This is a genomic window from Paenarthrobacter sp. NPDC089714 (assembly GCF_044748905.1).
Taxonomy (GTDB): Bacteria; Actinomycetota; Actinomycetes; order Actinomycetales; family Micrococcaceae; genus Arthrobacter.
The window spans coordinates 168,673-218,766 of sequence record NZ_JBIVGX010000007.1; the positions used below are offsets into that span (position 1 = coordinate 168,673).

Sequence of the window (50,094 nt, forward strand, 5' to 3'; positions counted from 1 at the left end):
GACGGCGGTGAGGGGGACCCTGCTCGTGGCGTCACTGTCGCCGCCTGCCAAAGGAACCGTGGACATTTCCTTCGCTAAAACACGGTTCAGTCCTAGCATTATCCGCAGGTGCACAGACGGGGGAGTGTGTAAATGGGGCCTTTGGAGTCCGCTCAGACTGATACGGGCGTGGTTAGGCGCACAGGTTCGCGTGAGGTAGAGCGCTCGGGCAGGCGGAAGCGACCGTGGCGGCTGAGGAAGCTGGATCTCGCCATCGTTGTGGTGCTCATTGTGCTGCTTGCCCTCTCAGCTACTCCGTGGCCGTCGGCGATGGTGATTCGCAGTGTTTTTGAACGCGGCGCCAAGGACACCGTTGATGAAATGCTGCCCTACGTTCCGGATACGCCGCTGCAGACAAACCAGGGTGTGGAATACAAGCCCGGACTCTCGTTCGACACCTTCAGCCCCCAGGGCACTACCGAAGCGCTCCCTGCCATCGTGTGGATTCACGGTGGCGCCTGGATTTCCGGTGCTCAGTCCAACGTGGAGCCGTACCTCCGGATCCTTGCTGCTGAGGGCTACACCACCATCGGCGTGGGCTACACGATCGCACCCGAGGCGACGTACCCCACGGCTGTCCGGGAGCTCAACGATGCCTTGGCCTATATCAAGGCCCACGCCGCCGAGCTGAGGTTGGATCCAGGCAGGATCGTCCTCGCGGGTGACTCCGCGGGGGCGCAACTCGCCAGCCAGATGGCCACGTTGACGGTGAATCCGGCCTACGCGAACCTCCTGGGGATCGAGCCGGCGCTGCGCAAAGAAGATCTTGCCGCCACTATCCTGCATTGCGGGGTCTATGACCTGCGCGCCATGGCTGATCTGAATGGCTTGGTCGCCTGGGGGTTCAAGACCTCCCTGTGGGCCTACACGGGCACTAAGGACTGGTCCTCCACCTATGCCGGCGGAACCATGTCCACCCTTGAGTTCGTCACCGCTGACTTGCCGCCTACGTTCATCAGCGGAGGCAACGGGGATGGCCTGACGTGGCTGCAATCCGTTCCCTACAGCAACCGCCTGAAGGCCGCCGGCGTTCCGGTGACTGAACTCTTCTGGCCTGCGGACCATCAACCAGCGCTGCCGCACGAGTACCAGTTCCACTTGAATTTCGTTGAGGCACGTGACGCCAAGCAGCGAACGCTCGATTTCCTGTCCACTCACGTGTCGCGGAACTGACCACTGCGGTAAAAAGTATCTCCATGATGGAACTATTATTGGACCATGCCTGTCACTAAAGCGTCGACCAGCCGTGCTCCGCTGCTCGTATGGATCTCCATTGTTTGCGCCTCGGTGCTGATCGTGGTTCCGGCCGCCATGCTGCTCGGCAACCCGGCCGTCCTGCGCGGCCACCCGGCGCTTCCGGTGCTGTTACTGGTTGCCGCCGCTGGAGGCCTCCTGTGGGGGTTCCTGCTGTGGCGGGGTCGGGGGTCGCGGCCCAAGCGCTCCATGCTGCGGTCCATTGGCGCATGGGTGGGCCGATTGCTTGCGTTGTCAGCCGTGGCGGCTCTCGCTTGGCTGAACCCGTTCGCGCACCAACCTGCTGGTCCCCAGCCTGCACGGAACGTTGCGATCGTGGAGTCTCCAACGGACATTGCCATGGCTCCAGTGAACTCCACTCCCAGCAAAGGCCTGGTCTTCTACCCTGGAGCCCGCGTCGAAGCGAAGGCGTACGAAGATGTCCTTGGGCCCGTAGCCAACGCGGGTTATCTGGTGGTCATCCTGAAGGAACCCCTTGGGCTCAGCCTCCTCGACGGCAGCCAGGCACGAGCAGCCATGTCTGCCCACCCCGAAGTTCACTCGTGGGCTGTGGGTGGCCATTCCCTGGGCGGGGTGAGCGCAAGTTCCTTCGCCTTGGACAACCCCGATGTGAAAGGACTTGTCCTTTTCGCCTCCTATCCGCTGGACTCGTTGCGGGACCGGGCGGGTTTGTCGGTCTTGTCGGTCTCCGGGACCGCGGACGGCCTGAGCACTCCGGCCAAGATTGACCTTTCCCGTGAACTGCTTCCGCTCGACACCACCTTCGTCACTGTCCAGGGAGGCAATCATGCCTACTTCGGCAGCTACGGTGCCCAGCCGGGCGATGGGGAGGCTTCCATCGATCGAACGGCCGCCCAGGAGCAGATTTCGACAGCGACCGTCACCTCCATGGGTCAACTCGCCGGAGGCTAGGCGCCGGGAATACATTCACTCACCGCCCTGTTCAGATATTTAGATGCATATGCATGTATGATGGGATAGATCGAGCAACAGGAGAATGCCATGGAAACCCGCCGCATCACCGTCCTTTCCGCCGGGCTCGGCGTGCCGTCGTCGAGCCGCCTCCTGGCCGACCAGCTGGCCGCCTCAGCCGAGCGGCAGTTGCGGTCGGCCGGCTATGAGGTGAGGATTGACGTCGTCGAACTGCGCGACCTCGCGGTGGACATCGCCAACAACTTCGTCACCGGCTATGCCGCGCCGCGGCTTGCCGAGGTGATTGCCGGCGTCGAGAACTCAGACGGCATCATCGCCGTCAGCCCCGTCTTCAGTGCCTCCTACAGCGGTCTGTTCAAGTCGTTCATTGACGTCCTGGACCCCAAATCTTTGGACGGCAAGGCTGTGCTGCTGGGTGCCACCGGTGGTACCGACCGTCACCAGATGGTCCTGGACCATGCCATGCGCCCGCTCTTCAGCTACCTGCGCACCAGGATGACTGCCACCGGCGTCTTCGCCGGACCCCAGGACTGGGGAACGGACGACGGCGGATCGCCCCTTTCGGTGCGGGTGGGCAGGGCCGCCGGTGAACTCGTGCAACTGCTGAGCGGCCCCCAGCCGGGGCATAAGGCACCGGTTCTGGAGTCGTTGCCGTTCGAGCAGTTGCTCGCGGGCATTTCGGCGGGTCACTAGGGCGAACCATTTGGGCTCCCGGGTCGTTGAGGCAGACATGAAGTGTCCTGTTGATTTTGTTGACCTGGTGATGAGCGAACGCAGCGGCGTGGAGATCGACTACTGCCCCACATGCCGCGGAGTGTGGCTGGATCGCGGCGAATTGGACAAGATCATTGATCGTGTCAACGGTGAAACCGGATCGCTGCCGCCGCGGTCGGCTGCAGCGCCCGCGCAACCTCCCATCGCGCCGCCTCCCATCTACAACCCCTTTGAGTCACGGCCCCGGTATGACGATCGGGAGCGCCGTGACTACGACAGGCGCGATGACGACAGGCGCTATGGATCCAACCGCGACCAGTACGGGCGGAAGCGCAAGAAAAAGGAAGGGTTCCTGGGCGATCTCTTCGACTTCTAGTCGTCCAGGAGTTCAATGAACTCCCGGGCCTGCTTGATGGTGATGTCCGAGTGGCGGGTCAGCGCCAACGCTGCGCCTTCCACATCGCCGCTCTTGGCCAGTGTGCGGATGCGTCCGTAGATTTCGTCGTTGAGCATGTTGCTGCTGACCTCGCGGGTCACATCGCCTTTGCTGACGATTGCGCGGTACCTGTAGGGGAAGCGTTCCGGTTCATCGTCGTCGTCCGCCAGCAGGTCCTTTGCGGGTGCCTCCGGACGGAACGGCTGGGGGTGCGCGGCCAGGGCGCCCACGGCGTCCCGCGATGCCCGGAGGCCTTCGCCCGTGGCCTGCAGGTAAAGCTTGATGGCGGCCATACCCTGGCCTTGCGCGATCAGTGAGTACAGGCGGCGGTGCTGCTCTTCATTCAGCTTTGCTGCCGACTCCCTGGCAAGCTGTACCGGATCCTTGGGTGCCTTGGCGGCAGTCGTGTTGGCCTTGTTCTCGGCAGAACGCTTGGTGAAAGAGCGAATCAGGAGCAGTACGCCCACGATGACCAGGATGAGGATCACGAGGGGGATAAGGAGCGAATCCATGGCGTTTTGTCAGAGCCGATCTACGTAGTTCTTGGCGGTCATGAGGTCTGAGTGGGTCGCTTGTCGCAGCACCTTGATGGCTTGGATCTTTTGCCCGCTGCGGACCAGGTTTTGGATTTCAAAGGCCAACTGCGGGTTCAGCTGGCCGTTGGGAAGGACAGCCGCCTGGCTGCGGGTGGCGGGGCTGCCCGTTCCGTGCTGGGTGGTCTGTGCCCGGTTCTGGCTCGGTTGCGTGGAGGCTTCGATCCGCGCCCGCGACGCTAGTGCCGCCTGGACTTGGGACGCCTGGTGTGCGGCCGAGCGGGCCGCCAGTTCGCGTTGGTACCGTTCGGCGTCGGAGATGCCTGTGTCGCGGGGTCTGAGGGCCGCCGAGACGGCCCAGAGGAGACCGACCAGAACTACCAAAGGAAGGGCTGTCAGCAGCAGGTCGCCAAGGTTATTCCCCATGCCTAGAGCTTATGCCAGATCGCTGGTTATCCACAGCACATTCCGCACTTGGCATAGGCTTCCGAGAGGAAAGTGTCAAATTAAGGTGGGGCATGTAAGGCGCATCACATTTGAGGTATGTTTTTCGCCGTATTGCACCCTGTGGGGGCGGGCTAGGGCTGGGCGGCTGTGGATGGTTATCCACTAAAAGTTTCTTTCTTCCACAGCTTGTGATGAGTGTTTTCGCAGGTCAGATGCCATTTACTGCGAAAAGAATTTCTCTATCCACAGGGTAACGCACAGACTGTGCACAACGAGCGCGGCTTATTCCACAGGTTATCCACAACCACGCTGGATAACCGGCTTTGTGCTTACGCAGAGCACCGCTAACGTGGCTGGGGTACCTCTTTCAGGATGGAATCGGTCCTCCCGGCAGCCCCCAGGCAGCGGCGCGCAAAACCGCTTGGGGATACTTCTGTGGATAAGTTGTGGAATTGCTGTGGGCCAAAAATGTCGGCCCCAGCCGATACAACAGGAGCACTCGGCTGGTCCGCAAGGCTCGGGCAAAACCATCCCAGGTCCACTTGCGCTTTACGCACCACTGAGGGACCCACATCTCTACAGCGGTACACATATGGAGGACGGCTTTGTCAGTAACGCATTTGGACTCAATCGAGGGCTCCCGCTCTTCCGAAGCGAGCCGCAAACCTCCCCAGGACATCGCAGCCGAACAGTCTGTTCTTGGCGGCATGATGCTGTCCAAGGATGCCATCGCCGATGTGGTGGAAATCGTTCGTGGGCACGACTTCTACCGTCCTGCACACGAGACCATCTATGAGTCGATCATCGATCTTTACGGCCGCGGCGAGCCTGCCGACGCCGTCACTGTCTCGGATGAGTTGACCAAGCGTGGTGAAATCAACCGGATCGGTGGTCCCGCCTACCTGCACGAGCTCATCCAGACAGTCCCCACCGCCGCCAACGCCGGGTACTACGCCGAAATCGTGGCGGAGCGCGCGGTGCTGCGCCGCTTGGTCAACGCCGGCACCAAGATCGTGCAGATGGGCTACGGCCAGGACGGCGAGGTTGAGGACCTGGTCAACCAGGCCCAGGCCGAGGTCTACGCCGTTGCCGAAAAGCGTACGGCTGAAGACTACGTGGCTTTGAAGGACGTTTTGGAGTCCACGGTGGACGAGATCGAGGCGTCCGGGCACCGCGGCGAAGGCATGGTGGGCGTCCCCACTGGTTTCTACGAGCTCGACGAGCTCACCCACGGCCTCCACCCCGGCCAGATGATCGTTATCGCGGCACGTCCGGCCGTTGGTAAGTCCACTTTTGCTTTGGACTTCGCCCGCTCCGCCGCAATCAAGAACAACATGGCCACCGTCATGTTCTCCTTGGAAATGGGCCGGAACGAGATCGCCATGCGTCTCCTGTCTGCCGAAGCCACCATCAGCCTCCAGGATCTCCGCAAGGGAACCATCAAGGACGAGCAGTGGTCCAAGATCGCCACCACCATGGGCCGGATGAATGACGCCCCGCTGTTCATTGACGACAGCCCCAACATGTCCCTCATGGAGATCCGCGCCAAGTGCCGGCGGCTCAAGCAGCAGCACGACCTGAAGCTGGTTGTCCTCGACTACCTGCAGCTCATGAGCTCGGGCAAGAAAGTGGAGTCCCGCCAGCAGGAAGTCTCGGAGTTCTCCCGTGCGCTCAAGCTGCTTGCCAAGGAACTCCAGGTGCCCGTCATTGCGCTGTCGCAGCTGAACCGTGGTTCCGAGCAACGCCAGGACAAGCGGCCCATGGTGTCCGACCTCCGTGAATCCGGCTCGATCGAGCAGGACGCGGACATGGTCATCCTGCTGCACCGCGAGGACGTCTATGACAAGGAATCTCCGCGTGCTGGTGAAGCGGACATCCTGATCGCCAAGCACCGTAACGGTCCCACCAAGGACATCGTGGTGGCCTTCCAGGGCCACTACTCACGCTTCGCCAACATGGCCGGCGATTCGGGCGGTGGAGGCGGGTTCTAAGGGGCGGAGAGCCGCACAGATGGCAACGGCCCGAAATACCGTCCCCGCCCAGAGGGGCGCCCATGTCTTCGTCGACGAATCCAAATCGAAGGCGTATTACGTTGCCGCGACCGTGGTTGCCCCGGCAGACCTTGGGTCGGCGCGACGCGCGATTAGCGCCTTGCGGCGCCCCGGCCAGCGTCGTGTTCATTTCAAGAGCGAAAGCGATGCGTCACGGAATGCGTTCCTGAGCGGCGCTGCCGATGCCGGCCTGTCAACGTACCTGTACGTTGCTCGAGGTGTGCCGGATAAATTGGCCCGGCCGCAGTGCTTGGGTCATCAGGAAGTCGGCCCCTTTGGTACAGCGCGTTGTCGACTGCACGCCTTAAACAACGCGGGTCCGGCTCGTCATACCATCCGGAAGACTGCCAGACCCACTTCTCAGGGCTAATGCCCGTTGCAAGCTCTATCCTACCCCAGCTGCCTCCGCAGCAGGCAGAACTCGTTCCCCTCGGGGTCCTGCAGCACGTGCCAGTGTTCGTCGCCGGTCTGCCCGACGTCGGCGGGCCGGGCTCCGAGGGCCAGCAAGCGTTCCAGCTCGGCTGCCTGGTCCCGGTCCACAGGGTTGACGTCGATGTGGAGGGGCAGCCTCCCCGTGCGCGGGTTATTGCTCGGGCTCAGGATGATGGTGGGCTGAAGTCCACCGAAGCCCGCCTCCGGTGGGCCGATTTCGATGGCGCCGTCCTCACGGTCGAGTTCGACGTATCCAAGGACGTCGCTCCAGAACCTGGCAAGGAGTTCCGGATCGTGGCAGTTCAGGACCAGTTCACTGATTCGGCAGGACATGGAAGCCAGTGTAGCCACACGGGCTCCATGCCCTGCCGCCGTGTCACGGGAACAGCGGAATCTGCACTTCCTTGATCCATTCGCTGCGCCGGTAGTCGCGGGCCCTCACCACAACGCAGTCGTTGTACACCTCAACCTGAAGGCCACTGGCCTCGCGGCCGTCGAGGGCCCGCTCCCCACCCGTACCGTTGTCCTCCCACAGCGTCTGGATGGCGCCGGTGTTGATGACTTGGAAGCCCTGGAGGTTGCCGGTGCCGGGGACCGTGCGGCGAACCTCCCAGTCAGCCAGCTGCAGCGCCCAGTGGGTGTGGGCCGTGAAGACGAACACGTTCTTGTACTTGCCCAGGATTCCCAGGAGCCGATCTGCCTGCAGGTAGTCCTTCTTGTACAGGTTGTTTCGGGTGCCGGAGACAGTATCGGGGAAGGGGTGGTGGGTGAACACCATGACGGGTTGTCCACGGCGGGCCCAGAAGTCGAGGCGCTCTTCGATCCAGGCAATCTGCTCCTCGCTGAGCCACACCTCATCCCACAGCTTTGCGTCGTGATAGTGCATATACTTTTCGGTGCCCAGGATCAGCCCGGGCACACCCCCGAGGTCGATCTCCGTGTAGACCTTGTCGCGGCCGGTGAACCGGTAGAAGCTCTGGAAGAGCGAGGCTTCCGTGGTGCCGTTGGGCCACGTTGCTTGGGCCAGTGTGTTGGGGTTGGAGTACTTGGGAACATAGAACTCGTGGTTGCCGATTGACCAATGGACATTGGGGGCGTGTGCATTGGAGTCCAGCACCTTGCGTACGGCGTCGTACTCGAAGTCGTAGCCTCGCGGCGTGATGTCACCGTTGACTACCAAGCCGGCGCTTTGGCTGCGTGGGTTGGTGGCCTCGATGTCCTTGAGGGCGAGTTCGAAGTCGCCCAGGTCGCCTTGGATATCACTGATGACGGTAAAAATGCGGGCTTTGCCGGATGGGCGGTTGCTGCCGTGTCCCTGTCCGGTGGCTTGGGCCGGAGATGCGACGGCGGCGGTGGCGCCGAGGGTCGCGAGGCCGGCGAGCGATGCGGTGATTGCGGAGCGGCGGCTGGGGGAGGCCATGGGGAGCCTTTCATTGGGTTCGGTCAGTTGACTCTCTGAAGCTAGGGAGAGCAGGTGAATCCCAAAGGAATGCCGGATGGCCGGGTTGTGTAGACAAGTTGATGGATCATCGCTGATTGTGAGCAGTTTTGTTCAGCCCATTGCTAAAAGTGGTGTGAGTCTTGTATAGACAGCCGTCGTCGAAGAAGTGCGATTCAGTGCCGCTTCGGGCCGGCTACAGGGCCTGTGCTCAGCGGAGCAGCACATAGAACACGATTGCGAGCCCGGGAATCAGCGCCTGTCCGATGGCGCTTGTGAGCAAACTCTTCTCCGTGACCCACAGCCAAAAGCCAAGGAACACGTGGCTTGCGCAGCAGAACAGGACGATTGACGTTCCACCGGCTGTGCTGCCCGAGTTCACCATCCACAAGCCGACAGCCAAACCGACTCCGAACACGATGTTGTAGGCACCCACGTTCATGGCCCACATCCGAACGGCCCGGACATCCTCCGGTTTGATCAGGAAGATCCGGTGGAAGCGTTGATCGCCGTGAAAGAAGACCTCAAGTACTCCGACGCCAATCAGCGTCAGGGCGGTAACTCCGGCAAGAATCTGACTCACGAGGTTCATGAGCGTCCTCCAGGCCATGTCCGATCCGGCTGTTTCCGTGAAGGATACGCCCGCAGGGAATGGCCCTCAAGAACCCGGGAAAAGAGAAGGCCAGGCCCCACGCATCGCGCGGGGCCTGGCCTTCGGAACGGGGAACTAGCAGCCCTCGAAGTCGCTCAGCACTTTCACCTTGGCGGCGGACCCGGACGTGGGGTCGAACGCGTACCCGATCCATTCCTTGGCCAGGCGGCGTGCCAGTTCGACGCCTACAACGCGCTGGCCCATGGTGAGCACCTGGCAGTCGTTGGACAGGATGGAGCGTTCCACAGAGAACGAGTCGTGCGCCGCGGTGGCGCGGATGCCCGGGACCTTATTGGCGGCGATGGCAACGCCGATTCCGGTGCCGCAGAAGAGGATGGCGCGGTCGGCCTTGCCGTCGCGGATCATTTCACCTGCAGCGATGCCCACGTAGGGGTAGGGCTTGGTGAAGTCTTCATCGTCACGGTGGACTCCGATGTCGATCACTTCGGTGATCCGTGAATCGGCCTGGAGGTCCGCGAGGATCCGGTCCTTGTAGTCAACGCCAGCTTCGTCGGCGCCCACGATGATGCGCATGGTCATACTCCTAGTTGATGGCGGCAGTTGCGTGAACTGCGGTGAAGTGGGGTCCGACGGCGGCAAACACCATGGCGAGCGATGTCGCCCCGGGGTCCGGCGTGCCGATGCTCTTCTCGGCGAGGGGACGGGCGCGGCCCTTGAGCGGCCGAAGGTCGGCGGTTGCGGCGGCCGCGTCGGCTGAGGCGGCCGCAGCTGTTGCCCAGGCTTGGGAAACAGGTGATCCCGAGGCCACGGCGGATGTCAGGGAGGAAGTGAAGGGCAGCAATGAGTCCACCATGGTCTTGTCCCCGATCTCCGCCTTTCCGAGTCCCGTGATCCGGTCAGCGAAGGCCTGAACCGCTTGGGCGAGGTCGTCCGGCGTCGGGCTTTGCTCATTGCCCAGTCGCTCGCCAAAGGCGCGCAGCCCGGCACCCCAGAGGACACCCGATGTTCCGCCGGCCTTGTCGGCCCACGCGTCGCCGCCGGCGATCAGCACGGAACCAGCACCGGCGCCTGCAGCAAAGGCCGTGGCTGCGGCCTCAAGGGCGGCAGCAGATCCGCGGACCATGCCACGTCCGTGGTCGCCGTCGCCCGCGATGGCGTCCATGTCGCCCAGCATCGACTCGGAGTCGCGGAGCAAGCCCGCGGTGGTCTCCAGCGCCGCGAGGCACTGGCCTGCGTAGGCGCGTGATTCCTCTGTGGAGGAGTAGTCGGCTGTGTCCACAGCAGCAGCTTCGTCCACAGCGTCTTCGGCAGCAGTGACGTCAAACCCGACGGAGCCGCGACGGTACGCCGGGGTCAGGGCCGGAGCCGTCCAGTACTCTTCAAGCTCTTCGTCCAGCCAGGTCAGCGTCAGCGAAACCCCGGCCATGTCCAAAGACGTCACCAGTTCGCCAACTTCGGGCATCACCAGCGTGTACCCGGCTTCGCGGAGCAGCGGAGCTACCGTGCGCCACAGGACAAAGAGTTCCTCGTTCTTGGTGGAGCCGAGTCCATTGAGGATCACGGCGACGCGGCCCGGCGCGCCAGCGGGGGCTTCGGCCAGTACGCGGCGCACCAGTTCGTTGCCGAGTTCGACGGCGGTGGGCAGCTCGGTGTCGAACAGTCCCGGTTCGCCGTGGATGCCCAGGCCCAGGCCCATGTGTCCCTCGGGAAGACTGAAGAGCGGCCGGTCAGCACCCGGGAAGGTGCAGCCACTGAAGGCGGTCCCGATGGTGCGGGTGTGATCGTTAGCTTTCCGTCCCAGCCGGACCACTGATTCCAGGTCCTGCCCGGCTTCGGCAGCGGCACCCATGACCTTGAAGACCACGAAGTCACCGGCAATGCCGCGGCGCTTCTCGATCTCGGACAAGGGAGCGCTGGCAATGTCGTCCGTGACCAGCACGTTCTCCGCACGGATTCCCTCGGCATTCAACCTTTCGCTGGCCATGCCGAAGTTCAGGACATCTCCGGCGTAGTTGCCGTAAGTGAAGACGACGCCTGCGCCGGAGTCGGCTGCCTTGGCCACGGAGTACGCCTGCTGGGTAGAGGGGGAGGTGAAGATGTTTCCCACCACGGCACCGTCAGCGAAGCCCGGGCCGATGATTCCGGCGAATGCGGGGTAGTGGCCGGAACCGCCGCCGGTGATGACGGCGACCTTCGGCGTGGAGGGCCTGTTGCGGCGGACCGCGCCGCCCTCAACCTGGCGGACAAGGTCCGAGTGGGCGTCGCAGAAACCAGCGAGGGCTTCGTCGGCGAAGTCGGCGGGATCGTTGAAGATTCTGGTCATGGTGGGTCCTGGTTCTGGAGTCCGGGCGAGGGGAGTGCGGACTAGTGGATGTGGCTGCCGCCGTTGATGTCGATGGTGGTGCCAGTGAGGTAAGCGGAGTCTTCGGAGGAGAGGAAGGTGATGACTGCGGCAACTTCTTCGGTGGTGGCGTTGCGGCCCAGCGGGATGCCTGCGTTGATGGCGTCTTCCTGCTCCTGGGTGCTGCCGACCCGGATGTTGGTGTCCACGGCGCCGGGGGTGATGGCGTTGACGGTCACGCCGGTTTCGCCGATTTCACGGGCCAGGGCCTTGGTGAAGCCGAGGATCGCGGCCTTGGCTGCGGAGTAGGGAACCTTGCCGAAGACGCCGCCGCCACGCTGGGCCGAGACGGAGGACATGTTGACGATGCGGCCCCAGCCGTTGGCGATCATGTCCGGCAGGAAGGCCTTGGTGACCAGGTACGTGCCGGTGGCGTTGACGTCCATGACCTTGTGCCACAGCTCAAGCGTGGTTTCCAGGAACGGGACGGGGGAGGTGATGCCGGCGATGTTCGCCAGGGCGCCCACAACCGGCAGGTTTCCGGCGGCAACTTCAGCGGCAACGGCGGCCTGTGCCTTGGTGACAGAAGCTTCGTCGGCCACGTTGATCTCGTAGCCGAAGGCGGGGACGTTGAACTCGTTGGCGATCTCGGCGGCAACCTTGGCGGACTTCTCGCCGTCGAGGTCCAGGATGGCGATGCCCCAGCCCTGGGCTGCGTAGCGGCGGGCGGTGGTGAGGCCGATGCCGCGCTCGGAGGTTGCTCCGGTGAGGACGGCGGTGCGCTGGATGGTGGACATGATGCTCCTTGGGTGGTTTGAAGGGGTACTAGATGAGGTCTGAGATGAAGCTGCCGGCCTTGGCGGTGGCAGCCGGGCGCTCGTCGTGCGTGACGTCGCGGGTTTCAAGCTCCAGCGAGAAGTGGCCGGTGTAGCCGGCATCCCGGAGCTTGGAGAGGCCGCCGGCGAAGTCCGCCTGGCCGTTGCCGATGCTGAGGTTGATGTTCCCGGGCCCGGTTTCGGTTGCGGGAACGGCGTCCCGCAGGTGGACGTGTTTGATGCGCCCGCCGAACCGGTCAACGAAGTCAACGGGATCGCCGCCGGAGGCAACGATGTGGCTGAAGTCCATGACGATTCCGACGTCGGAACCGGCCAGGCGGTCTGCGAGCAGCTGCGCACGTTCGGTGTTCCAGCAAAGCCGGTAGTAGTGGAGGGACTCCGTCCACAACTCCACTCCAAATTCCGCAGCCCGGTCGGCCGCATGGATCAACTGCGCAGCGACGGTTTCGATGTCTTCCTCGAGGCTCTTGACGGGCTCGTGGTCGATCGCACCGCAGGGGAGAACCAACGCTTTCGCGCCGGTCTTTGCCGCGAGGCTGAGCAGCATCTCGAGGTGACGTTCGCGCTTTCGCGAGGCGTCGGCGTCGAGCGTTGCGTTCAGGTCCCCGACGTCGCCGTTGACCGAGCGGACGCGCATTCCCGAGTTATTGACGACGGCGGCAACCGCCTCGACAGCCTCGGCGTCCAGGACGTAGGGAACATGGTCGCAGACGCCGGGGAGTGCCCCGAGGTCAATTTCCTCAAACCCCAGGCCGCCCATGGTCTCCAAGGCTGTTGCCAAGTCCTGGTGGCGGAAGCTGATCGAAGAACAGCCAAGTCGGTGATGGAACATCGTCGTTGATCCTCAAGTCGTGCGGTCCTCGCCGGAGAGGGCCTGTAGTGATGCAAACCACGTTACAGTCGTTAACTGTCAACAGTCAACCTTTGGAGTTGACTGTTGACAATGCTGGTGGTGTCGGTCACAGTTGACGTATTATGTTGACTGTCGACAGTGAGGTTGCGGAGAAGCGCCCCACTCTTCGAAAGGGAAATAAGCAATGAGCAATGAAGCTCTGACCATGCGTGGTCCGGTTCATGGAACCAAAGAAGCTAAGCGCGTCGCCGTAGGATCCGGCGTTGGCGCAGTCATTGAAACCTACGACTTCATCGGTTTCGGCACCGCTGCCGCCCTGTACTTCGGTACGGCGTTCTTCCCGGGTGCCGACCCGGTGACTGGTACGTTGGCCTCGTTCGCGACCCTCGGCGTCGGCTTCGCTGCCCGCCCGCTCGGCGGCATCATCGGCGGCCACCTTGGCGACAAGCTCGGCCGCAAGCCCGTCCTGGTTGCCTCCCTGATCCTCATGGGCCTGGCGACGTTCGCCATCGGCCTGCTTCCCACCTACCAGCAGGTGGGCCTCCTGGCACCGGCACTCCTGGTGATCGTCCGCGTTATCCAGGGTCTGGCTTTCGGTGCGGAGTGGGGCGGCGCGATCCTCATGAGCTACGAACACGCACCGTGGCGCAAGAAGGGGCAATTCACTGGCATTGTGCAGGCCGGCTTCCCCGTGGGACTGCTGCTTGCCAACCTCGTCTTCCTGAGCAGCGTCGGCCTGGGCAGCGAGTGGGCGTGGCGCGTTCCGTTCCTGGCCAGCATTGTCCTGGTGGCCGTTGGCCTGATCATCCGCTCCAAGGTGCCTGAATCCCCGGTGTTCGAGGACGTCAAGACCAAGGGTGACATCGTCAAGTCCCCGATCGTCGAAGTCATCAAGACCGACTGGCGCAACATCGTCCGCGGCATCGGCCTCCGCATCGCCGAAACCGCCGGCTACGCAGTCTCCGTGACGTACATGATTTCCTACCTGCACAGCACCAAGCTCGCTGACAAGACCCAGACCCTGGTTGCCCTCTGCATCGCCGCCGCCATTGGTATCTTCGCCACCTACGCCTGGGGCAAGCTGACGGACAAGGTAGGCCGCCGTCCGGTCTACATCTGGTCCACCGCCTTCGCAGTGGTCTTCGGCATCCCGATGTTCCTCCTGGTCAACACCGGCCTGTTCATCTTCATCATCGCCACCATCGTGATCGCCTACGCTGTGTGCCAGAACTCCCTCGCCGGCGCCCAGGGTGCTTGGTTCCCGGAGCTGTTCCAGGCCAAGACCCGGTCCTCGGGAGCCTCGCTGGCCTACCAGATCTCCGCCATGGTTTCCGGCTTCACGCCGTTCATCACCACCCTGCTGTTCGTCAGCTTCGGATGGGTGGGCCCGGCCGCCCTGTTCAGCATCTACGGTGCGATCGGCCTCTGGGCTGCTGTCGTCACCAAGGAAACCTGGGGCAAGCGCGAGCGTCAGCTCGCCGAAGAAGCTGCCAACAACACGCCCCATTCGGTATCTGCCTAAGCACCCACACGACGTCGGGCGCGCTCTCCCCATCGGACCGCGCCCGTCTCCGGAAGGAAACCAGTGACTCTCACTTCAGTCGAAACGGCCGCCCCCGCTGCGGAACGCGTGGACCGCATCAGCGCCGCCGCCTACCGAATCCGCCACCACGCCTTGAACATGGGCGAGGTGCAGGGCCAGGGATACGTCGGCCAGGCCTTGGGCGCAGCGGACATGCTCGCCTCCGTCTACGCAGACCAGCTCAGCTTCCGGGCCGAGGACCCGCATTGGGAAGGCCGGGACCGGTTCCTGCTCTCTACGGGCCACTACGCGATCGGCCACTACGCGGCGTTGGCCGAGGCCGGCATTGTGCCAGTGGCCGAGCTTGAGACCTACGGCTCGGATGATTCCCGCCTTCCGATGTCCGGCATGTCCACCTACACCCCGGGCATGGAAATTTCCGGCGGTTCGCTGGGCCACGGCCTGACTATTGCGGTCGGAATGGCTCTCGGGTTGCGGGCGCAGGGTTCCGCTTCGCGGGTCATCAACTTCCTCTCCGACGGTGAACTCGACGAAGGTTCCACGTGGGAGGCAGCCATGGGCGCGCACCACCACCAGCTCGGAAACCTGACGGCGATGGTGGACATCAACGCCCTCCAGGCCGACGGCGCCACGAACACGGTGCTGCGCACCGAACCTGTGACGGAGAAGTGGGAATCGTTCGGCTGGTACACCCAGCGTGTGGACGGGAACGACGTCGGTGCGTTGCTGGCTGCGTTCGACAACATCGCCGGGCGCCGGGCTGCTTCGGGCGCTTCCGGCCAGCCGTCGGTGATCCTGTGCGACACGAAAGTGGGACGCGGGGTGCCGTTGCTGGAGGCCCGCGAGAAAGCGCACTTCATGCGCATCGAAGAACACGAATGGCAGATCTGCCGTGAGCAGCTGACCGCTGGATACGAAGGGACGGCCACGGCATGAGCTCAGTGACAACAACCACGACGGCGGCAGGCCCGGCCGCGGGCGGTTTGGCTTCGGCTGGGAAGCCAAAGCTGAAGACCTCCGCGATGATCGCCTCGTTCGCGGATCCCGGCCAGAAGACCACCTCCGCACCGTTCGGACACGCCTTGGTGGCCGCGGCCGAGGCCAATCCCAAGATCGTTGGCTTGACCGCGGACCTGGGTAAGTACACGGACATGCATATCTTTGCCAAGGCCTTCCCGGAACGGTTCTTCCAGATGGGCATGGCCGAGCAACTGCTCTTCGGTGCTGCTGCCGGCATGGCCGAGACCGGCTTGGTCCCGTTCGCCTCCACCTACTCCGTGTTCGCCGCTCGACGTGCCTACGACTTCCTGTGCCTGGACATCGCCGAGCCGAACCTGAACGTCAACATCGTGGGCGGACTGCCCGGTCTCACCACCGGCTACGGCCCCAGCCACCAGGCCACCGAGGACATGGCGATCTTCCGCGGCATGCCTAACCTGACCATCGTGGACCCCTGTGACTCCGTGGACATTGAGCAGGCCGTTCCCCAGCTGGCCGCATCCGATGGACCCACGTACCTGCGCTTGCTGCGTGGGAACGTGCCTACGGTACTGGACGAGTACGACTACACGTTCGAACTCGGCAAAGCCAAAGTCCTGCGCGGCGGCAACGACGTGGTGTTTGTCTCCTCCGGGCTGATGACCATGCGCGCCCTGCAGGCGGCAGACGCCTTGGCCAAGCACAACGTGGACGTGGCCGTGGTGCACACCCCGACCATCAAGCCCTTCGACTCCGCCACCGTGCTGGCCGAACTCAACACCGACCGGCTCGCCGTCACCCTGGAGAACCACACCGTAGTTGGCGGTCTGTTCGAAACTGTTGCCTCCGCCGTCGTAAGCGCCGGCCTCGGCAAGCGCGTGGTACCCATCGCGCTCCCGGACCAGTTCCTCGACGCCGGTGCGCTGCCCACACTCCATGAACGTTACGGTCTCTCCGTGGACCGCATCGTCGCCAAGGTCCTGGCAGAACTCGCCTGACCACGAAAGTCACAAGCACGGGGCGCGGAACCGGCGATACTGCCGGGACCGCGCCCCTGCCCGTAGTATCGACAGTTAACACCGGACTGTCGGCTGTTGCCCGAAGATATTGAGGAAAGATCATGGCCCTTGGCGCATCCCTCCTGGGACTGGAGAAGAAGAGCCTTCGCGAGCAGGCACTCATCGCTCTAAGGGGTGCCATTACCAGCGGCGAGCTGGAACCCGGGCGGCATCTTGTGGAGACCGAGCTGTCCGACATGCTCCAGATCAGCCGGGGAACACTTCGCGAAGCCCTCCGCCAGCTTGAACAGGAAGGCCTGGTTTCCGCCGGAGCACGCGGACGCCTTTCCGTCCGCCACTTGGACGTGAAGGAGATCCGGGACATCTTTTCCGTCCGGGGGGTCCTCGAATCGCTGGCCGCCCGCACGCTCAGTGACATGCCTGACAAGGAAGCGGCCCTCAGGGAACTGCGAGAGGCCGTGGAGGCCATGGGCAAGGCGAGTGAATCCTCCCTGGAGGAGCAGATCGAGGCCGACCTTGAATTCCACCGCACGCTGTGCCGCCTCTCCGGCAACGAGACCCTGCTGCACCAGTGGGAGTCTTTGGAAGGCTCCATCCGCATGTCCATCATGTTCGCCGGGGTGGAACGAGCCACGGGGAACATGAGTGTTGGCAGGCACTACGACATCGTTGCGGCGATCGAGACGGGCAACGCTGCGAAGGCACGCGAAACGATCATCTCGCACATGGACGGTGCTGCAGAAAACCTGGTGGGCTAGCCTGGCCGAACTGTTGGCCCACCACTGAGAGAGTGCGCTAACCGCCACTGAGGAGCGTTGAGGCGAAGGCTAGTTTGTCCGGGTGCCAGTTCAACGCCCACCTTCCCCCATCGCCGAAAACCCGTCCTCTGACTCACCTTCACCGGGACCCGACGCAGAGCCGGCCGAGCGTCCCGACGTCGACTTTGTCCACAGAAATCCCATCCTGGCCGGCGCAGTTGCCTGGGAGTGGAAGAGGCGTGCCACCACCGTCACGTTGGGCGGAATCCACACATCCTGGTCCTCGCTGCTCCTGCAGGATCCCCTCGAAGCCGCCCTGTGGGTGGTCCTGGACGCGTATGCGGATGACCTCGTTCCGCTGCCGCTCAAAGTGCGGTCCCTGACTGCTGCCGGACGCCGCTGCGTGGTACTTGGCCAGGTGACCCCCTCCCAGCGGGCAGCGCTGTCCGCTGAAGGAGCCGTCGCCATCCTTGACCCGGACAGTACGGCGGCGGAGATTCCCCGCTTGATTGAAGCCGTGGTCCTTGGATCAACCCGACCCCTGGTTCCCCAGCCAAGCGTCGGCAAGGAACTGACGGACAGGGAAATCCAAGTACTGGAGCTCTATGCCCGCCGACGTGCGCTCACCGCATCGGCCTTGGCCCAAGCCCTGGGTCTCAGGACCACCACGGTGCGCGGACATCTGGCACGTGGACGGAAGAAGCTGACGGAGGCCGGTCTGCGTTGCGTCACCAGGGGAGAGCTAGCCAAGGCCCTCCAAGACATTGGCTACAGCATCACGGACAACCAGTGGCACGCCGTTGGACGGTGGTAGCGGGCTGGGGCATGGCACCACTGAGGAGGTTGGCAGTAAACACTGAGCCGGGATGCCTTGGCCACGGAGAAAACCGGTGCCGGTGCCGGGCAATTGCTTCAAGCCGCGTGCTCACCGCAGGGTGGCGCGGTACCGGCGGCTCACCGCAGGGTGGCGCGGTACCGCCTGCTCACCGCTGCCCGGCTGGTCCGCGGGCCTATCCCCAACTTGCGTCGAACCGATGCGAGGTGGTTCCGCAGCGTGGCATCGGCGATGCCCAGCCGTCTTGCCACCTCCATGCGCGGGAGCTCCTGGGCGTCCAGAAGGTAGGCGTCCGCGGCAATTTCCTCAGCCGCCGTCAAAGCGATGCATTCACGTCCGGAGTCGGGGTCGAACGGCAGGTGCGTGCCGTCGTCGGAAATGCTTTTGACCGCACTGAGCAGCACCTGGAGCGTTGCCGTCTCGGGCACGTAGCCGCGCACGCCCAGATTCATGAGGCCCAAGACGCGTGAACTGTGCAGGACGCCGCCGTAAACGAGCACCCGTTTGCCGGCCTGCACTAAATCGCTGACGCTTCCTTCCAGGTCCGGCATGGCGCCGTCTGCTACCACCACGCTTCCCGGCATCCTGGACTGCAGCGAGACCGTGGCCCAATGCACCAGCGACGTGAACTGACGGTTATTGCTGATGACCCGAAGGCGCGAGCCCTGGGTGGCCTTGCTCAGTTTCTGGGAACGGAAATTCGCCCAGTGGGATTCAACAGGGTTTGTCATGGCTGTCCTTAACCTTCCAGTACGGCGTTGAGCCGGTTTGTCTCTTGATCCGGGAAACCTCCCACAGCACCCACACGGGACTCCTCCGGCATCCCCTGAACCAGGTCTGCGAGTTGCTTCCGTGTTGTGGAGTCCGTTTTGCGTAAAGCATTGGAGATGTGGCTTTCCACCGTGCGGATGCTGATCCCCAAGTGCTCGGCGATGTCCTGGTTGCTTTGCTGGCCCGCGACCATCGCCACCTCGATCTCCCGCACTGTGAGGGAAGAACCGGGTGCTTCGGAGCTGAAGTCGAAGAGGGTACCGGTTGGCCGGAACCGGGCGCTGAAATCCTTGGCGGCCCGGGCGAGCTCGCGTGCCATATCCGGTTCTCCGCTCAGCTGCCACCGTTGACTGGCCCCGCGCAGAAGCATGCAGATGTGGTACGTGTCTGCATCCGGCACGTAGGTGTCCAGCACGTGCCGGAGCCGCGCCACCTCGCCTTCAATGGCAGCATCTGCGGCGGCAAGGAGTTGGTCATGGACGGCCAGTCCCCGTTCTCGCAGGATGCCCTTGAGCAGGTCCCGGACCCGGGGGCCGGCCAGCAGCCCCAAGGCGAAAATGCCGGTGTGCACGGCTTCGAAGACGAACCCGCGGGCCAAGGCCTTCGACACGACACGACTGGCCAGCTGGTCGAAGGACTTTGCGCTGACGGGACGGCTGGCGGCCAGGTCCAGCAGGCCCGTACCCACTCCGGGGAGGGGGCCGACGTCGGGGGCTTTTGCCGGGGTGCCCTCGGTGCCGCCGCCATCCCCAGCGCGTAAGGAGGACAAACGCAGCATGGCGCCGTGCAAGGAATTCAGGAGGGGGCTGGGTGTGCCGAAGGAAAAGGACCGCCCCATCAGATACTCGGCTTCGTCGAACAAGCCGTAGTTCTGCAGGGACAGGGCAGCGAGGTAGCTCTGGCTCACCAGGGTGAATTGGTCGATCTCCTGCATCGCCTTCTGTCGCGAGGCAAGCGCCAGGATCAGGGACTCCTCGACGCGTCCGCTCGCGAACAGGGCCAACCCGCGGATGAAGGTTTCGAAGCGTTGGAGTTCGTACGGCATGTCGCCCGCAGCGATGCTGGTCAGGGCTGCCTCAGGTTTGAGGCTGTATAGCTCCAGGATTCCTTTGATGATGGCAAAGGCGCCCCCTGGCAGTCCTGGTTCCGGATCGGGGATGGTCACCTTGCCGTCTGCGGCGCACGATGCCTCAAGGAAGCTGATGAATGCTTCGGCTTCCGGGCGCAGGCGGGGCTCCCTGGACGCCGTGGTGCGGAGAAGTGCTACGCCTCCTTTGAGGTCGCCCCTCGCGGTGTACATCAACCAGGCCTGGGTCATGGTGAAGAAAAACAGCTCCCCCGCCGTGCCGGACTCCGTGTCAGTCCGGCTGAAGACTTCCTGGATCCGTTCGGGATCCGCCCGCGCTCCCCAGTAGCAGGCCAGAAGCGGCACCGCGTTGGACAGGTTCCGTTGGTGCTCCCATGCCGAGAAGTGGTCTCTCTCCATGGCCTCGGAGCGCTGCTGGAAATAGCGGTTCGTGGCCGCATGGTTACCGTCCATTTCCGCGCGGATGGCGGCCACTGCGGCGGGCAGGCGGTTAGTGGGTGCCTCGGCAAGGGCGTGGCTGCCAACTCTTCCCGTCAGGGTGCTTTGAAGAACCCTCCTGGACCCAACGGCGCGTGCTGCGAGGTAGTCGTCCAGCAGGGGCGGGAAGACTGTGGCCACAGGAGTGCCGTCCGGGCCGCTGACCACCGAAATCAGTCCGCCAACCTCCAGATCGTCCAAGGCATCTTCGCCCACCGTTGCTACGAGTTGGCTGACGGGTGTGGGTCCGAGCAACGACATCTTGTGGAGTGCGCGGAGCTGGTGGGTCCGCAGGCCCTGAAGCAGGGCTTCGAGCGCGCCGTACAGGTGTTCATTCATCAAACCGGCACCGGGCATGGACCAGCGGCCGTTCTTGAGCAACAGGCCTCCACTGAGGACGGAGCTTTCTACGAGACGAACGGCCAGGCGCAAATTGCCGCCCGACTTGGTGAGGACATGGGCCGCGACATCCACCTCGGCCGGAGCCCCGAGAATCTTCGCGATGAGCTTGTTGATCTGTCCAAATCCGAGCGCGGGGAGAGCCACTGCTGCTTCGGGAAGACAGGCCAACAGGCCGGCAGGTGCTGTGGGATGGAGAGGATTGTCATTCACGGTGATGACCAGCGGCACGTTGGCGCGGGACCGCAGAATGTTCACGACGGCCAGTGATTCCCGGTCAAGGTTGCCGACGTCGTCGATCACCATCACACGGGCCCCGGTCCGGGCAAACTGGGCCGAAAGGTAGTCCGAGACACCGAGGATTCCGATGGTCCGGGAATTGAAGTCGAGTCCCAGGGACAAGACGCCGGCGAAGGGCACGGCGGCCAGCGCGGGCGTGCCGAACATGGCGAAGACTTCAACACCGTCTTCCTCAAGCCGGGCAACCAGGGACCTTACGAGAGTGGACTTGCCGCTCCCGGGGGCGCCCACGATCCTGACACCCAAGCCCTTGGCCACGTATCCCAGGACACGTTCGATTGTGTGGTTATGCAATGCCCGCTCTCCGACTGCATGGTGCTGCTTTCCTGCATAGTCAATGTGGAGCGCATGCGCGGATCGTGTTGGAGAACTGGGAAGATTTCCGGCAAAGCCGGCAGGATCAGTGGCCGGCGGCCTTCAACAGGTGGTCTGGCAGCCTGTTTCCAGGTGCGCGTCCGCGAATCTCAAGGAGCTCCCGGGCGTGCGCGTGAAGCTGCTTGTCCTCATCGGACACCGGCACCCAGGCAGGGATGGGAACCGCCGTCCCGGTCTCGTCACGGGCAACCATTACGGTGAGGCAGTAGGTGGTCAGGTTCATTTCACGCGTTTTCGGGTCGCCGGACCGGACATGTACGGCGATGTGCATACCTTTGGCACCCGTATAGACGAGGCGGGCTTCCACCTCCACCACGTGGCCGATCAGTAGAGGCCGGTAGAAGCGGACACCGCCGGAGAACACTGCCACTGTGTCCTTGCCGCAATAGCGGGAGGCGCAGACGTAGGCCGCTTCATCGATCCACTTCATCACGATGCCGCCGTGGACCTTGCCGCCCCAGTTGACGTCCGTGGGGGACGCCATGAAACGCAGCGTGACGCGCTCGGCGGTGCCGGCGTCGGTATATTCCTGAGCGTTCATGGCGTTGACGATCTGCTCGCGCACTTCAATGCGCGCGAGTGCATGTTCACGGGCCTCCACCTCTTCCGGAGTGGCGGGCTCGAATTGGGGAACAGGGATGGGCTTCCCGTCCGATCCGACAGCTACGAAGATCACCATGCATTGGCTGTGCATGGTCTCCGGCCCACCCTTGGGGTCGCGGGAACTCACCACTGTATGGATGTGCATCGATGAACGGCCCGTGTAGACGATGGTGGAGGTGACCTCAACCATGTCTCCGCTGTTCACGGGATCCGCGAAATGGATATTGCCCACGTATGCCGTGACGCAGTAGGACTTTGCCCAGCCCACAGCCGCGGCGTAAGCGGCTTTGTCCACCCATTCCAGTACCGTGCCGGCATCGACGGAGCCGCTGTGGCCCACGTCCATGGGGGCTGCGAGGAAGCGGAGGGTCACTGAATTCGCGGGGGACTCGCTCATGCTGGCAGTTTACTGGCGCCATGTTTCTGTTACGTGCGTAAGTCGCTGCCCTGTTGTCGCGTGGGCCAGACGCGCCAATCCGCCGATTCGCTGGCTCATCTCTTGTGTCGGGCGTCTTCCACCGGTGAGTGGCAGCCGTCGACTGTGACAGCTCAATTTGCCCTCTAAATGAGAATCAATATCATTTAAGCCATGTCACAAAAAGCACCCTCATTTTCCCTGTCCTCGCGGAGCCCCCGCCGGCCCACCCGGGCGCTTGCCGCCGTCGGGCTTTCCGCCCTTTTGCTGAGCGCGTGCGCCGCGCCCGGAAACCAGGTCGCGTCCAACCCGTCGCCGAATACGGCTTCCACCAAGGAAGCCGGCGAGCCAACGCCCCGCCTCGTGTACACGTACGACGGCGGCCTGGCAGCCCTTGACGCGAAGACGCTTGAGCCCGTTGGGGCCGGGACTCGGCTTGATGGCTTCAACCGGGTCAATCCGGCGGGGGATGGTCGCCACGTGCTCGTGTCCACGGGCGATGCCTTCCGCGTCTTCGACGTCGGCGCGTGGACCGAACCGCATGGGGACCATAGCCACTCGTATACGGCCGATCCCCGGTTGACTGAGCTTGCCTTTGAGGCCAACAAGGCCGGGCACGTGGTCCGGCATGCAGGCAAAACCGTCCTGTTCAGCGACGGTTCCGGCAAGGTGGAAAGCTTCGCCTCCACCGATCTCGCCAAGGCCAATGCGCTCCCCGCCACCGACGTTTACACCACGCCGGAAGCCCATCATGGGGTGGCCGTGGAACTTGAGGACGGCAAGCTGCTCGTGACCCTGGGCAACGAGGAAAGCCGCACGGGAATCGCCGTGCTTTCTGCGGGGAAGGGGCAGGACCGGCAGGAAGTGGTCCGCAACGAAGACTGCCCGGGCGTGCATGGTGAGGCCGTGGCTGCCGGTGAGGCGGTGGTGGTGGGTTGCACCAATGGAATGCTGATCTACAAGGATGGGGCCATCGCCAAGGTTGCCAGCCCGGATGCCTATGGACGCATGGGGAACCAGGCGGGCTCGGAGAAATCGCCCGTGATCCTGGGTGACTACAAGGTGGACAAGGCCGCCAAGCTGGAGCGTCCCACGCGGATTTCGCTCGTCAACACGGAGACGGCCAAGCTGCAGTTGGTGGACCTTGGAACCAGCTATTCGTTCCGGTCTTTGGGTCGTGGTCCCTCGGGTGAAGCCCTGGTCTTGGGGACAGACGGCAGCCTCCGCATCATTGATCCGCTGACGGGCGTGGTGGAGAAGGCCATACCTGTGGTGTCCGCTTGGGAGGAGTCGGAGACATGGCAGGACCCGCGGCCCACGCTCTTCGTGCAGGGTTCGACGGCGTTCGTCACCGAGCCTGCAACCCGCACCATTCATGCGGTGGACCTGAAAACGGGTGAGGTGGGGAAGTCGGTGCAGCTTGAGCACGTGCCGAACGAACTGACCGGCGTCGAAGGCTAACCCAACGCTCTCTCACGTACCGCCCCTTAAATCCCCACGCTCTCTCACCTATGGACCCCAATTTCCCGATGCTCTGTCACTCCCTTCAAGAAAGCGAGAGAGCGTTGGGCGTTGGGGGGGGTGTTTGGTGAGAGAGCGTTGGGTGTTTTGGGGGTGTTTGGTGAGAGAGCGTTGGGGGGTTTAGGCGAGGACGCGGAGTTTGGATCCCTCGCGTGCGAAGAGCGCGTTGTCCGCGGAGATCCGGCCGGCGCCGGCCAAAGCCAGGGCCAGTGCGGCGCCTGCGAAGAGGAGAACGAGCTCGTATCCGCCGTTGGCCGCGAATATGCCTGCCGGAGCATGTACCAGGAACAGGGCGCCGAGCATGTCGACGGCAAGGAGGGCGCCGAATACACGCGTCAGCAGGCCCAGGATGAGGGCGATTCCGCCCACGAGTTCGAGTGTGGCGACGATCGGGGCGACGACGGACGCGCCCGGGACTCCCATCTGGGCGAACGAGGCTTGCGTACCGGCAATGGTGAATTCGTTGAACTTCTGCCAACCGTGCGCGGCGAAGAGGAATCCTGCAATGACGCGCAGGATGGTCAGGGCTGTGGTGGTTAAGGTGGACTTGTTCATGCTTCAACCCTTCCGAAGATAAGTTGAAGAGTCAACTAATCGCGACGATTCGTGACGTTTCTCTCGGTGCCGCCAAAGCGCCCAGCGGTAGGTTACGGTTACCGCCGTCGTGGTTTTGCTTGCAACCAAGGCTGCAGGAGCCGGGTGGTGATCGGCAGGAAGACGTACGTCATGAGTGGCGTCAGGATCACGATGTTCAGAAGAACCTGCAGCACCAGCGGCCACTCCTGCGTCAACGGATGCAGCAGGAAGTTGGCCAAGAGGCTCAAAGGGAAGAAGGGCAGGAAGATGCTGATGGCCTGCTTCCAGCGAGGCGGCACAACGGTTTCCGGAACCACAACCGAAACGTCGCCCGGCTGCGAAAACCAGCCTTCGATGCCGGTATGCCGTTCCACGCGGGTGGTCTCCATCATGTCCCTGGCGCTGTCGATCCACCACCGGCGCTCCTCCGATTGTTCCCAGCCCCGGAGCGACTCGGCATCCGCGAAACGGTAAAGCATGTGCCATTCGTGGGAACCGGCGCCATTGCGGACCCACCCGGAGCCCAGGTAGCCCGGCCATTCGCGGGCGAGTTCCTGGCCGGCATGGGCCCAGGCATTGGCCTGCCGGATGTACCCGGGGAGGATGGTGCGGGCAACGGAAACTGTGATGGGTTGCTCGTGTGACACGGCCCCAAACATACCCCGCAAGTAGTCGGACTACCCTTGTTTAGTGCCTGAAACCACAACCGCCCCCGCCCGTTCGAACGCTCGCGAGATTCTGCGGCTCGCCGTGCCCGCCTTCGGTGCGCTCATTGCCGAACCACTGTTCCTGCTGGCCGACTCGGCGATCGTGGGGCACCTTGGCGTGGACCAGCTCGCTGGCGTGGGGCTCGCGTCAACCGTCCTGCACACCGCAGTTGGGTTGATGGTCTTCCTGGCATACTCGACGACGCCGGCAGTCGCCCGCGCCATCGGCGACGGCAAACTTGGCAAGGCTTTGGCAGCAGGGCGCGACGGCGTGTGGCTGGCTCTTCTGTTGGGCGTGGTCCTCGCCGTCCTTGGCTTTGTCTTCGCCGAGCCGCTGGTTGGCTTCATGGGCGCAAGCGGTGATGTGCAGGGCTTCGCCGTGGATTACCTCCGTTGGTCCATGCCCGGGTTGGCCGCGATGCTTTTGATCTTTGCCGGCACGGGAGTCCTCAGGGGCCTGCAGGATACCCGGACCCCGTTGCTGGTGGCCACCGCAGGATTTGCCCTCAACATCGCCCTGAACTGGTTCCTTGTGTACGGCTTGCACTTGTCCGTGGCCGGTTCAGCGATCGGTACCAGCATTGCGCAATGGGCCATGGCCGCCGTGTATCTGGTGATGGTCAGCCGCAATGCGCGGAGCCATGGCGTTTCGCTCAAGCCGGACTGGCACGGAATCCGGGCCATGACCAAGGTGGGTTCGTGGCTCATGCTCAGGACACTCAGCCTGCGGTTGGCCATCCTGGCGACCGTTGTGGTGGTCACGGCACAAGGCGCCGTGAACCTGGCTGCACACCAGTTGGCCATGACCATCTTCTCTTTCCTCGCCTTCGCCTTGGATGCGCTGGCCATTGCGGCCCAGGCTTTGATCGGTAAGGAGCTCGGTGCCAGGAATGCGGGGCGGGCCCGCGAACTGACCCGCACCATGGTCCGGTGGGGCCTGGGGTTTGGCGTCATCACAGGAGTCCTCCTCGCCGTGGCGGCTCCGTGGGCCGGCTACATTTTCACGTCTGACACCGGTGTGCACCATGCACTGACCGTCGCCCTCTGGGTGTTGGCGGTCGGCCAGCCGCTGGCCGGTTACGTATTCGTCCTGGACGGAGTCCTCATCGGCGCCGGCGACGCACGCTACTTGGCGATCGCCGGCGTCGTAAATCTTGCTGTCTACCTGCCGCTTTTGGCGGCCGTCCACGTGGTCAGGCCCGACGGCGCGGCGGGGCTGGTGTGGTTGTGGCTCGCGTTTGCGCTGGGCTACATGCTGGCGCGCGGGGTGACGCTGGGGCTGCGCGCCCGAACCGATCGGTGGATGGTGCTGGGTTCGCACTAAACTGTATGCGTGACTCTCCCAGCTGATTCCGCCCAGACTCCTTCTGCCGCCGTGGCCGATCCCTGGAAACCCGTGCTGATCCGTGCTGCTGTGGCGCTCGTGTTCGGGGTGGTCACGGCATTCTGGAGCAGCCCCTCGGTTGAGGTTCTTGCCTGGGCCGCGGGCCTCTATCTCGTTGCGACCGCTGCGGCCGTGTGGATGTGGCGCGCGCTGCCTGTGTTTGTTCCGGTGGTGATCGCGCTGGCAGGAGTTGCCGCGCTGGTGACCCAATCGGACGCCGGAGTGGCGCTCTCGGCGATTGTGGCATTGCTCGTCCTGGGCGCTTCCGAACTGACCCGCGGTGTGATGAAGCGGGACGGGCTCGCCCGGGATTGGCTCATTTCCGGGGTGATCGCTGTGGGTACGGCGATCGCGCTGCCGTTCTTCATTTCGCTTGGCGCGCACGCCCTGCTGGGCGTTGCCGGCGGCGGGGCCATCATTACCGGAGTGTTGTGGATCCTGTCCGGCCTGACCTTGCGCCACGATGCCCGGACCGCTTCCCCGGGGTCTGTGCCGGGCGCTTCGCCCGAGGCCGTAAACTAGTAGTTGGACGTTCTACTCGTTGTAGAACTTTTGCAACCGGCGGGGAGCCGAACAGGCCCGCCATCATTGGAGGAATGACCGTGGCAGACCAGACACCAGGAGAACCGCGCAAGATGCGGACCTCGGTCAAGGGACCGCTCGTTTTCTCCGCATTCTTTGCTGTCCTGGCCTTTATTGCCGTGCTGATTTTCGCTTCCGGCGGCAGCGCGCACACGCCCCGCTTCGATCTCGCTTTCACCGGCGCGGGCATCGCGTTCATCGTGAGCCTCGTGGTCGCGGCCATGCTGTCCATGAGCTACAAGGAAAATGCCGAACACCTCGGAAAGGGCTCCGGCGTCAACCTCAGTTCCAAGCGTCCGCACGGAGGACACGCGTCGCCGGACTCGCCTGACGAGCCTGAAAAGCACGACGGCGGCCACTAACTTCCAGCGCTTCTCCACCTGGGAGGGGGAGCGCTTTTTGTTTGTGATCAGCCACGGTGCGGGGTGGGCCCGGGGTAGTGTGGTCCGAACCGTGGTGTCTACTTTGGGGGAATAATGGCTTCTTGGCGGGATTCGGTATCGCAGGCGGCGCAGGACGATCTGGACCAATTGCTCAATTTGGCTCTGCCATTCGCGGAGCAATGCCTGACCAAGTACGGCGAGTTCTTTCCCTTCAGCATTGCGATTGGCGTTGATGGTGAGCCGATATTCATCGCGACCGAGTCGAGCATGGAGGAGCACCCGCAATCCAACGATGTCATCGCAGAAAGCTATGAGGCGCTGGCAGCCCAGCGAAACAGCATTCGTGCGGCGGTGGTGGTTTCCGACGTGCGGCTGCGGGAGCAAGACTCCGACGCTGTGTACATCGCTACTGAGCACGCCGAGGGGCTTGGCTTGGGACTCTATCAGCCGTATACGCTCGTGCCCGGCGGGGATGTTGAGCTAGGGGACATGTCTTTGGTTGCCGGGGAGCGGGTCATCTGGCCGGAAGGTTAGTGGGGGCGACTGCCTACTCGCCTTCGGCGGCTTTCCTGGCCCGGTACGCTGCCACGTGCGCACGGTTGGCACAGTTGCCGGTGTCGCAATAGAGCTTGGAGCGGTTGCGGCTGAGGTCCAGGACCACGGCGTCGCAGTCTTCCGCGGCACACACGCGCATCCGGTCCATTTCCTTGCTGCGGATCACGTCGATGATGGCCATGGCGGCTTCCGTGCCCATGCGGTCGGCCAGCGGAGCTTCGGGCGTGGTGGCGTGGAGGTGCCAATCCCATTGGTCGTGCTTGGCCAGTTGGGGGAGTGCCTTGGCGTCGGCGAGGAGCTTGTTCACGGACTTCGCAGCGGTGTCCTCATCGGCGGTCCACAAGGCGGCCAGTTCGCTGCGCAGCCGTTTGACGCTGCGCAGTTCTGCGGCGGTCTTGGTCCGCGAGCCTGAAAATCCCTCGGTGTCGAGGAAAGCGTCGAGCTCGTCCATGGTTGCCAACGATTCGTCGCCATTGGCCGCGGTGTTGATCAGATTGACGACGCTGCGGAGCGCCACCTCGGTGTCAGGCGCAAAAAGCACTTTGACTCCTTACATCATTCGGGGGTACTGTCATGACCATAAGCCCACTTTACTCCTGACAGGAGGCTGCTGTGTCAGCAACAAAGACGATGGCTGATGCAAAAGGATTCCTGGCATCGGGACTCGGCATCGCCGTGATTTCCTCGGCAGTCTTCGGTACTTCCGGCGCGTTTGCGAAGTCGATGCTCGAAACCGGATGGTCACCGGGTGCAGCGGTTGCCGTGCGCCTGACTGGTGCCGCGCTCATCTTGGCGATTCCCGCCGTCGTGGTTCTTCGCGGGCGCTGGCACCAACTTAAGGACAACTGGCTCACTATCCTGCTCTTCGGCCTCATTGGCGTAGCCGGCTGCCAGCTCTTCTACTTCAACGCGGTGGCGCGGTTGTCCGTGGGTGTCGCGTTGCTGCTGGAGTACCTGGCGCCGGTGATGATCGTGTTGTGGCTGTGGATCTCAAGCCGCCGCAGGCCGCGGGCACTGACTTCCCTTGGCGCTTTGCTGTCGTTGGGCGGTCTGGTGCTGGTTCTGGACCTGACTGGCTCAGTCAAAGTGGACTTCATCGGCGTGCTCTGGGGAATGGCTGCGGCCGTGTGCTTGGTGATCTACTTTTTCATTACGGCCAAAGAGAACGACACCCTCCCGCCACTCGTCCTCGCCTCCGGTGGCTTGGTGGTTGGCGCAGCCGTCATGTGGTTGGTTGGCGCCATAGGCCTGTTGCCGATGACGTTCAGCACGGCCAACACGTCGCTGGGGCCATGGACAACGCCGTGGTGGGTTTCGGCTGCCGGACTGATCATCCTGGCGACGGTCCTCGCCTATGTCTCGGGAATCATGGCCGCGCGAAGCCTCGGGTCCAAGGTGGCCTCGTTCGTTTCGCTGACCGAAGTGTTGTTCGCCGTCCTGTGGGCCTGGCTGCTGCTCGGAGAGTTGCCCGGCCCGATCCAGCTGATGGGTGGCGTGCTGATCGTCGGGGGCGTGGTCCTGGTGCGCGTCGACGAACTGCGCGGCGACCGGCGAAGTGCGGTTGCCGCTGCCGCCCGGGTTTTGGATCACGCGAACGACGTCGAACCAGTCCCTTCGGGGCCGGTCGCTGAGGTGCCGGTCGCTGAGGTGCGCCCCAACTGACACGTTGTGGGGCCCTCTCTGCGTTCCATTCTTGGGGGATGGGACGCAAAGCGGGCCCCACAGCGGAGTTAAAGGCGAAAGGCCCGGACGCCGTAGCGTCCGGGCCTTTCCCAACTGTCTTAGTTGGATGCCTGCTGCTGCTGCTCAGCGTTCTTCGTAGCGCGTGAACCGGCGTCGCGAAGAGCGTCAGCAACCTTCTTGAGGCTGGAAGCGTGGTGGCTGTCCCACTCGCTGCGGAACTTGTCAGCGTCCGGGCCCTTCCAGTCGGTGCCGTCCAGGGCACCCTTCAGCTGAGAGCGCTGCTGCTCGATGGTCTCGGCGCCGGCCTTCAGCTTGTTACCGAGCTGGCGAAGCTGATCAACGTCTGCACCCCAAATAGCCATGAGATATCTCCTTCTTTTTTCGGACCCGAGCTCTTCGGCATCCCCAGCGGCCTCCGGCTCATCCGGAAGATCCATGACTAAAACCTATCCCGGGAATCCAAGGACCGTCGATGGGCACCCCTCCCCATGGAGGACTGCCCATAGTTAGCATGGGGTTATGTGCCGCAATATCAGGACCCTTCATAACTTCGAACCCCGTGCCACGTCCGCCGAAGTGGAGGCCGCCGCGCTGCAGTACGTGCGCAAGATCAGCGGAGCCACCAAGCCATCCAAGGCCAATGAGGAAGCTTTCGCGGAGGCGGTCCACGAGATCGCCCACATCACGCAACACTTGCTGGATTCGCTGGTGAGCCATGCTCCGGCGAAGAACCGTGAAGAGGAAGCCGCCAAGGCCCGGGCAAGGTCGGCCGTGCGGTTCGGAACGGCCTAGTTCAAGCCTCGGTATCTCCAAGTAGCTGGCAGTTGTTGTTGTTCTGAGGCTCAGAACAACAACAACTGACAGTAAGTTGGCGTTACTTGCCGAAGGACCGGAGCCTCAGCGAGTTGGCGACAACCAGCACCGAGCTCGCAGCCATCGCCGCGCCCGCGATCATCGGGTTCAGGAGTCCCAGTGCGGCCACCGGGATTCCGATCGCGTTGTAGAAGAAGGCCCAGAACAAGTTGGTCTTGATGGTGGACAGCGTCTTGCGCGACAGCTCGATCGCTTGGACCAGTTGGTTCAAGTCGCTACCCATCACGGTCAGGTCCGAGGCTTCGATGGCTACGTCCGTGCCCGACCCCATGGCAATCCCGAGATCGGATTGCGCCAGGGCAGCTGCGTCATTGACGCCATCGCCCGCCATGGCAACAGTCGCGCCTTTCTCCTGCAGCTTCCGTACCGCGTCAACCTTGCCTTCGGGCAAGACTCCGGCGAAGACGTCCTCAGATGAAATTCCGACGGCGGCAGCCACTTGGGCGGCGACGGCGGCATTGTCTCCCGTCAGGAGCATGGGGCGAATGCCGAGTTCCTTCAGCTTCCTGATGGCATCGGTCGAACCGGGCTTGATAGTGTCGCGCAAGCTGACGATTCCAGCAGGCCGTCCGTCAACGGCAACCCAGATGGCTGTCGCTCCGCCATTTTCCTGTTCCCTGAGGGTAGCCCTGTGCGAGGCCTCCAGGGTTACCCCGTTTTCCTCAAGCCAACCGGAACGACCCACCACGACGGTCATGACTGTGCCGTGCAGCGCGACCGTACCCCGGACTCCGCCGCCCGGTGCCGAGCTGAAGTTGGCCACGGATGGCAGGTTGCCGACGTCGGGCAATGCATCCATCGCCGCCCCCGCAATGGCGTGGGCGATGGGGTGCTCAGACGCAGCCTCGACGGCGCCGGCAAGAGTGAGGACATCCTGTGAGTCATGTCCGTTGAGTGCCGCCGTGTGGTCCACGGCGAGTTTGCCGCTGGTGACCGTGCCGGTCTTGTCCAAGAGGATGGTATCGACGTGCCGTGTGTCCTCGAGGACCTGCGGACCCTTGATCAGGATGCCGAGCTGCGCGCCGCGACCGGTGCCCGTGAGCAGTCCCACGGGTGTGGCCAGGCCGAGCGCACAGGGGCAGGCGATCACCAGAACGGCCACTGCTGCCGTGAAGGATGCATTGAGGTCGCCGGAGAAGAACAGCCACAGCACGAAGGTGATGAACGCGATGAGCAGGACGATGGGCACGAAGACCGCGCTGATCCGGTCAGCCAGCCGGGCGATGGGTGCCTTGCCGGTCTGGGCTTGGCTGACCAAGCGACCCATCTGGGCCAGCGTGGTGTCTGCGCCAACACGGGTGGCGCGTACGAGCAGGCGGCCGGAGGTGTTGATGGTTGCGCCGGTTACTTGGCTGCCGGGGCCCACCTCCACAGGTACTGACTCCCCAGTGACAAGGGAAGCATCGACGGCGGAGGCGCCGTCCGTGACCATGCCGTCGGTGGCGATCTTCTCCCCCGGGCGGACGATAAAGACGTCGTCAACCAACAGTTGGTCGGCAGGTATCTTCTGCTCCCGTCCGTCCACCAGGACAGTGGCGTCCTTCGCGCCGAGGTTCAGCAGGGCCTTCAGGGCGTTCCCGGCCTTCGCCTTCGCATTCGCCTCGAGGTAGCGACCCAAGAGAAGGAACGTGGTGACCACAGCGGCGACTTCGAAGTAGAGCCCGCCGGACATGCCTTCCATGCCGGGATGCTCGGTCATCCGTGGATCTGCCACCAACTGCCAGGCAGAGTAGGCGTAGGCCGCGATCACGCCGATGGAGACCAGCGTGTCCATGGTGGACGCGACATGCCGTGCATTGATGGCTGCTGCTTTATGGAACGGCCACGCAGCCCAGCTCACCACCGGCAACGCCAGCGCGGCGGCCACCCAGCCCCAGTTGGGGAACTGGAGGGCGGGAATCATCGAGATGGCGAAAACGGGGACCGTAAGGATGGCTGCCAAGTACAGGCGCGGCCGCAGAATCGAGGCGGCAGGCCCATGGTCCATGTGGTTCTCGTGTTCGGCATGGGTTTCGTGTTCGGCGTGCGAGGACTCGCTGGCGCCGTCATCCGGGTGCCCGGTGTGGTGATGGGCGTGCGGGGCAGGGGGTTGGCGGACGGTGGCCTTGTAGCCCGTGGCGTTGACAGTGTCTACGAGTTGTTGATCCGTGACGGTCGACGGGACGGTGACATGGGCTGATTCCAGGGGAAGGTTGACGGTGGCCTCGACGCCTTCAAGCTTGCCGAGTTTCCGTTCCACTCGATTGACACATGAGGCACAGGTCATGCCCTCGATGTCGAGTTCAACCACCCGGGTTTCGGGCTGGTTGAAGATCTCCTGGTTGGTCAAAGGAACTCCTAGGCTTCGTTGGCTACCACCACGTAGCCGGCTTCTGCGACAGCTTCGCCAATTTCAGACGGCGAGAGTTCGCTGGTGGAGGTGATGGTCACGGTGGACAGGCCACCGGGGTTGAGGTCTACCGAGACCTCTTCGACGCCGCTGAGGGCCTCCAGTTCTTCACTCACGCTGGAGATGCAATGCCCGCACGTCATGCCCGAAACGTTGACGTTGGTGGTGATGGTTTGGCTCATGATGCGCTCCTTGGTGGTGAGTTGAATGGCGTGGTGTGTGCTTGAGGGGTTACCGCAACAGGCGCCCGATGGCATCGGTGGCCTCCTTCACTTTGGCGTCGATCTGTTCGGCGCGTGCATCCGGATCCGGCTCGGAGGCGGCACCGACGACGCAGTGGCCGATGTGCTCTTCGACGAGGCCCAGGCTCACGGCGTGCAGCGCCTTGGTGGCAGCAGCCACCTGCGTGAGGATGTCGATGCAGTACTTGTCCTCCTCGACCATCCGGGCAATGCCACGGACTTGGCCTTCAATCCGTTTGAGGCGGCGGAGGTAGGCGTCTTTGTTGCTGGTATAGCCGTGCGGAGTTGCCGTCTCCAGCTCAACCTCGACGGTCGGCAGGTTCGGGTTCCCGTGGTTCAGGTCTACCGTGCTCATGAACCCAAGCTATACCCATAGGGGGTATATTGCAAGTACCCCCAGGGGGTATCTTCGGAATGCAAAGGCACGTCATTCGCCTCAACGGGAATGACGTGCCTTTGAGCAGTCCAAGGGTGTGCCGTGCCGCGACTGCTAGAACACCGCGGTGAAGCCGCCCCAGCCCCAGCCCACCACTGATTGGCCCTTCCAGAAGCCGCAATCGGGGCCGCAGCCGTTGATTCCTGCGCCGTTGCCCCAATACATGGTCATGGTCCCACCGGGGCTGATTCCAAAGACGTCCGGGCTTCCGTCGCCGTTGAAGTCGCCCGGTCCGCCCACAGTGACAACACTGTTCCAGCCCGAGCCGACGGTGGTTCGCAAGTCAAAGAAGCCGGTGTCGATCCCTGCCCACAGTTTGAGCTCGCCGGATGTGGTCTGACCCAGGATGTTCGATTCGTGGTAGCCGGTCCACCAGCCCGGAGTGATAAGCCTCGAGTAGCCACCCCAGCCCCAACCGACGGTGACGGGGGATTTCCACCCTCCACGGCCGTCGCCCGGGTAAAGAATCAAGCGGTCCGCGCTGTCCCTGGCAAGGAGATCTTGGGAGCCGTCCCGGTTGAAGTCGCCAGGGGCCACAATCTCCTTGAAGCCCTGCCATCCCTGCCCGATCTGGCGGCTGCCCTTCCAGCCGCCGTACCCATTTCCGGAGTAGAGGAACAGCCGGCCCGAACGGTCCCGGCCGATCACGTCCGTGGCGCCGTCGCCGTCGAAGTCGCCTGGGGCAAGCAGGACATCGAAAATGCCCCAGCCTCGACCGATGGTTTGCGCAGGTAGCCAGCCGCCCTTGCCGTCGCCGGGATACAGGAGCAGATCTCCGGAGGCCGTCCGCGCAAAGATGTCCGCAGTGCCGTCAGCGTTAAATCCGAGGCCACGTTGTCTGTGCGGAATCGGGACGTCGGCCGTCAACGTCTTTTGCGTCAGGGGTTCGTACATGATGTTGAGTTCGACGGTGAGCGTACGCCCCATGTCGGCTGCCGTCACGGTGTGAATGGCATTGACCTCGCCTGGAATCACCGCGCCGTCGCGTTTCCACACATAGGTGTACGTGGGCGTTCCGCCTTCGGGAAGGACCCATGGCGGCGCGGCCCATGTGGGGTAGACCTGGCCGCCGAGGACTGCATTTCCTGTTACCCACATGAAGTGGGTGTTGAGGCGGCGCGGCATTGGTCCGATTGCTTCCGACGTAACAGTGGTGGGCACATGGCCGGTGGCGTGCGCGGTAACCTGCACCTTCAACGTTTTTCCGCCGATGTCTGCCTGGAGGATGCGGTCGATGGCTCCCTCGAGGGGGGAGCCATTCATGAACCACTGGTATTCGAGCCGCGCATCGGAGGGCGTCATAGCCCCAACGTCGGCGACCGGCAACGTCTCCAGGCCGTAGTCGGTAGCGATCTTTACGCCGGAAGGGAACACGACCGGCTTGAGGATCGCCTGGAGGTTGCGCACTGAGAAGTCGCCTTCTTCCAGCGGTGCGCGATCGCCAGTGTGCGGGTCCAAGAGCCCTTCGTAGGTGCCGTTGCGATGGTAAACGGCCGTCATCCCGCCGAGATAGGTAATTGTTGCCCGGTCCAGCTTGTAGCGGCCGTCGTAGGCGGCCGGAGTAATGGGTGCCGTCGCGACGCCGGAAGCGCGTTGTGCGGTAACAGGACCCGTCCACGTGAGCGACAAGCCCGTAATGCCGGACTCATCCAGATACTCAAGCTCCACTCGCTGGGCGGGAAGCCCGAGCGAGAATTTTACGGCTGCGGATTGTCCGGGTTCGGCGGGGGACAGCGGTTCCTGGAAGGACGTGAAGGTGGGGGCCAGCCGGGGCAGCGCGGGATTCTCAACGTGGACGTCCTGCTCGTGGAAGGGCCCCAAGGCAACAGCCGGGCCGCTGAAGGAGCCATCGCGCCGGAAGGACACCGGATCCGATCCGTGCACCCCCACCCGGATGGTCTGAATCTGAACACCTCCGTCCGGCCACGTGTCCACCGGAGTGTTCAGGATGACGGAGCCGGACGTCGATGGTGTCTGCGATGTCCATGCGGCCGTCGCGGTCCGCGTCTCCCTGAGCCACAAGGAAACTTCCATCTCCACGCGGTCAACCGGCTTGGATGCGGTGAAGTCGAAAATTACGGGTTGCCCTGCTTGGACGGTGAACGGCGAGGCACGCGTGAAAGTAAAGACGAGCGGGTCCGCGGCCACGGCCGACGGGCTGGGCGCAACCAGCAGCAGCGCCGCCGTTGCAAGGGATAGAACGACGGCGATGAGGCGCCTGAAGTGCGCGCGCGAAGCACGCGGATGTGCAGAATCCACAGAGTCCCCCAAAGAGGCTGATGGGTAACAGCCAGTACAAGTGATGGCTCACTCTACCAAGCGCTCATCCGGTGGAGGGGCGGGAACAAAATGACCGGCAATTGGTCTGGACCAAGCCACCAAACTATGACACTGGTATAGACCAAAATCAGCAAAACACGGTTTCTTGTTTTGCAATGCAAACCTTTCGGTAATTGTGCTTCCGCCCACATGCCGCCGTTCATAGTGTTTGGTTCCATACCCGCGCAGGGGGAAGCCCGCGGGATCCCACTTTTCTCCTTGGAGGACACTTTGAAACTCGCACGCACCGCCGCGGCAGTGGCGCTCGCAGCTCTGGCACTCTCCGCCTGCGCCCCGCCCACCGCAAACAACGCAGCATCAACCTCCGATGAGCAGACCGGGACTGTCCGCGTTTGGCTCTTCTCCGAGGTCAACCAAGACCCCAAATCCGCTGTGGTCAAGGAAGCAGTCAAGGAATTCGAAGGAGCACACAGCGGTGCCACCATCGACGTTCAGTACATTCCGGTAGACAGTCGGGCAGAGCGGTTCAAGGCCGCGTTCAACGATCCGTCGAGCGCTCCGGACGTTGCAGAGTTCGGCAACACCGACCTTGCCAGCTACGTGGCTTCCGGAGGCTTGGCCGACGTCACCGAGGACATCCAGGGCTGGGATGAAGCCAAGGACCTGGACGGGAAGATCCTGGACACCACCGAGATCGACGGCAAGAACTATGGCGTTCCTTGGTTCGTGGGCGTCCGTGCCTTGTATTACCGGACGGATCTCCTGCAGCAGCTTGGCCTGGAGGTTCCCAAGACGCTGGACGAGGTGGAAACGGTTGCGCGCGCTGTTCGTGCGGCCAACCCGGACATGCTGGGCATTTCCGTGGGCGGCGCTGCCCAGTTCTCGGCCATGCCGTACCTGTGGGCAAACGGTGGCGCCATCGCCAAGAAGGAGGGAGATGCGTTTGTCTCCGGCCTCGATTCCACAGAGTCCCGTGAAGGTGTTGCGGCCTACACCCGCCTGCTGAAGGACGACATCTGCCCTGCCCAGACCTGCGCGGAGTTCGGCGGCAACGCCAGCGTCCAGCAGTTCATCGCCGGGAAATCGGCCATGACGATCGGCGGCGATTTCAACTACAAGGCCGTCGCAGCCAGCGCCATCAAGGACAAGTTCGCCGTGGTGCCCGTCCCGGGCAAGACCGCCGACTCCATCGCCCCGGCCTTCGCCGGTGGAAACAACCTGGGCGTCTTCAACAGCAGCAAGCACCACACGCTCGCCGCTGATTTCGTGAAGCTGCTGGCCAGCAAGAAGTACCAGCAGAAGATGTTCGACTCCATGGGCAACCTCCCCACGTTCAGCGACGTGCAGAAGTCCGTTGCGGACAACAACAAGCAGGTTGAACCCTTCATCAATACCCTCCGTGCGGGCACCGACTTTGTTCCCGTCACGGAAATCTGGTCCACCATCGACGCCCAGGGTGTCTTCACCGGCATGTACCAGAAGGTGGTCACGGGTAAGGCCGACGTCAACACCGCCACCAGCGAGGCAGCAGCAGCCATGAACAAGGCATTCGGGTCCAAGTAATGAGGCAAACCCAGTTCACAACAGGGGACCGGAAATGACGGCACTCGCTCCCGCCGCGCAGAAGCCGTCGCACGGCACCCCAGCGAAAGGACGCCCGACGGCGGCACGCACGTTCCGCCGTCGGGGGCGGCTTGAACCTTGGCTCTATCTGGCGCCGGCATTCATAGTCCTGATCGCATTGCTCGGCTACCCGATCTTCCAGTTGGTCAACGTCTCGCTTTACGACTACCGGCAGGCGCAGGTCAGCGGTAAGGCACCCCTGAAGTTCACGGGCCTGGAGAATTACCAGAAGCTCTTCGCCGATCCGCAGTTCTGGACCGTGCTGGGCAATACGGTGCTGTTCGCGGCTGTGTGCGTCGTCTTCACGCTGCTGGTGGGAAGCTCGCTCGCCGTGCTGGCCACCCGCCTGCGCCCGTGGGTGCGGTCCATGCTGTTCGTTGTATCGCTTGGCGCGTGGGCAACCCCTGCCGTCACGGGCAGTGCTGTGTGGCTGTTTCTGTTCGATCCCACGCTGGGCCTGGTGAACAAGACGCTGGTGGGGATCGGCTTGACGCAGTTCCAGGGTTACTCGTGGACGTACGACAAGTGGTCCGGGTTCGGCCTGGTGGCCAGCGAAGTGGTGTGGTGCTCGTTCCCGTTCGTGCTGGTCACGGTCTACGCGGGCATCCAGGCGATCCCCACGGAGGTGATCGAGGCCGCGAGGATCGATGGGGCGTCCATGCCCCGGATTGCCCGCAGCATCATGCTGCCCATGCTTCGGCCCATCGTGATCGTGGTGACCATCCAGTCGATCATCTGGAACTTCAAGATCTTCTCGCAGATCTACATCATGACCAATGGCGGCGGCATCGCGGGCCAAAACCTGGTGCTGAACGTCTACGGGTACCAGCAAGCGTTCGCCGCCAGCCTCTACGGGCTTGGATCGGCGCTGGGAGTCATCATGACGGCCCTGCTCATGGTCATCACGCTCGTCTACCTCCGCATCCTCAAGCGAACAGGAGAAGCCCTGTGACCGCCGTCGACGTTTCACCCCGCAAGCACGCTGCGATGACGCAGCAGCGGGAGCAGAAGTTCCGCAAGCAGGGCAGGCGCCGCTTCGGCGCCGACGCTGCCGCGATCGTCATCGCCTTGATCGTGGCGTTCCCGCTCTTCTGGATGGTGCTGTCCGCGCTCAAACCGAAAACAGCCCTCGACGCCGGTGATGCGGCGCCGTTCACGCTGGAACCGTCGCTGGACTCGTTCGGGCGGGTTCTGGGCGTGAACAACTTTGGTCAGTACTTCCTCAACAGCGTGATTGTGGCGCTGGTTGTGGTGGTGCTTTCGACAATCCTGGCGTTTTTGGCTGCCGTCGCGCTCACCCGCTACAACTTCAAGATGCGGACCAAGCTGCTGATCATCATCCTGGTCTCGCAGATGGTGCCCGTTGAAGCGCTCACCATTCCGCTGTTCTTTCTGCTGCGGAACGCCGGGGAAGCCATCCCGTTGGTGGGCTTGAACCAGCTGGGTTCGCTGGTGCTGGTGCATGTTGGCTTCAGCATCCCGTTCGCGATCTGGATGCTCCGTGGTTTCGTGGCCGCTGTTCCCCTGGAAGTCGAAGAGGCCGCCCGTCTGGATGGGGCCAGCAGCTTCCGCTTTGTGCGCTCCATCCTGTTCCCGTTGGTGGCACCGGGTGTTGTGGCGTGTTCGGTGTTCTCCTTCATCTCCACGTGGAATGACTTCCTCTTCGCCAAGACGTTCATCATCTCGGCCCAGGAGAACCAGACGTTGCCCATGGCGCTGCTGACGTTCTTTAAGCCCGACCAGAACGACTGGGGCGCCATCATGGCAGGCTCCGTCATCATGACCATTCCGGTGCTGATTTTCTTCATCGCCGTCCAACGCAAGCTCGTGTCCGGCCTGGCCGGCGCGGTGAAAGGCTGACTTTCCGTGCATAACCTGGTTCCAGCGCCGTGGTCTTACTCGGCCCAGTCCGGTTCGTTAACGCTCGACGCCGGTACAACCCTGGGTGCCGATCCAACGCTGGGTGCTACGCGGCGGTGGCTCGCCCGGGCTCTCGGTGCCGCGACGGGTTGGGACCTGTTTCCTGCCCCGGCTGCCGAGGCAACGATCCGTCTCCTGCTCGACCCGGAGCTCGACGCCGACGCCTACCGCCTGGAGGTGGGTGACGCCGTCGTGATGTCAGCCGGTGGTGACTCCGGCGCCTTCCATGCCGCGCAGACGCTCCTGCAACTGATGGGCCCGAATGCGTTGCGGCAGGCGCGGGTTGGCGGGGAATGGTCGCTGCCGCGGGTGGTTGTGGAGGACAGGCCCCGGTTCGCGTACCGGGGAACCATGCTGGACGTGGCGCGGCACTTCATGCCCAAGGACAATGTGCTCCGGTTCATCGAGGTCATGGCCATGCACAAGCTCAACGTCCTGCATCTCCACCTGACCGACGATCAAGGCTGGCGGATCCAGATCGACCGCTATCCGAAGCTCACGGAAGTCGGTGCGTGGCGACGCGAATCGTCACGCGGTTCCTGGCGTGCGGGGGAGTACGACGGCCTTCCGCACGGTGGCTTCTATACCAAGGACGACCTCCGGGAGATCGTGGCGTTCGCCGCTGAGCGCCACATCACCGTGATCCCGGAGATCGACGTTCCCGGTCACAGCCAGGCGGCGATCGCGGCGTATCCGGAGCTTGGAGCCAGCGACGGGCCTGTGGAGGTGTGGACGCGTTGGGGCATCAATGAAACGGTCCTGGACGTGTCCGGGACCTCGCTCGAGTTCTATCGGAACGTGCTTGATGAAGTGGTGGAGATCTTCCCCTCCCCGTGGATAAGCCTGGGTGGGGACGAAGTTCCACTGACCCAATGGCAAGCCAGCGATGCTGCCCGGGCGAAGGCTGCGGAACTGGGCCTGCCCGACGTTTCAGGGCTGCACAGTTGGTTTGTGGGGCAGCTTGCCCAGCATCTGGCCGACCTCGGCCGTACCACGTCCGTGTGGGACGAAATTGGCGACGGCGGTCTTCCGGACGGTGCGCTGGTGGCCTCCTGGCGGGGGTACGAAGGCGGGATCGATGCGCTGCGCAAGGGCTATGACGTGGTGATGTGCCCCGAACACAAGCTGTACCTCGACCACAGGCAGGGCGATGGCGACGACGAGCCTGTTCCGGTGGGATTCCTGACCACACTGGAAGACGTCTACGGGTTCGACCCCCTGCCTGGGCTGGTTGCGGAGGACTTCCCGGGCCGCTTGCTCGGGGCACAGGCCAACATCTGGGCCGAACACCTGGACTCACTCCGCCGTGTGCACTTCGCAGCGTTCCCCCGTTTGAGTGCGGCTGCCGAGGTCTTCTGGTCCCGTCCCGAGGACCGGGACTACGATGATTTCCTGGCCCGCCTTACTGGTGGGCACCTCGCACGGTTGGCGGCGATGGGCGTGGAATACCGCCCGTTGGCCGGTCCCGCTCCCTGGCAGCAGCGCCCGGGCGTCCAAGGCTGGAAACGCGACTACGAGGCCGAGCAACGCGCCACGGTGGGATAGGAACTGCATTGATGACAGAAGGCAAGGACGCCCGGAATTCATCGTCATCGCTGCGGAAGGCGCTGGCCTTGCTGTCCGTAGTCGCGGAGGAGCCGGGCAACGGCGATGGCTTGGCCCTCGTGGAGCTGACCCGGCTCTCCGGACTGAACAAAAGCACCCTGCTGCGACTGGCCGCGCCCTTGCTGGAGGAGAACCTCCTGGAGCGGGACCACGAAACGGGGAAGTTCCGGTTGGGACACGGCTGCCTCCGCCTCGGCCAGTCCTACCTTGACCGGGTGGACCTCCGAAGCGTCGCCAACCCGGAGCTGCGGGCACTCATGCGCGCCACGGAATCAACGTGCCATCTGGTGGTGCTCTCCGGAACGGACGTGGTGTACCTGGACAAAGTGGAAGACGAAGCCACCGTTCGGATGGCATCGCGCGTGGGCGCCACCATGCCCGCATACTGCACTGCAGTGGGCAAGGCCATGCTCGCGTTCAGTCCGGAGGAAGTGGTGGCGCCGATCCTGCGCGGGAACCTTGTGCCGCTGACGGACAAGACAATCACGGACCCATCGTTGCTGCGTGCTGACTTCGAAGCCATCCGCCGGCGCGGATACTCCATAGACGACCGCGAAAACGAGCCTGAAGTGCGATGCGTTGCCGCACCGATCTTCGGGCACGACGACCACGTGGTGGCTGCCCTTTCCGTGTCATCCCTTTCGTCGCGGATGACGGCCAAACGGGTCCGTGAAGTTGGACCCATGGCGGCGGAGACGAGCCTGCGGATCTCCGCCAAGCTGGGCTCGCGTCGGGCTGCGGCCAATTTGGCGAGGCTGGCATGAGCGCTGATCCGGCGGCGTACTTCCGGGCCAAGTTGGAACTCGAAATCGACGTCATGGACGTGGCCGACGCCGAGCCGGGCTCCCTGGTGGTGGTGGACACCCGCCGGCAGTCATCGTGGGACCACGGACATATTCCCGGAGCGGTACATCTTCCAACCGCACAGATTCCCGAGCTCGCAGGCCGCCTGGTCCCGCCCGGGTCGCGGGTGGTGGTGTACTCCTGGGGGCCGGGGTGCAACGGCAGCACGTTCGCAGCGCTCGCCTTCGCGGAGTTGGGATATTCGGTGAAGGAAATGATCGGCGGCATCGAGTACTGGATCAGGAACGGACTCCCCGTGGAAACGGCGGCCGGCCTTCGCGCGGAGTACCCCGATCCCTTGGTGACGGCCCATGCCGGGTGAGTATCGCCGTCGTGCATTAATAGTGATGCACATCACATAAATCTGAGCGTGAGGATCCGGTCCCCAGTCTCGTCTTCCTTGTAACGGCGCAAACAGGCGCCCACGAACACGAGGAGTGAAGTGCCATGACCATCCAGACGCACACCCCGGCAGACGTCCCCGCCAAGAACGGCAAGGAGTCCGCTGCCAAAGCACCCCAGTTCAAAGGCAAGGACGGCCGCGGGCTCACCACCGTTGCTGACGGCGTAGTAGCCAAGATCGCAGGCATCGCCATCCAGGAGATCGACGGCGTCCACGCCCTGGGTGGCGGCGCAGCCCGTGCCATCGGCACTCTGCGCGAGAAGGTCGGCCAGAAGGACCTGACGCAGGGCGTCAGCGTCGAGGTCGGCCAAACGCAAGTGGCAGTAGACGTCACACTTGTTGTGGAATACCCGCACCCCCTCCAGGAAGTGGCGGACAACGCGCGGGACGCCGTATACACCGCAATCGAGGACCTGGTGGGCATGGAAGTCACCGAGGTCAACGTCACCATTACGGACATCCACGTGCCGAGCGACGACGACTCGGATGGCGCCGACCATGAGCCGAGGGTCGCGTGAGCCCCACGGTAACCGGCCTGGCGGCCGGCGCCGTCCTGGCAGTGGTGGCCTTGTCCTTCGGCTTCTGGGGTTTCCTGGTCACGGCCCTGTTCATGGCAGTGGGCGCTGCCGTGGGCAGGGCGGCGGAGGGAAGGCTTGACCTCGCCGGAGTACTGGACGCGCTGCGCGGCAAACGCTCCTCATCATGAGCGGCGGGACCGGGACTGTGACCGGCGCACGCGCAGGCCACACCAGGATCACCCACGCGGCGCTCCGCAAAACCCTGGAGGCCGTTACGGCACAGGCATTCCACGTCAGCCCCGGTGCTGTGGGCGCGGAACTGGAGGATGACCGCGGCCTCTTGGGCGTGAAAGTGACAGTGAAGTTGGCAGCGCCACCGCTTCGGGCCCTGCAGGGAGGTCCCACGGTCTTCGAGCAGGCCCAGCGCGCACGGACGGCCATCGCGGTTCGGGGCTTCGCCCTCACCGGGATGCGGCTGGGCAGGGTGGACATCAGGCTCACGGCCGCCAAGCGTGCCCCGAGGCCGGAAGGAAGGGTTCAATGAGTCACGTCCGAACCATCAAGAGGATGCTGCGCAGGGAAACCCATTCATCCAGGTCGCTGGTCTCCATCGTCGTGGCAACGCTGCTCGCGCTGGCGTTTCTCTGGGCCGCGGCAGAAACGGTCCTGTGGATTCTGAAGGACCGGCCCTTGCTGGCTGATCCTCCCCGGGTGGGGGACTGGTTGGTCCAGCTCCCCGCAACAACCATCCCGGGCGCCTTGGGGGCGTCCGGGGTTGGGGTTGCACTGCTGGGCGTGCTGGTCCTGGTTGCTGCTGCAGCCCCCGGGCGGAAAGCCCGGCGGTCCCTCGGCAGCGACCGCAGCGCCATCGTCGTCGACGACCAACTCATTGCGGCGGCTTTGTCCCGGCGGTGCCGGCTGGAAGCGGGACTCTCGCCCGGACAGGTGACCACCACCGTAGGCGCCCGCTCAGTGCGGGTGGTGGTGCGTCCGACGTCGGGCGTTCCACTCGAAGCGGAGGTACTGAGAGCAGCGGTCGACGGCGAACTGGCCGCCTTGGGACTGAAGCGGCGGGTTTCGTCATCAGTGCGCATAGTGGACGAAGGGGTGGTTGGCCAATGAGGAACACGAACAGGGCACTGAACAGGTTGGTCCTGGGCGTTCTGGGGCTGCTCCTGGTGATTCTGGGAGCGGCGGTTTTCGCGGCAGGCCAATTGCCCTCTGCCGCAACAACGTGGACCTCAACGGGCACCCGCGCCACCGAGCAGGCACGCCAGCTCCTGGAGTCCGCGCCGCTGGCCGGACCTCTCCGTAGTTGGTGGCTGGTGGCAGGGATCGCAGCGCTGCTCTTCTGCGCCGCTCTGTGCTTGGCATGGATTTCGCGCCAAGGCGGTGGACATACCCCGGTGATGGGCAGGCAATCGGACGGTATTGACGGAACCACGGTCATTGACTCCGGCCTGGTTTCGCTCGCAGTCCAGGAAGCACTCTCGGACCACAGGCAAGTACTCGCAACGTCCGTAACGGCTTGGGAAGCGCGGCGTGGAACCATGCTGCGGGTGGCGATCGAAGCCAGACAAGGAGCATCTCCGCGGGAACTAGCGGACACAGCCGAGGAGTTGGTCAAGGAAATCGATGCCTGGATGGGCCATCCAATGCCGGTGCTGGTGCGAATCACCAGCGGTGGCAGGAGCAGCCTGGCCAAAAGCCGGCGGACCACATGACGTTTCAAGGGTTATCGCGAAGCCTCCCCGGGCTTCGCGGAAGCCAGGGAGGGAAGGAGTTGCGTGACAGACGCACAACGGGCCCAGCATCCGTTGGACCTTGTTCCGGACGCCATTCTTGCCGGACGGGCCGCCGATGGTGACACGGCAGCTTTTGAGGCCTTGGCCCGCAGGCATGGACCACTGATGCGCGCCAGCGCCCGCCGACTCACCGGATCCTGGGCCGATGCTGACGACGTGGTCCAGGAATCCTTGGTCCAGGCATGGAAGCAACTGGAAAACCTGCGGGACCCGTCCACAGTGAGGAGTTGGCTGCTCAGGATCGTGGGCAGTCGAGGCGTGGACTACCTGCGCAAGCGCAGGAACCACGCACCCTTGGAAACGTCGGAGCCCCAGGCACCCCGGCTCAGCCCGCAGGATCCGGAGCCGGCAGCTCTCAACGGCTCCGGGGTGGAAGCCCTGAAAGCAGCCCTCGCCGCCTTGCCCGAGGAACAACGGCGATGTTGGGTGCTCAGGGAGTTCAACGACCAAAGCTACGAGGAGATCGCCGAGACCTTGAACATCAGCCCTGCCAGCGTCCGTGGCCGGCTCGCCCGGGCACGCGTCACCCTTGCACGCAGAATGGAGGAATGGCGATGAGCACGTCCCCCGACACCCTGGAATGCGGCCATTCCCTGGCGGAGCTGAGCGCCTACCTGGACACCGGCGCTTTCAGCGATCCAGGACACTTGGAGACGTGCCCGGAATGCCAATCGGGTTTGGCTAGCCTCCGCCGGTTGTCCGGCTTCGCAGGAGAACTGGTGCATGCAGACGTAGCCGAGGCAGGCTCTGGCACCGACGACTGGATGCAGTCCATACTGTCCAACCTGCGCCTGGAGCTTCGGCCAGGCCGGACCATCCCCCTGCCTTCGGATAACCCGGCGGATGTCCTGTCGGAGACAGAAGGTGCGGTGACCGCACTCATCCGCTCTGTAGTGGACGCCATCCCGGGCACGGCCGCAGGAAAGTGCCACCTCCTGGGCGACGTCACGGATACGGGGGCCGGAACCACCGTCACCGTGGACATCGCGGTGGTGTACGGCCACCACCTGGAGGAACGGGCAACCCAGGTCCGCGAAGCCCTGGCAGAGACTCTGCGGACACAGACCGAAATGAACATCACCGGGATCGACGTGACCATCACGGACGTCCTGGACCCAGGCCCGGATTTCGGGAACCCGCGCGAGGAGCAGTCATGACGGAACCAGTGGCACGTGCGCTCGCCGAGGAACTGACGCAGGTTGTCCAGGCTGTGGATGGCGTCAGCGCGCTCTTCCCCGCACGGCCGTTGTGGCAATCACTTGCCGGTGCTGCCATCCAGGCAGTGACGGGGGAGGCCCAGCCGTTGGTGGGCCTTTCGGAGAATCCGGACGGGGTCTCCGTCAAAGTACGTATCGGTGTTGGGGCGAGCCACCCCGCTCCGGCCGTGGCCCGGAAAGTAGCCGAAGCAATCAGGAGCTGCCTCCAGGAGCCAGCTGCCGTCGTCGAGGTTTCCGTGGTGAAGATCGAGGGCTAGCCGAACAGCACCGCAGCCTCCTCATAGCGGTGCTGAGGCACCACCTTGAGTTTGCCGAGGGCCTCATCGAAGCCAACCTGGCGGATGTCCGTGCCCTTCAAGGCGACCATGGATCCCCAGCGGCCTTCCACTACGGAATGCACGGCGGCCATGCCCAAACGGGTGGCCAGGACGCGGTCGAACGCGGAGGGGACGCCGCCGCGCTGGATGTGGCCCAGGATGGTGGTCCTGGTTTCGATCCCGGTCAGGGCCTCGATCTCCGGGGCGAGCTGGTCCGCGATGCCGCCCATCCGGGGACGGCCGAACGTGTCCAGCCCGCGCTCGGAGTGCGGGGTTTCAAGATGGTCAGGAACGAAGCCTTCGGCCACCACCACCAGCGGTGCGCGGCCACGGGCGTGGGCCTCCTTGACCCATTGGCCGATCTGCTCCACGCTGACCTTCTGCTCGGGAATCAGGATGGCATGCGCGCCAGCGGCCATGCCTGCGTGCAGGGCGATCCAGCCGACGTGGCGGCCCATGACCTCCGCGATCATGCAGCGGTGGTGGGACTCGCCGGTGGTCCGCAGCCGGTCCATGGCTTCGGTGGCGATGTGCACGGCGGTATCGAAACCAAAGCTGTAATCGGTGGCGTCGAGATCGTTGTCCACGGTCTTGGGCACGCCAACGATCTTCAGTCCGGCGTCCGTGAGGCGCTTCGCTGCGGCGAGGGTGCCCTCGCCGCCGATCGCGATGATCGCGTCGATGCCCAGCCGCTCCATGTGGGCCTTGATGACATCCGGTCCGCCGCCGTTTTCGAACGGATTGGTGCGCGAGGTGCCCAGGATGGTGCCGCCTTGCTTGGCGATCCCCCGGACCATGGCACGGGGGATATCAATGACATCCCCCTCCACCACACCGCGCCAGCCGTCGCGGAATCCCACGAATTCGTGCCCTTGGATGGCGATGCCCTTGAGGACCGCGCCCCGGATCACTGCATTCAATCCGGGGCAGTCGCCACCGCTGGTCAGGATTCCAATCTTCATGAGCCCACAGCCGCCAGCACCGACATGGCTTCTTCCACCACATTCGCCGCAGGGAACGACGGCCGGTTCACGCCCGCCATCTCCTCCATGACACGGACCACCTGGCAGCTGTAGCCGAACTCGTTGTCGTACCAGACGTAGAGGACCAGGTTCTTGTCAGTGGAAATGGTGGCCAGGCCATCGACGATGCCCGTGTGGCGGGAGCCGACAAAATCGGTGGAGACCACTTCCGGCGAATCCATGTAATCGATCTGCTGCCGCAGGTCAGAATGGAGGGCCATCTCGCGCAGATACGTATTGACCTCGTCCTTGGTGGTGCCGCGTTCAAGGTTCAGGTTCAGGATGGCCATGGAAACGTCAGGCGTCGGAACCCGGATGGAGCTGCCCGTGAGCTTGCCCTGCAGTTCGGGGAGAGCCTTGGCCACGGCCTTGGCGGCGCCCGTCTCGGTGATCACCATGTTCAGGGCTGCAGACCGGCCACGACGATCGCCCTTGTGGAAGTTGTCAATGAGGTTCTGGTCATTGGTGAAAGAGTGCACAGTTTCCACGTGCCCGTGGATGACACCGTACTTGTCGTTGATCGCCTGCAGGATCGGGGTGATGGCATTCGTGGTGCAGGATGCGGCGGTGACAATCCGGTCCTGGTCGGTGATGTCACCGTGGTTGATGCCGTGCACGATGTTCTTGAGATCGCCCTTGCCCGGTGCGGTCAGCAGGACCCGGGCCGCGCCCTTGCTAAGCAGGTGCTGCGAGAGCCCTTCGGCATCCCGCCAGCGACCGGTGTTGTCCACGACCAGCGCGTCCTTGATGCCATACGCGGTGTAGTCGATGGTGGCCGGATCGTCCGAATAGATCACCTGGATCCGGACGCCGTTGGCGGTGATGGTGTTGGCCTCGGTGTCCACCTTGATGGATCCTTCGAAAGAGCCGTGGACCGAGTCGCGGCGAAGCAGGCTGGCGCGCTTGGTGAGATCGTTGTCCGCGCCCTTGCGGACAACGATCGCACGGAGCCGCAGGCCATGGCCGCCACCGGCCTGCTCCACAAGGATGCGCGTCAGCAGACGCCCAATGCGGCCAAAACCATAAAGTACGACGTCGGTGCTGGCGCCGGCGTTGGTGCCCCGCTTGCCCACCACTCCAGCCAGTTCGGTCCGAAGGAAATCCCCAAGGGAGGCTCCGTTGCCCTTCTCCTTGTACTTCTGGTTCAGGCGGGCAATGTCTATGGCTGCCGAGCCGAGCTGCAATTCCGCGAGGGCATTGAGGAGGGGAGCAGTCTCTTCGAGGAGGAGCTCTTCCTTACTGATCCGGCGGGCAAAGCGGTGGGCCTTGAGGATGCTCATGGTGGACTTGTTCACCAGGCTGCGGCCGTGGATGCTGGTCACCACGTTGTTTTTGCGGTAGAGCCGGCCAATCACCGGAATCATCGCTTCAGCAAGGGCCTCCCGGCCCATCCACGTTGCAAGACACGTATCTGAGGTTTGCATCGGACTGCCTTTCCAGAAGAGGGGTCGGTAGGTTTCGCTTCCAGCCTCCGGGATGCTTCAGGGGCTTAGCATCCATCGTCCGTCCCGGACCAGGTTCCGGAAACGCTAATTCGGGATGGTTTTAACCACTCTTTAGGGTGGGCGCTGCGTGGTGCCGGCCGGTGGTTTGGGTGGTGGTGGGTTTTAGGTGGTCATGGTGGCGAACATGAGGGCCATGGTGGTGGCGCCGGCGGCTTCGAGGCCGTGTTCGGTGCGGGTGTTTGTGGGGTGGTGGTGGGTGGTGGTGTGGGTGGTTTGGGTGCGGTGGCGTAGGAGGAGGATGAGGAAGGTGGTGGCTGCTGCGGCGAAGGCGATGGTGAGGAGGGTGGCCAGGGCGGGGGTGTTCTGGAAGATCGACGCGGTGCCGGTTGTGGTGGTTGTGGCGTGGTGGGTGTGGGCTGCTGTTGCCGGGGTGCTGCCCGTTGTTGCCTGGGTGGCGGTGTTGGTGGTGGTGTGGTTGGTCATCATGGCGATCATGATGGCTGCTGCTGCCATGGTGGCGGCGTGGTAGGTGCATTTGAGCCGGCCGGTGGTGCCTGAGCAGAAGGTGCGGTATTGGGGGCGGGCGACGGCTTGGATGGTGAACCAGAGCGCGGCGGCGGCCAGGATGAGGATTTGGGCGAGGGTGGTTGCGGGGGCGGCGTTCCAGAGCATGGCTGCCATGAGCAGGTGCATGAGGGCGTGCAGGCCCTGGTTGGTCCGGTCGGCCCAACTGGGTCGCAGTTGTGCGCGTTTTGAGTGCTGAAAACGCGCACTAATGCGACCCAGTTGGGTACCTCGGCCAGGGTGACCGGTGTGGGCGGGGCGGAGGGTTTGGATGGTGTGCCAGGTTCCGCTGGCCAGCAGCACCACGGTCAACGCCCAGGTCATGGCAGGGATAGCGAACACACTCATCACGCTCTCAATACGAAGTTAAGTGGATTCGGTCCCCGATGCGGCTAGCAACAGCACCGGGGACCGAAGTCTTTTCAGGGAAAGGTTCGGTTCCCGGTACTGCTGGAGGCCGCACCGGGAACCGGGGTGGAAGGCAGGTTTGCACCGGCCCGGGTTTTGGACCCTTGTGAGGCCGCGGGAGCACCGTTGTTGTGGTGCTCCCGCGGGTCACAGTGGCTTCTTAGGGGTTCCCTGGGGTTCCTCTATTTCCCGTTGTGGCAGCAGGTGTCGCTGTCACTTGTTTGGGTGGTGCTGGTGCTGGTGGGGAGGTTGAGGGTGGGGTTTTGGTTGAAGAAGCCGTGGGGTTCGAGCATGAAGCCGATGTTTTGGCGGG

At 63.7% G+C, this 50,094-nt stretch carries 54 protein-coding genes; 31 read left to right on the forward strand and 23 right to left on the reverse strand.

Features of this window, described 5'->3' with window-relative positions:
* The first annotated feature begins 168 nt into the window (after positions 1 to 168).
* The 4 genes from ACIPY3_RS14155 to ACIPY3_RS14170 all read left to right on the forward strand — a co-directional run bounded on the left by ACIPY3_RS14155 (position 169) and on the right by ACIPY3_RS14170 (position 3,316).
* On the forward strand, positions 169 to 1,212 hold the full coding sequence (locus tag ACIPY3_RS14155; RefSeq protein WP_400335001.1) for an alpha/beta hydrolase: 1,044 nt from the start codon (positions 169 to 171) through the stop codon (positions 1,210 to 1,212).
* Between the two features lie 45 nt (positions 1,213 to 1,257).
* Positions 1,258 to 2,205 carry an alpha/beta hydrolase gene (locus ACIPY3_RS14160; RefSeq protein WP_400335004.1) on the forward strand — a complete coding sequence of 316 codons (948 nt, stop codon included), beginning with the start codon at positions 1,258 to 1,260 and terminating at the stop codon, positions 2,203 to 2,205.
* A 90-nt stretch (positions 2,206 to 2,295) separates the two neighbouring features.
* A complete protein-coding gene (locus tag ACIPY3_RS14165) occupies positions 2,296 to 2,919 on the forward strand; it encodes an FMN reductase (RefSeq protein ID WP_397324143.1) in 624 nt (207 codons plus the stop codon).
* A gap of 37 nt (positions 2,920 to 2,956) precedes the next feature.
* Positions 2,957 to 3,316, forward strand: coding sequence for a zf-TFIIB domain-containing protein (locus ACIPY3_RS14170; protein ID WP_400335005.1), 360 nt, complete (start codon positions 2,957 to 2,959; stop codon positions 3,314 to 3,316).
* On the opposite strand, the gene ACIPY3_RS14175 is transcribed toward ACIPY3_RS14170, so the two are convergent.
* Positions 3,313 to 3,888: a hypothetical protein gene (locus ACIPY3_RS14175; RefSeq protein WP_400335007.1), complete on the reverse strand. Its 576-nt coding sequence runs from the start codon at positions 3,886 to 3,888 to the stop codon at positions 3,313 to 3,315. The genes ACIPY3_RS14170 and ACIPY3_RS14175 overlap by 4 nt on opposite strands.
* 9 nt (positions 3,889 to 3,897) lie before the next feature.
* The gene (locus tag ACIPY3_RS14180) at positions 3,898 to 4,335 is read right to left on the reverse strand and encodes a hypothetical protein (protein WP_400335008.1); all 438 of its coding nucleotides are present in this window, start codon (positions 4,333 to 4,335) and stop codon (positions 3,898 to 3,900) included.
* A 626-nt stretch (positions 4,336 to 4,961) separates the two neighbouring features.
* On the opposite strand from ACIPY3_RS14180, the gene dnaB reads away from it, so the two are divergent.
* Positions 4,962 to 6,347, forward strand: a complete 1,386-nt coding sequence (gene dnaB, locus ACIPY3_RS14185) for a replicative DNA helicase (protein ID WP_397324136.1) — start codon at positions 4,962 to 4,964, stop codon at positions 6,345 to 6,347.
* A gap of 450 nt (positions 6,348 to 6,797) precedes the next feature.
* Here dnaB and ACIPY3_RS14190 read toward each other — a convergent pair whose 3' ends face one another.
* From ACIPY3_RS14190 to ACIPY3_RS14220, 7 genes are all read right to left on the reverse strand, one after another.
* Complete coding sequence (locus tag ACIPY3_RS14190) at positions 6,798 to 7,172, reverse strand: VOC family protein (RefSeq protein WP_397324134.1); 375 nt, start codon at positions 7,170 to 7,172, stop codon at positions 6,798 to 6,800.
* Positions 7,173 to 7,215: 43 nt separating this feature from the next.
* On the reverse strand, positions 7,216 to 8,259 hold the full coding sequence (locus tag ACIPY3_RS14195; protein WP_400335009.1) for a metallophosphoesterase family protein: 1,044 nt from the start codon (positions 8,257 to 8,259) through the stop codon (positions 7,216 to 7,218).
* Between the two features lie 229 nt (positions 8,260 to 8,488).
* Positions 8,489 to 8,869, reverse strand: coding sequence for a DUF1304 family protein (locus ACIPY3_RS14200; protein WP_400335011.1), 381 nt, complete (start codon positions 8,867 to 8,869; stop codon positions 8,489 to 8,491).
* A 135-nt stretch (positions 8,870 to 9,004) separates the two neighbouring features.
* Complete coding sequence (locus tag ACIPY3_RS14205; protein ID WP_400335013.1) at positions 9,005 to 9,463, reverse strand: ribose-5-phosphate isomerase; 459 nt, start codon at positions 9,461 to 9,463, stop codon at positions 9,005 to 9,007.
* A 10-nt stretch (positions 9,464 to 9,473) separates the two neighbouring features.
* Entirely contained in the window at positions 9,474 to 11,213 is a 1,740-nt protein-coding gene (locus ACIPY3_RS14210) for a dihydroxyacetone kinase family protein (RefSeq protein ID WP_400335014.1), read from the reverse strand.
* Positions 11,214 to 11,254: 41 nt separating this feature from the next.
* Positions 11,255 to 12,028 carry an SDR family NAD(P)-dependent oxidoreductase gene (locus tag ACIPY3_RS14215; RefSeq protein ID WP_397324129.1) on the reverse strand — a complete coding sequence of 258 codons (774 nt, stop codon included), beginning with the start codon at positions 12,026 to 12,028 and terminating at the stop codon, positions 11,255 to 11,257.
* Between the two features lie 28 nt (positions 12,029 to 12,056).
* A complete protein-coding gene (locus tag ACIPY3_RS14220; protein ID WP_400335016.1) occupies positions 12,057 to 12,899 on the reverse strand; it encodes a sugar phosphate isomerase/epimerase family protein in 843 nt (280 codons plus the stop codon).
* Positions 12,900 to 13,104: 205 nt separating this feature from the next.
* Here ACIPY3_RS14220 and ACIPY3_RS14225 point away from each other — a divergent pair, with 205 nt between their 5' ends.
* The 5 genes from ACIPY3_RS14225 to ACIPY3_RS14245 all read left to right on the forward strand — a co-directional run bounded on the left by ACIPY3_RS14225 (position 13,105) and on the right by ACIPY3_RS14245 (position 18,032).
* On the forward strand, positions 13,105 to 14,442 hold the full coding sequence (locus tag ACIPY3_RS14225) for an MFS transporter (RefSeq protein WP_397324127.1): 1,338 nt from the start codon (positions 13,105 to 13,107) through the stop codon (positions 14,440 to 14,442).
* Positions 14,443 to 14,505: 63 nt separating this feature from the next.
* Positions 14,506 to 15,399, forward strand: coding sequence for a transketolase (locus tag ACIPY3_RS14230; RefSeq protein WP_400335017.1), 894 nt, complete (start codon positions 14,506 to 14,508; stop codon positions 15,397 to 15,399).
* Positions 15,400 to 15,404: 5 nt separating this feature from the next.
* Positions 15,405 to 16,439, forward strand: coding sequence for a transketolase family protein (locus tag ACIPY3_RS14235; protein WP_400335076.1), 1,035 nt, complete (start codon positions 15,405 to 15,407; stop codon positions 16,437 to 16,439).
* A gap of 122 nt (positions 16,440 to 16,561) precedes the next feature.
* Entirely contained in the window at positions 16,562 to 17,218 is a 657-nt protein-coding gene (locus ACIPY3_RS14240; protein WP_400335019.1) for a GntR family transcriptional regulator, read from the forward strand.
* Positions 17,219 to 17,300: 82 nt separating this feature from the next.
* Entirely contained in the window at positions 17,301 to 18,032 is a 732-nt protein-coding gene (locus ACIPY3_RS14245; protein ID WP_400335020.1) for a hypothetical protein, read from the forward strand.
* Positions 18,033 to 18,172: 140 nt separating this feature from the next.
* On the opposite strand, the gene ACIPY3_RS14250 is transcribed toward ACIPY3_RS14245, so the two are convergent.
* The 3 genes from ACIPY3_RS14250 to ACIPY3_RS14260 form a co-directional block, all read right to left on the reverse strand.
* Positions 18,173 to 18,784 (reverse strand): hypothetical protein, encoded by a 612-nt coding sequence (locus tag ACIPY3_RS14250; RefSeq protein WP_397324122.1) that lies wholly within the window; start codon positions 18,782 to 18,784, stop codon positions 18,173 to 18,175.
* Positions 18,785 to 18,792: 8 nt separating this feature from the next.
* A complete protein-coding gene (locus ACIPY3_RS14255; protein ID WP_400335022.1) occupies positions 18,793 to 21,381 on the reverse strand; it encodes a LuxR C-terminal-related transcriptional regulator in 2,589 nt (862 codons plus the stop codon).
* Positions 21,382 to 21,487: 106 nt separating this feature from the next.
* Complete coding sequence (locus ACIPY3_RS14260) at positions 21,488 to 22,462, reverse strand: acyl-CoA thioesterase (RefSeq protein WP_397324120.1); 975 nt, start codon at positions 22,460 to 22,462, stop codon at positions 21,488 to 21,490.
* A 192-nt stretch (positions 22,463 to 22,654) separates the two neighbouring features.
* Here ACIPY3_RS14260 and aztD point away from each other — a divergent pair, with 192 nt between their 5' ends.
* Positions 22,655 to 23,941, forward strand: a complete 1,287-nt coding sequence (gene aztD, locus ACIPY3_RS14265) for a zinc metallochaperone AztD (RefSeq protein ID WP_400335024.1) — start codon at positions 22,655 to 22,657, stop codon at positions 23,939 to 23,941.
* 180 nt (positions 23,942 to 24,121) lie between these two features.
* Here aztD and ACIPY3_RS14270 read toward each other — a convergent pair whose 3' ends face one another.
* The gene (locus tag ACIPY3_RS14270) at positions 24,122 to 24,556 is read right to left on the reverse strand and encodes a DoxX family protein (RefSeq protein WP_400335026.1); all 435 of its coding nucleotides are present in this window, start codon (positions 24,554 to 24,556) and stop codon (positions 24,122 to 24,124) included.
* A gap of 98 nt (positions 24,557 to 24,654) precedes the next feature.
* The gene (locus tag ACIPY3_RS14275) at positions 24,655 to 25,224 is read right to left on the reverse strand and encodes an antibiotic biosynthesis monooxygenase (protein WP_400335027.1); all 570 of its coding nucleotides are present in this window, start codon (positions 25,222 to 25,224) and stop codon (positions 24,655 to 24,657) included.
* Between the two features lie 43 nt (positions 25,225 to 25,267).
* Here ACIPY3_RS14275 and ACIPY3_RS14280 point away from each other — a divergent pair, with 43 nt between their 5' ends.
* The 4 genes from ACIPY3_RS14280 to ACIPY3_RS14295 all read left to right on the forward strand — a co-directional run bounded on the left by ACIPY3_RS14280 (position 25,268) and on the right by ACIPY3_RS14295 (position 28,167).
* On the forward strand, positions 25,268 to 26,608 hold the full coding sequence (locus ACIPY3_RS14280; RefSeq protein WP_400335029.1) for an MATE family efflux transporter: 1,341 nt from the start codon (positions 25,268 to 25,270) through the stop codon (positions 26,606 to 26,608).
* 9 nt (positions 26,609 to 26,617) lie between these two features.
* Positions 26,618 to 27,190, forward strand: a complete 573-nt coding sequence (locus ACIPY3_RS14285) for a hypothetical protein (protein WP_400335030.1) — start codon at positions 26,618 to 26,620, stop codon at positions 27,188 to 27,190.
* 74 nt (positions 27,191 to 27,264) lie between these two features.
* A complete protein-coding gene (locus tag ACIPY3_RS14290; protein WP_397324113.1) occupies positions 27,265 to 27,612 on the forward strand; it encodes a hypothetical protein in 348 nt (115 codons plus the stop codon).
* A gap of 114 nt (positions 27,613 to 27,726) precedes the next feature.
* Positions 27,727 to 28,167, forward strand: coding sequence for a hypothetical protein (locus ACIPY3_RS14295; protein WP_400335032.1), 441 nt, complete (start codon positions 27,727 to 27,729; stop codon positions 28,165 to 28,167).
* Between the two features lie 13 nt (positions 28,168 to 28,180).
* Here ACIPY3_RS14295 and ACIPY3_RS14300 read toward each other — a convergent pair whose 3' ends face one another.
* The gene (locus ACIPY3_RS14300) at positions 28,181 to 28,729 is read right to left on the reverse strand and encodes a CGNR zinc finger domain-containing protein (RefSeq protein ID WP_400335033.1); all 549 of its coding nucleotides are present in this window, start codon (positions 28,727 to 28,729) and stop codon (positions 28,181 to 28,183) included.
* A gap of 71 nt (positions 28,730 to 28,800) precedes the next feature.
* Here ACIPY3_RS14300 and ACIPY3_RS14305 point away from each other — a divergent pair, with 71 nt between their 5' ends.
* The gene (locus ACIPY3_RS14305) at positions 28,801 to 29,850 is read left to right on the forward strand and encodes an EamA family transporter (RefSeq protein ID WP_400335035.1); all 1,050 of its coding nucleotides are present in this window, start codon (positions 28,801 to 28,803) and stop codon (positions 29,848 to 29,850) included.
* 119 nt (positions 29,851 to 29,969) lie between these two features.
* On the opposite strand, the gene ACIPY3_RS14310 is transcribed toward ACIPY3_RS14305, so the two are convergent.
* A complete protein-coding gene (locus ACIPY3_RS14310; RefSeq protein WP_397324108.1) occupies positions 29,970 to 30,233 on the reverse strand; it encodes a WXG100 family type VII secretion target in 264 nt (87 codons plus the stop codon).
* 157 nt (positions 30,234 to 30,390) lie between these two features.
* Here ACIPY3_RS14310 and ACIPY3_RS14315 point away from each other — a divergent pair, with 157 nt between their 5' ends.
* Positions 30,391 to 30,663: a DUF2277 domain-containing protein gene (locus ACIPY3_RS14315; RefSeq protein WP_397324107.1), complete on the forward strand. Its 273-nt coding sequence runs from the start codon at positions 30,391 to 30,393 to the stop codon at positions 30,661 to 30,663.
* An 82-nt stretch (positions 30,664 to 30,745) separates the two neighbouring features.
* Here ACIPY3_RS14315 and ACIPY3_RS14320 read toward each other — a convergent pair whose 3' ends face one another.
* The 4 genes from ACIPY3_RS14320 to ACIPY3_RS14335 all read right to left on the reverse strand — a co-directional run bounded on the left by ACIPY3_RS14320 (position 30,746) and on the right by ACIPY3_RS14335 (position 36,070).
* Positions 30,746 to 33,073: a heavy metal translocating P-type ATPase gene (locus ACIPY3_RS14320; protein WP_400335037.1), complete on the reverse strand. Its 2,328-nt coding sequence runs from the start codon at positions 33,071 to 33,073 to the stop codon at positions 30,746 to 30,748.
* Between the two features lie 8 nt (positions 33,074 to 33,081).
* Complete coding sequence (locus ACIPY3_RS14325) at positions 33,082 to 33,315, reverse strand: heavy-metal-associated domain-containing protein (protein ID WP_397324105.1); 234 nt, start codon at positions 33,313 to 33,315, stop codon at positions 33,082 to 33,084.
* Between the two features lie 49 nt (positions 33,316 to 33,364).
* The gene (locus ACIPY3_RS14330) at positions 33,365 to 33,730 is read right to left on the reverse strand and encodes a metal-sensitive transcriptional regulator (RefSeq protein ID WP_397324104.1); all 366 of its coding nucleotides are present in this window, start codon (positions 33,728 to 33,730) and stop codon (positions 33,365 to 33,367) included.
* Positions 33,731 to 33,865: 135 nt separating this feature from the next.
* The gene (locus ACIPY3_RS14335; RefSeq protein ID WP_400335039.1) at positions 33,866 to 36,070 is read right to left on the reverse strand and encodes an FG-GAP repeat domain-containing protein; all 2,205 of its coding nucleotides are present in this window, start codon (positions 36,068 to 36,070) and stop codon (positions 33,866 to 33,868) included.
* A 291-nt stretch (positions 36,071 to 36,361) separates the two neighbouring features.
* Between ACIPY3_RS14335 and ACIPY3_RS14340 the strand changes: the two genes are divergently transcribed.
* The 14 genes from ACIPY3_RS14340 (at position 36,362) to ACIPY3_RS14405 (ending at position 46,282) form a co-directional block, all read left to right on the forward strand.
* A complete protein-coding gene (locus ACIPY3_RS14340; RefSeq protein ID WP_400335041.1) occupies positions 36,362 to 37,654 on the forward strand; it encodes an extracellular solute-binding protein in 1,293 nt (430 codons plus the stop codon).
* Positions 37,655 to 37,688: 34 nt separating this feature from the next.
* A complete protein-coding gene (locus ACIPY3_RS14345; RefSeq protein ID WP_400335043.1) occupies positions 37,689 to 38,666 on the forward strand; it encodes a carbohydrate ABC transporter permease in 978 nt (325 codons plus the stop codon).
* Positions 38,663 to 39,574, forward strand: coding sequence for a carbohydrate ABC transporter permease (locus ACIPY3_RS14350; RefSeq protein WP_400335045.1), 912 nt, complete (start codon positions 38,663 to 38,665; stop codon positions 39,572 to 39,574). Before ACIPY3_RS14345 ends, ACIPY3_RS14350 begins: the two co-directional genes overlap by 4 nt.
* Positions 39,575 to 39,580: 6 nt before the next feature.
* Entirely contained in the window at positions 39,581 to 41,179 is a 1,599-nt protein-coding gene (locus tag ACIPY3_RS14355; RefSeq protein ID WP_400335046.1) for a beta-N-acetylhexosaminidase, read from the forward strand.
* Positions 41,180 to 41,190: 11 nt separating this feature from the next.
* The gene (locus ACIPY3_RS14360; protein WP_400335048.1) at positions 41,191 to 42,003 is read left to right on the forward strand and encodes an IclR family transcriptional regulator; all 813 of its coding nucleotides are present in this window, start codon (positions 41,191 to 41,193) and stop codon (positions 42,001 to 42,003) included.
* Positions 42,000 to 42,404, forward strand: coding sequence for a rhodanese-like domain-containing protein (locus ACIPY3_RS14365; protein ID WP_400335049.1), 405 nt, complete (start codon positions 42,000 to 42,002; stop codon positions 42,402 to 42,404). Before ACIPY3_RS14360 ends, ACIPY3_RS14365 begins: the two co-directional genes overlap by 4 nt.
* A 125-nt stretch (positions 42,405 to 42,529) precedes the next feature.
* Positions 42,530 to 43,003, forward strand: coding sequence for an Asp23/Gls24 family envelope stress response protein (locus ACIPY3_RS14370; protein WP_397324099.1), 474 nt, complete (start codon positions 42,530 to 42,532; stop codon positions 43,001 to 43,003).
* Positions 43,000 to 43,191: a DUF2273 domain-containing protein gene (locus ACIPY3_RS14375; protein WP_400335050.1), complete on the forward strand. Its 192-nt coding sequence runs from the start codon at positions 43,000 to 43,002 to the stop codon at positions 43,189 to 43,191. Before ACIPY3_RS14370 ends, ACIPY3_RS14375 begins: the two co-directional genes overlap by 4 nt.
* On the forward strand, positions 43,188 to 43,547 hold the full coding sequence (locus tag ACIPY3_RS14380; protein ID WP_400335052.1) for a hypothetical protein: 360 nt from the start codon (positions 43,188 to 43,190) through the stop codon (positions 43,545 to 43,547). The genes ACIPY3_RS14375 and ACIPY3_RS14380 overlap by 4 nt, the downstream gene beginning before the upstream one ends.
* Positions 43,544 to 44,125: a hypothetical protein gene (locus ACIPY3_RS14385; RefSeq protein ID WP_400335054.1), complete on the forward strand. Its 582-nt coding sequence runs from the start codon at positions 43,544 to 43,546 to the stop codon at positions 44,123 to 44,125. Before ACIPY3_RS14380 ends, ACIPY3_RS14385 begins: the two co-directional genes overlap by 4 nt.
* A complete protein-coding gene (locus tag ACIPY3_RS14390) occupies positions 44,122 to 44,727 on the forward strand; it encodes a hypothetical protein (protein ID WP_400335055.1) in 606 nt (201 codons plus the stop codon). Before ACIPY3_RS14385 ends, ACIPY3_RS14390 begins: the two co-directional genes overlap by 4 nt.
* A 63-nt stretch (positions 44,728 to 44,790) precedes the next feature.
* Positions 44,791 to 45,366, forward strand: a complete 576-nt coding sequence (locus ACIPY3_RS14395) for an RNA polymerase sigma factor (protein ID WP_400335057.1) — start codon at positions 44,791 to 44,793, stop codon at positions 45,364 to 45,366.
* A complete protein-coding gene (locus ACIPY3_RS14400; RefSeq protein WP_400335059.1) occupies positions 45,363 to 45,965 on the forward strand; it encodes an Asp23/Gls24 family envelope stress response protein in 603 nt (200 codons plus the stop codon). The genes ACIPY3_RS14395 and ACIPY3_RS14400 overlap by 4 nt, the downstream gene beginning before the upstream one ends.
* Positions 45,962 to 46,282, forward strand: coding sequence for a hypothetical protein (locus tag ACIPY3_RS14405; protein WP_397324091.1), 321 nt, complete (start codon positions 45,962 to 45,964; stop codon positions 46,280 to 46,282). Before ACIPY3_RS14400 ends, ACIPY3_RS14405 begins: the two co-directional genes overlap by 4 nt.
* Here the strand turns inward: ACIPY3_RS14405 and ACIPY3_RS14410 are convergent.
* The 3 genes from ACIPY3_RS14410 to ACIPY3_RS14420 all read right to left on the reverse strand — a co-directional run bounded on the left by ACIPY3_RS14410 (position 46,279) and on the right by ACIPY3_RS14420 (position 49,721).
* On the reverse strand, positions 46,279 to 47,304 hold the full coding sequence (locus ACIPY3_RS14410) for an ATP-dependent 6-phosphofructokinase (protein WP_397324090.1): 1,026 nt from the start codon (positions 47,302 to 47,304) through the stop codon (positions 46,279 to 46,281). The two genes, ACIPY3_RS14405 and ACIPY3_RS14410, sit on opposite strands and share 4 nt — an antisense overlap.
* Positions 47,301 to 48,788, reverse strand: a complete 1,488-nt coding sequence (locus tag ACIPY3_RS14415; protein ID WP_400335061.1) for a glyceraldehyde-3-phosphate dehydrogenase — start codon at positions 48,786 to 48,788, stop codon at positions 47,301 to 47,303. The genes ACIPY3_RS14410 and ACIPY3_RS14415 overlap by 4 nt, the downstream gene beginning before the upstream one ends.
* Positions 48,789 to 48,971: 183 nt before the next feature.
* On the reverse strand, positions 48,972 to 49,721 hold the full coding sequence (locus tag ACIPY3_RS14420; RefSeq protein ID WP_400335063.1) for a DUF5134 domain-containing protein: 750 nt from the start codon (positions 49,719 to 49,721) through the stop codon (positions 48,972 to 48,974).
* Positions 49,722 to 50,094: the final 373 nt, after the last annotated feature.

Excerpts from the sequence above, each read along its gene's own strand:
- ACIPY3_RS14160 (WP_400335004.1), top strand. The coding sequence starts at position 1,258 with ATGCCTGTCACTAAAGCGTCGACCAGCCGTGCTCCGCTGCTCGTATGG.
- ACIPY3_RS14165 (WP_397324143.1), top strand. The coding sequence starts at position 2,296 with ATGGAAACCCGCCGCATCACCGTCCTTTCCGCCGGGCTCGGCGTGCCG.
- ACIPY3_RS14170 (WP_400335005.1), top strand. The coding sequence starts at position 2,957 with ATGAAGTGTCCTGTTGATTTTGTTGACCTGGTGATGAGCGAACGCAGC.
- ACIPY3_RS14175 (WP_400335007.1), bottom strand. The coding sequence starts at position 3,888 with ATGGATTCGCTCCTTATCCCCCTCGTGATCCTCATCCTGGTCATCGTG.
- ACIPY3_RS14180 (WP_400335008.1), bottom strand. The coding sequence starts at position 4,335 with ATGGGGAATAACCTTGGCGACCTGCTGCTGACAGCCCTTCCTTTGGTA.
- ACIPY3_RS14190 (WP_397324134.1), bottom strand. The coding sequence starts at position 7,172 with ATGTCCTGCCGAATCAGTGAACTGGTCCTGAACTGCCACGATCCGGAA.
- ACIPY3_RS14195 (WP_400335009.1), bottom strand. The coding sequence starts at position 8,259 with ATGGCCTCCCCCAGCCGCCGCTCCGCAATCACCGCATCGCTCGCCGGC.
- ACIPY3_RS14200 (WP_400335011.1), bottom strand. The coding sequence starts at position 8,869 with ATGAACCTCGTGAGTCAGATTCTTGCCGGAGTTACCGCCCTGACGCTG.
- ACIPY3_RS14205 (WP_400335013.1), bottom strand. The coding sequence starts at position 9,463 with ATGCGCATCATCGTGGGCGCCGACGAAGCTGGCGTTGACTACAAGGAC.
- ACIPY3_RS14210 (WP_400335014.1), bottom strand. The coding sequence starts at position 11,213 with ATGACCAGAATCTTCAACGATCCCGCCGACTTCGCCGACGAAGCCCTC.
- ACIPY3_RS14215 (WP_397324129.1), bottom strand. The coding sequence starts at position 12,028 with ATGTCCACCATCCAGCGCACCGCCGTCCTCACCGGAGCAACCTCCGAG.
- ACIPY3_RS14220 (WP_400335016.1), bottom strand. The coding sequence starts at position 12,899 with ATGTTCCATCACCGACTTGGCTGTTCTTCGATCAGCTTCCGCCACCAG.
- ACIPY3_RS14225 (WP_397324127.1), top strand. The coding sequence starts at position 13,105 with ATGAGCAATGAAGCTCTGACCATGCGTGGTCCGGTTCATGGAACCAAA.
- ACIPY3_RS14240 (WP_400335019.1), top strand. The coding sequence starts at position 16,562 with ATGGCCCTTGGCGCATCCCTCCTGGGACTGGAGAAGAAGAGCCTTCGC.
- ACIPY3_RS14250 (WP_397324122.1), bottom strand. The coding sequence starts at position 18,784 with ATGACAAACCCTGTTGAATCCCACTGGGCGAATTTCCGTTCCCAGAAA.
- ACIPY3_RS14260 (WP_397324120.1), bottom strand. The coding sequence starts at position 22,462 with ATGAGCGAGTCCCCCGCGAATTCAGTGACCCTCCGCTTCCTCGCAGCC.
- aztD (WP_400335024.1), top strand. The coding sequence starts at position 22,655 with ATGTCACAAAAAGCACCCTCATTTTCCCTGTCCTCGCGGAGCCCCCGC.
- ACIPY3_RS14270 (WP_400335026.1), bottom strand. The coding sequence starts at position 24,556 with ATGAACAAGTCCACCTTAACCACCACAGCCCTGACCATCCTGCGCGTC.
- ACIPY3_RS14290 (WP_397324113.1), top strand. The coding sequence starts at position 27,265 with ATGACCGTGGCAGACCAGACACCAGGAGAACCGCGCAAGATGCGGACC.
- ACIPY3_RS14295 (WP_400335032.1), top strand. The coding sequence starts at position 27,727 with ATGGCTTCTTGGCGGGATTCGGTATCGCAGGCGGCGCAGGACGATCTG.
- ACIPY3_RS14310 (WP_397324108.1), bottom strand. The coding sequence starts at position 30,233 with ATGGCTATTTGGGGTGCAGACGTTGATCAGCTTCGCCAGCTCGGTAAC.
- ACIPY3_RS14315 (WP_397324107.1), top strand. The coding sequence starts at position 30,391 with ATGTGCCGCAATATCAGGACCCTTCATAACTTCGAACCCCGTGCCACG.
- ACIPY3_RS14325 (WP_397324105.1), bottom strand. The coding sequence starts at position 33,315 with ATGAGCCAAACCATCACCACCAACGTCAACGTTTCGGGCATGACGTGC.
- ACIPY3_RS14330 (WP_397324104.1), bottom strand. The coding sequence starts at position 33,730 with ATGAGCACGGTAGACCTGAACCACGGGAACCCGAACCTGCCGACCGTC.
- ACIPY3_RS14345 (WP_400335043.1), top strand. The coding sequence starts at position 37,689 with ATGACGGCACTCGCTCCCGCCGCGCAGAAGCCGTCGCACGGCACCCCA.
- ACIPY3_RS14360 (WP_400335048.1), top strand. The coding sequence starts at position 41,191 with ATGACAGAAGGCAAGGACGCCCGGAATTCATCGTCATCGCTGCGGAAG.
- ACIPY3_RS14365 (WP_400335049.1), top strand. The coding sequence starts at position 42,000 with ATGAGCGCTGATCCGGCGGCGTACTTCCGGGCCAAGTTGGAACTCGAA.
- ACIPY3_RS14370 (WP_397324099.1), top strand. The coding sequence starts at position 42,530 with ATGACCATCCAGACGCACACCCCGGCAGACGTCCCCGCCAAGAACGGC.
- ACIPY3_RS14380 (WP_400335052.1), top strand. The coding sequence starts at position 43,188 with ATGAGCGGCGGGACCGGGACTGTGACCGGCGCACGCGCAGGCCACACC.
- ACIPY3_RS14385 (WP_400335054.1), top strand. The coding sequence starts at position 43,544 with ATGAGTCACGTCCGAACCATCAAGAGGATGCTGCGCAGGGAAACCCAT.
- ACIPY3_RS14390 (WP_400335055.1), top strand. The coding sequence starts at position 44,122 with ATGAGGAACACGAACAGGGCACTGAACAGGTTGGTCCTGGGCGTTCTG.
- ACIPY3_RS14400 (WP_400335059.1), top strand. The coding sequence starts at position 45,363 with ATGAGCACGTCCCCCGACACCCTGGAATGCGGCCATTCCCTGGCGGAG.
- ACIPY3_RS14405 (WP_397324091.1), top strand. The coding sequence starts at position 45,962 with ATGACGGAACCAGTGGCACGTGCGCTCGCCGAGGAACTGACGCAGGTT.
- ACIPY3_RS14410 (WP_397324090.1), bottom strand. The coding sequence starts at position 47,304 with ATGAAGATTGGAATCCTGACCAGCGGTGGCGACTGCCCCGGATTGAAT.
- ACIPY3_RS14415 (WP_400335061.1), bottom strand. The coding sequence starts at position 48,788 with ATGCAAACCTCAGATACGTGTCTTGCAACGTGGATGGGCCGGGAGGCC.
- ACIPY3_RS14420 (WP_400335063.1), bottom strand. The coding sequence starts at position 49,721 with ATGAGTGTGTTCGCTATCCCTGCCATGACCTGGGCGTTGACCGTGGTG.